Source organism: Ruegeria sp. HKCCA6707, assembly GCF_013033515.1.
In the GTDB taxonomy this organism is placed as follows: domain Bacteria; phylum Pseudomonadota; class Alphaproteobacteria; order Rhodobacterales; family Rhodobacteraceae; genus Ruegeria.
In genome coordinates this window covers 57,672-112,788 of the sequence record NZ_WQEG01000009.1, presented here as the reverse complement: position 1 = coordinate 112,788, position 55,117 = coordinate 57,672, and the positions used below count along the sequence as shown (strand labels likewise).

General features: G+C 57.5%; 59 protein-coding genes (2 of these 59 only partly in view). 30 read left to right on the top strand and 29 right to left on the bottom strand.

Annotated elements, in window-relative coordinates; all coding sequences use genetic code 11:
• Both putA and GOW40_RS18360 read left to right on the top strand, forming a co-directional pair.
• On the top strand, positions 1-2,052 hold the 3' portion of the coding sequence (gene putA / locus GOW40_RS18365; protein WP_171133233.1) for a bifunctional proline dehydrogenase/L-glutamate gamma-semialdehyde dehydrogenase PutA. 1,350 nt of this gene lie to the left of the window's left edge; the window shows 2,052 of its 3,402 coding nt (coding positions 1,351-3,402); the start codon falls outside the window, past its left edge; its stop codon occupies positions 2,050-2,052.
• A gap of 42 nt (positions 2,053-2,094) precedes the next feature.
• Positions 2,095-2,838 (top strand): rhomboid family intramembrane serine protease, encoded by a 744-nt coding sequence (locus GOW40_RS18360; protein WP_171133234.1) that lies wholly within the window; start codon positions 2,095-2,097, stop codon positions 2,836-2,838.
• 69 nt (positions 2,839-2,907) lie between these two features.
• Here the strand turns inward: GOW40_RS18360 and GOW40_RS18355 are convergent, their stop codons facing one another.
• Entirely contained in the window at positions 2,908-3,693 is a 786-nt protein-coding gene (locus GOW40_RS18355) for an inositol monophosphatase family protein (RefSeq protein WP_171133235.1), read from the bottom strand.
• Between the two features lie 96 nt (positions 3,694-3,789).
• A complete protein-coding gene (locus tag GOW40_RS18350) occupies positions 3,790-4,695 on the bottom strand; it encodes a LysR family transcriptional regulator (protein ID WP_171133236.1) in 906 nt (301 codons plus the stop codon).
• Positions 4,696-4,791: 96 nt separating this feature from the next.
• Here GOW40_RS18350 and metF point away from each other — a divergent pair, with 96 nt between their 5' ends.
• Positions 4,792-5,658, top strand: a complete 867-nt coding sequence (metF, locus tag GOW40_RS18345; RefSeq protein ID WP_171133317.1) for a methylenetetrahydrofolate reductase [NAD(P)H] — start codon at positions 4,792-4,794, stop codon at positions 5,656-5,658.
• A gap of 213 nt (positions 5,659-5,871) precedes the next feature.
• Entirely contained in the window at positions 5,872-6,516 is a 645-nt protein-coding gene (locus GOW40_RS18340; RefSeq protein WP_254430634.1) for a J domain-containing protein, read from the top strand.
• A 67-nt stretch (positions 6,517-6,583) separates the two neighbouring features.
• On the opposite strand, the gene GOW40_RS18335 is transcribed toward GOW40_RS18340, so the two are convergent.
• Positions 6,584-7,102: a YHS domain-containing (seleno)protein gene (locus GOW40_RS18335; protein ID WP_171133237.1), complete on the bottom strand. Its 519-nt coding sequence runs from the start codon at positions 7,100-7,102 to the stop codon at positions 6,584-6,586.
• Positions 7,103-7,346: 244 nt separating this feature from the next.
• On the opposite strand from GOW40_RS18335, the gene yghU reads away from it, so the two are divergent.
• A complete protein-coding gene (gene yghU, locus GOW40_RS18330; RefSeq protein ID WP_171133238.1) occupies positions 7,347-8,222 on the top strand; it encodes a glutathione-dependent disulfide-bond oxidoreductase in 876 nt (291 codons plus the stop codon).
• A 1-nt stretch (position 8,223) separates the two neighbouring features.
• Here the strand turns inward: yghU and GOW40_RS18325 are convergent, their stop codons facing one another.
• A complete protein-coding gene (locus tag GOW40_RS18325) occupies positions 8,224-9,012 on the bottom strand; it encodes an SseB family protein (RefSeq protein WP_171133239.1) in 789 nt (262 codons plus the stop codon).
• Entirely contained in the window at positions 9,005-9,592 is a 588-nt protein-coding gene (locus GOW40_RS18320; protein WP_171101804.1) for a uracil-DNA glycosylase family protein, read from the bottom strand. Before GOW40_RS18320 ends, GOW40_RS18325 begins: the two co-directional genes overlap by 8 nt.
• Before the next feature lie 215 nt (positions 9,593-9,807).
• Between GOW40_RS18320 and GOW40_RS18315 the strand changes: the two genes are divergently transcribed.
• The 4 genes from GOW40_RS18315 to GOW40_RS18300 are packed head-to-tail and all read left to right on the top strand — an operon-like array spanning position 9,808 to position 14,361.
• The gene (locus GOW40_RS18315) at positions 9,808-10,467 is read left to right on the top strand and encodes an ABC transporter ATP-binding protein (protein WP_171133318.1); all 660 of its coding nucleotides are present in this window, start codon (positions 9,808-9,810) and stop codon (positions 10,465-10,467) included.
• Positions 10,445-12,010: a capsule biosynthesis protein gene (locus tag GOW40_RS18310; RefSeq protein WP_171133240.1), complete on the top strand. Its 1,566-nt coding sequence runs from the start codon at positions 10,445-10,447 to the stop codon at positions 12,008-12,010. The genes GOW40_RS18315 and GOW40_RS18310 overlap by 23 nt, the downstream gene beginning before the upstream one ends.
• 5 nt (positions 12,011-12,015) lie before the next feature.
• Positions 12,016-12,849 carry a 3-deoxy-8-phosphooctulonate synthase gene (gene kdsA / locus GOW40_RS18305; RefSeq protein WP_171133241.1) on the top strand — a complete coding sequence of 278 codons (834 nt, stop codon included), beginning with the start codon at positions 12,016-12,018 and terminating at the stop codon, positions 12,847-12,849.
• 15 nt (positions 12,850-12,864) lie between these two features.
• Complete coding sequence (locus GOW40_RS18300) at positions 12,865-14,361, top strand: phosphomannomutase/phosphoglucomutase (protein WP_171133242.1); 1,497 nt, start codon at positions 12,865-12,867, stop codon at positions 14,359-14,361.
• 35 nt (positions 14,362-14,396) lie between these two features.
• On the opposite strand, the gene GOW40_RS18295 is transcribed toward GOW40_RS18300, so the two are convergent.
• Positions 14,397-16,367, bottom strand: coding sequence for an AsmA family protein (locus GOW40_RS18295; protein WP_171133243.1), 1,971 nt, complete (start codon positions 16,365-16,367; stop codon positions 14,397-14,399).
• Positions 16,368-16,465: 98 nt separating this feature from the next.
• On the opposite strand from GOW40_RS18295, the gene rimO reads away from it, so the two are divergent.
• Positions 16,466-17,863, top strand: coding sequence for a 30S ribosomal protein S12 methylthiotransferase RimO (gene rimO / locus GOW40_RS18290; protein WP_171133244.1), 1,398 nt, complete (start codon positions 16,466-16,468; stop codon positions 17,861-17,863).
• Positions 17,864-17,872: 9 nt separating this feature from the next.
• Here the strand turns inward: rimO and GOW40_RS18285 are convergent, their stop codons facing one another.
• The gene (locus GOW40_RS18285; RefSeq protein WP_171101798.1) at positions 17,873-18,229 is read right to left on the bottom strand and encodes a diacylglycerol kinase; all 357 of its coding nucleotides are present in this window, start codon (positions 18,227-18,229) and stop codon (positions 17,873-17,875) included.
• 524 nt (positions 18,230-18,753) lie between these two features.
• Between GOW40_RS18285 and GOW40_RS18280 the strand changes: the two genes are divergently transcribed.
• Entirely contained in the window at positions 18,754-18,996 is a 243-nt protein-coding gene (locus GOW40_RS18280; RefSeq protein WP_171133245.1) for a CDGSH iron-sulfur domain-containing protein, read from the top strand.
• Positions 18,997-19,023: 27 nt separating this feature from the next.
• Here the strand turns inward: GOW40_RS18280 and GOW40_RS18275 are convergent, their stop codons facing one another.
• From GOW40_RS18275 to GOW40_RS18265, 3 genes are all read right to left on the bottom strand, one after another.
• Positions 19,024-19,275: a DUF6455 family protein gene (locus GOW40_RS18275; RefSeq protein ID WP_171133246.1), complete on the bottom strand. Its 252-nt coding sequence runs from the start codon at positions 19,273-19,275 to the stop codon at positions 19,024-19,026.
• Between the two features lie 77 nt (positions 19,276-19,352).
• Positions 19,353-19,715 (bottom strand): YigZ family protein, encoded by a 363-nt coding sequence (locus tag GOW40_RS18270; RefSeq protein WP_171136686.1) that lies wholly within the window; start codon positions 19,713-19,715, stop codon positions 19,353-19,355.
• On the bottom strand, positions 19,712-20,416 hold the full coding sequence (locus tag GOW40_RS18265) for a M48 family metallopeptidase (RefSeq protein WP_171133247.1): 705 nt from the start codon (positions 20,414-20,416) through the stop codon (positions 19,712-19,714). The genes GOW40_RS18270 and GOW40_RS18265 overlap by 4 nt, the downstream gene beginning before the upstream one ends.
• Positions 20,417-20,536: 120 nt before the next feature.
• On the opposite strand from GOW40_RS18265, the gene GOW40_RS18260 reads away from it, so the two are divergent.
• The 3 genes from GOW40_RS18260 to GOW40_RS18250 all read left to right on the top strand — a co-directional run bounded on the left by GOW40_RS18260 (position 20,537) and on the right by GOW40_RS18250 (position 22,170).
• Entirely contained in the window at positions 20,537-20,785 is a 249-nt protein-coding gene (locus tag GOW40_RS18260) for a hypothetical protein (RefSeq protein WP_171101793.1), read from the top strand.
• A gap of 117 nt (positions 20,786-20,902) precedes the next feature.
• Complete coding sequence (locus tag GOW40_RS18255; protein ID WP_171133248.1) at positions 20,903-21,481, top strand: nitroreductase family protein; 579 nt, start codon at positions 20,903-20,905, stop codon at positions 21,479-21,481.
• Entirely contained in the window at positions 21,478-22,170 is a 693-nt protein-coding gene (locus tag GOW40_RS18250) for an EI24 domain-containing protein (protein ID WP_171133249.1), read from the top strand. The genes GOW40_RS18255 and GOW40_RS18250 overlap by 4 nt, the downstream gene beginning before the upstream one ends.
• On the opposite strand, the gene GOW40_RS18245 is transcribed toward GOW40_RS18250, so the two are convergent.
• Both GOW40_RS18245 and mce read right to left on the bottom strand, forming a co-directional pair.
• Positions 22,167-22,442, bottom strand: a complete 276-nt coding sequence (locus GOW40_RS18245) for a DUF1467 family protein (RefSeq protein WP_171101790.1) — start codon at positions 22,440-22,442, stop codon at positions 22,167-22,169. The genes GOW40_RS18250 and GOW40_RS18245 overlap by 4 nt on opposite strands.
• A 4-nt stretch (positions 22,443-22,446) precedes the next feature.
• Complete coding sequence (gene mce / locus GOW40_RS18240) at positions 22,447-22,851, bottom strand: methylmalonyl-CoA epimerase (protein WP_171133250.1); 405 nt, start codon at positions 22,849-22,851, stop codon at positions 22,447-22,449.
• 134 nt (positions 22,852-22,985) lie between these two features.
• On the opposite strand from mce, the gene GOW40_RS18235 reads away from it, so the two are divergent.
• Positions 22,986-23,699 (top strand): response regulator, encoded by a 714-nt coding sequence (locus GOW40_RS18235; RefSeq protein ID WP_171231113.1) that lies wholly within the window; start codon positions 22,986-22,988, stop codon positions 23,697-23,699.
• A gap of 188 nt (positions 23,700-23,887) precedes the next feature.
• On the opposite strand, the gene aspS is transcribed toward GOW40_RS18235, so the two are convergent.
• The 4 genes from aspS to GOW40_RS18215 all read right to left on the bottom strand — a co-directional run bounded on the left by aspS (position 23,888) and on the right by GOW40_RS18215 (position 28,146).
• On the bottom strand, positions 23,888-25,663 hold the full coding sequence (gene aspS, locus GOW40_RS18230) for an aspartate--tRNA ligase (protein ID WP_171133252.1): 1,776 nt from the start codon (positions 25,661-25,663) through the stop codon (positions 23,888-23,890).
• A gap of 79 nt (positions 25,664-25,742) precedes the next feature.
• Positions 25,743-26,414, bottom strand: coding sequence for a CPBP family intramembrane glutamic endopeptidase (locus GOW40_RS18225; protein ID WP_371731867.1), 672 nt, complete (start codon positions 26,412-26,414; stop codon positions 25,743-25,745).
• Positions 26,411-27,058, bottom strand: a complete 648-nt coding sequence (locus GOW40_RS18220) for an aminotransferase class IV family protein (RefSeq protein ID WP_171133253.1) — start codon at positions 27,056-27,058, stop codon at positions 26,411-26,413. The genes GOW40_RS18225 and GOW40_RS18220 overlap by 4 nt, the downstream gene beginning before the upstream one ends.
• Positions 27,013-28,146, bottom strand: a complete 1,134-nt coding sequence (locus tag GOW40_RS18215; protein WP_171133254.1) for an aminodeoxychorismate synthase component I — start codon at positions 28,144-28,146, stop codon at positions 27,013-27,015. Before GOW40_RS18215 ends, GOW40_RS18220 begins: the two co-directional genes overlap by 46 nt.
• A gap of 169 nt (positions 28,147-28,315) precedes the next feature.
• Between GOW40_RS18215 and carB the strand changes: the two genes are divergently transcribed.
• Complete coding sequence (carB, locus tag GOW40_RS18210) at positions 28,316-31,660, top strand: carbamoyl-phosphate synthase large subunit (protein ID WP_171133255.1); 3,345 nt, start codon at positions 28,316-28,318, stop codon at positions 31,658-31,660.
• Between the two features lie 195 nt (positions 31,661-31,855).
• Positions 31,856-32,980, top strand: coding sequence for a beta-ketoacyl-ACP synthase III (locus GOW40_RS18205; protein WP_171133256.1), 1,125 nt, complete (start codon positions 31,856-31,858; stop codon positions 32,978-32,980).
• Between the two features lie 187 nt (positions 32,981-33,167).
• On the opposite strand, the gene GOW40_RS18200 is transcribed toward GOW40_RS18205, so the two are convergent.
• A complete protein-coding gene (locus tag GOW40_RS18200; protein WP_171101782.1) occupies positions 33,168-33,629 on the bottom strand; it encodes a hypothetical protein in 462 nt (153 codons plus the stop codon).
• A gap of 353 nt (positions 33,630-33,982) precedes the next feature.
• Between GOW40_RS18200 and GOW40_RS18195 the strand changes: the two genes are divergently transcribed.
• On the top strand, positions 33,983-34,582 hold the full coding sequence (locus GOW40_RS18195) for a thymidine kinase (RefSeq protein WP_171133257.1): 600 nt from the start codon (positions 33,983-33,985) through the stop codon (positions 34,580-34,582).
• Here GOW40_RS18195 and GOW40_RS18190 read toward each other — a convergent pair.
• The 5 genes from GOW40_RS18190 to GOW40_RS18170 form a co-directional block, all read right to left on the bottom strand.
• The gene (locus GOW40_RS18190) at positions 34,558-35,508 is read right to left on the bottom strand and encodes a D-glycerate dehydrogenase (protein WP_171133258.1); all 951 of its coding nucleotides are present in this window, start codon (positions 35,506-35,508) and stop codon (positions 34,558-34,560) included. The genes GOW40_RS18195 and GOW40_RS18190 overlap by 25 nt on opposite strands.
• Positions 35,508-35,846 (bottom strand): tRNA-binding protein, encoded by a 339-nt coding sequence (locus tag GOW40_RS18185; protein ID WP_171101779.1) that lies wholly within the window; start codon positions 35,844-35,846, stop codon positions 35,508-35,510. The genes GOW40_RS18190 and GOW40_RS18185 overlap by 1 nt, the downstream gene beginning before the upstream one ends.
• Positions 35,839-36,654: a pyrroline-5-carboxylate reductase gene (gene proC / locus GOW40_RS18180; RefSeq protein WP_171133259.1), complete on the bottom strand. Its 816-nt coding sequence runs from the start codon at positions 36,652-36,654 to the stop codon at positions 35,839-35,841. The genes GOW40_RS18185 and proC overlap by 8 nt, the downstream gene beginning before the upstream one ends.
• Positions 36,655-36,690: 36 nt before the next feature.
• Positions 36,691-37,191 carry a YbjN domain-containing protein gene (locus GOW40_RS18175; protein ID WP_171101777.1) on the bottom strand — a complete coding sequence of 167 codons (501 nt, stop codon included), beginning with the start codon at positions 37,189-37,191 and terminating at the stop codon, positions 36,691-36,693.
• A 320-nt stretch (positions 37,192-37,511) separates the two neighbouring features.
• The gene (locus GOW40_RS18170; protein ID WP_171133260.1) at positions 37,512-37,760 is read right to left on the bottom strand and encodes an accessory factor UbiK family protein; all 249 of its coding nucleotides are present in this window, start codon (positions 37,758-37,760) and stop codon (positions 37,512-37,514) included.
• A gap of 97 nt (positions 37,761-37,857) precedes the next feature.
• On the opposite strand from GOW40_RS18170, the gene lgt reads away from it, so the two are divergent.
• The 4 genes from lgt (at position 37,858) to GOW40_RS18150 (ending at position 42,057) form a co-directional block, all read left to right on the top strand.
• On the top strand, positions 37,858-38,745 hold the full coding sequence (gene lgt, locus GOW40_RS18165) for a prolipoprotein diacylglyceryl transferase (protein ID WP_171133261.1): 888 nt from the start codon (positions 37,858-37,860) through the stop codon (positions 38,743-38,745).
• On the top strand, positions 38,742-39,809 hold the full coding sequence (locus GOW40_RS18160; RefSeq protein ID WP_171133262.1) for a class I SAM-dependent methyltransferase: 1,068 nt from the start codon (positions 38,742-38,744) through the stop codon (positions 39,807-39,809). Before lgt ends, GOW40_RS18160 begins: the two co-directional genes overlap by 4 nt.
• Positions 39,806-40,564 carry a peptidoglycan editing factor PgeF gene (gene pgeF / locus GOW40_RS18155; RefSeq protein ID WP_171133263.1) on the top strand — a complete coding sequence of 253 codons (759 nt, stop codon included), beginning with the start codon at positions 39,806-39,808 and terminating at the stop codon, positions 40,562-40,564. Before GOW40_RS18160 ends, pgeF begins: the two co-directional genes overlap by 4 nt.
• A 710-nt stretch (positions 40,565-41,274) precedes the next feature.
• Positions 41,275-42,057 (top strand): Hint domain-containing protein, encoded by a 783-nt coding sequence (locus tag GOW40_RS18150; RefSeq protein ID WP_171133264.1) that lies wholly within the window; start codon positions 41,275-41,277, stop codon positions 42,055-42,057.
• A 120-nt stretch (positions 42,058-42,177) separates the two neighbouring features.
• Here the strand turns inward: GOW40_RS18150 and GOW40_RS18145 are convergent, their stop codons facing one another.
• Positions 42,178-42,678: an Lrp/AsnC family transcriptional regulator gene (locus GOW40_RS18145; RefSeq protein ID WP_171133265.1), complete on the bottom strand. Its 501-nt coding sequence runs from the start codon at positions 42,676-42,678 to the stop codon at positions 42,178-42,180.
• 227 nt (positions 42,679-42,905) lie between these two features.
• Between GOW40_RS18145 and trxB the strand changes: the two genes are divergently transcribed.
• The 4 genes from trxB (at position 42,906) to GOW40_RS18125 (ending at position 48,537) form a co-directional block, all read left to right on the top strand.
• Entirely contained in the window at positions 42,906-43,847 is a 942-nt protein-coding gene (gene trxB, locus GOW40_RS18140; protein WP_171101771.1) for a thioredoxin-disulfide reductase, read from the top strand.
• 116 nt (positions 43,848-43,963) lie between these two features.
• Entirely contained in the window at positions 43,964-45,649 is a 1,686-nt protein-coding gene (locus GOW40_RS18135) for an adenylate/guanylate cyclase domain-containing protein (protein WP_171133266.1), read from the top strand.
• 200 nt (positions 45,650-45,849) lie between these two features.
• Entirely contained in the window at positions 45,850-47,568 is a 1,719-nt protein-coding gene (locus GOW40_RS18130; protein ID WP_171133267.1) for a bifunctional sulfate adenylyltransferase/adenylylsulfate kinase, read from the top strand.
• Between the two features lie 78 nt (positions 47,569-47,646).
• On the top strand, positions 47,647-48,537 hold the full coding sequence (locus tag GOW40_RS18125; RefSeq protein WP_254444503.1) for a hypothetical protein: 891 nt from the start codon (positions 47,647-47,649) through the stop codon (positions 48,535-48,537).
• Here GOW40_RS18125 and GOW40_RS18120 read toward each other — a convergent pair.
• The 4 genes from GOW40_RS18120 to GOW40_RS18105 form a co-directional block, all read right to left on the bottom strand.
• Complete coding sequence (locus tag GOW40_RS18120) at positions 48,534-49,403, bottom strand: hypothetical protein (RefSeq protein ID WP_171133269.1); 870 nt, start codon at positions 49,401-49,403, stop codon at positions 48,534-48,536. The genes GOW40_RS18125 and GOW40_RS18120 overlap by 4 nt on opposite strands.
• Entirely contained in the window at positions 49,400-50,287 is an 888-nt protein-coding gene (locus GOW40_RS18115) for a PhzF family phenazine biosynthesis protein (protein WP_171133270.1), read from the bottom strand. The genes GOW40_RS18120 and GOW40_RS18115 overlap by 4 nt, the downstream gene beginning before the upstream one ends.
• Before the next feature lie 93 nt (positions 50,288-50,380).
• Entirely contained in the window at positions 50,381-50,605 is a 225-nt protein-coding gene (locus GOW40_RS18110) for a DUF1150 family protein (RefSeq protein ID WP_171101765.1), read from the bottom strand.
• 5 nt (positions 50,606-50,610) lie between these two features.
• Positions 50,611-51,024, bottom strand: coding sequence for an Hsp20 family protein (locus GOW40_RS18105; RefSeq protein WP_058275530.1), 414 nt, complete (start codon positions 51,022-51,024; stop codon positions 50,611-50,613).
• 163 nt (positions 51,025-51,187) lie between these two features.
• Here GOW40_RS18105 and GOW40_RS18100 point away from each other — a divergent pair, with 163 nt between their 5' ends.
• From GOW40_RS18100 to GOW40_RS18085, 4 genes are all read left to right on the top strand, one after another.
• The gene (locus GOW40_RS18100) at positions 51,188-51,412 is read left to right on the top strand and encodes a YdcH family protein (protein ID WP_050604880.1); all 225 of its coding nucleotides are present in this window, start codon (positions 51,188-51,190) and stop codon (positions 51,410-51,412) included.
• 76 nt (positions 51,413-51,488) lie between these two features.
• On the top strand, positions 51,489-51,974 hold the full coding sequence (purE, locus tag GOW40_RS18095) for a 5-(carboxyamino)imidazole ribonucleotide mutase (protein WP_171101764.1): 486 nt from the start codon (positions 51,489-51,491) through the stop codon (positions 51,972-51,974).
• Positions 51,971-52,726, top strand: coding sequence for an NAD(P)-binding domain-containing protein (locus tag GOW40_RS18090; protein ID WP_171133271.1), 756 nt, complete (start codon positions 51,971-51,973; stop codon positions 52,724-52,726). Before purE ends, GOW40_RS18090 begins: the two co-directional genes overlap by 4 nt.
• A gap of 2 nt (positions 52,727-52,728) precedes the next feature.
• Positions 52,729-53,802, top strand: a complete 1,074-nt coding sequence (locus GOW40_RS18085; protein ID WP_171133272.1) for a 5-(carboxyamino)imidazole ribonucleotide synthase — start codon at positions 52,729-52,731, stop codon at positions 53,800-53,802.
• A gap of 56 nt (positions 53,803-53,858) precedes the next feature.
• On the opposite strand, the gene GOW40_RS18080 is transcribed toward GOW40_RS18085, so the two are convergent.
• Both GOW40_RS18080 and GOW40_RS18075 read right to left on the bottom strand, forming a co-directional pair.
• Complete coding sequence (locus GOW40_RS18080) at positions 53,859-55,010, bottom strand: alpha-D-ribose 1-methylphosphonate 5-triphosphate diphosphatase (RefSeq protein ID WP_171133273.1); 1,152 nt, start codon at positions 55,008-55,010, stop codon at positions 53,859-53,861.
• On the bottom strand, positions 55,007-55,117 hold the final stretch of the coding sequence (locus GOW40_RS18075) for a triacylglycerol lipase (RefSeq protein ID WP_171133274.1). Its footprint extends 663 nt past the window's final position; 111 of the gene's 774 nt are visible here — the last part of the coding sequence; the start codon falls outside the window, past its right edge — the gene reads right to left on this strand; the stop codon is at positions 55,007-55,009. The genes GOW40_RS18080 and GOW40_RS18075 overlap by 4 nt, the downstream gene beginning before the upstream one ends.

The following is a 55,117-nucleotide window of genomic DNA, read 5'->3' as shown; positions in this document are numbered from 1 at the left end:
GCCTATCTCGTCCGTCGTTTGCTGGAAAACGGCGCGAACTCGTCCTTTGTGAACCAGATTGTTGATGAGGATGTCTCGCCCCAAGAGGTTGCCGCTGACCCGTTTGAGTTACTGCAAGCTGGTGGCCCTGATCTGCCCAAGGGGCCAGAGTTGTTTGCGCCGGAACGCCCGAATTCGCGCGGCATCGATCTGCATCATACTCCAACGCTTGATCTAATCGATGCAGCGAGGATGCCGTTTCAGGACCGCACCTGGCAAGCTGGACCACTGGTGTCGGTCCAATCACAGCCCGGGCCTAAACACCCGGTGGTCAACCCGGCCTTGCCACAAGATCAGCCTGGCACCGTCGCTGCGGCACGCGCGGAAGATATCGAACTGGCCTTAGCCTCGGCCAGCCCCTGGCGCGCACCGGCTGCAGATCGGGCGAAAGTGCTGAACACCGCCGCAGATCTGTATGAGGCGCATTTTGGCGAATTCTTTGCCCTGCTGGCACGCGAAGCGGGGAAAACGCTGCCCGACGCGGTGGCCGAACTACGCGAAGCGGTCGACTTTCTGCGTTACTACGCGGCACGCATCCCGGACGCGGACCCGGCTGGTGTCTTTACCTGTATCAGCCCGTGGAACTTCCCTCTGGCGATTTTCACCGGTCAGATTTCAGCGGCATTGGCCACCGGCAACGCGGTCCTGGCCAAACCCGCCCCGCAAACCCCTCTGATCGCCCACCGTGCGGTGCAATTGCTGCACGAGGCCGGCGTGCCCGCTGATGCGCTGCAACTTTTGCCCGGCGGGCCTGAGGTTGGCGCTGCGCTGACATCCGACCCACGGGTTGGTGGCGTCGCCTTTACCGGCTCGACCGCAACGGCCCAGAAAATCCGAGCCGCGATGGCAGAAAATCTGCGCCCGGGGACACCGTTGATTGCAGAGACAGGCGGCTTGAACGCCATGATCGTCGACAGCACCGCTCTGCCGGAACAGGCCGTGCAGTCGATCATAGAAAGCGCCTTTCAATCCGCGGGGCAGCGCTGCTCGGCCTTGCGGTGCCTTTATGTGCAAGAGGATGTCGCCGATGGCGTTTTGACCATGCTGCAAGGCGCGATGGACGCGTTGACACTTGGCGATCCCTGGCAGATTTCAACCGATTGCGGACCAGTGATTGATGATCAAGCGCGCCAAACGATCACTGAGCATATCAGCAAAGCCCGCGCAGAAGGGCGCGTTCTGAAAGAGCTGCCCGTACCGCAAGACGGCGTATTTGTTGCCCCGACCTTGATCGAGATCGCCAGCATCGCGGATTTGGAACAAGAGGTGTTTGGCCCCGTCCTGCATGTGGTCCGTTTCAAGGCGCAGCAGATCGATCAGGTCATCGCAGACATCAACGCCAACGGATACGGATTGACCTTCGGTCTGCACACCCGGATCGACGACCGGGTGCAGCATGTGACGGATGCGATCCATGCGGGCAATATCTATGTGAACCGCAACCAGATCGGCGCCATTGTCGGATCACAGCCTTTCGGTGGTGAAGGCTTGTCTGGGACCGGACCCAAAGCGGGTGGGCCAAACTACATGGCACGGTTTTGCGCTCCGGATCGGCAAAGTGTCTCGGGTCAGTGGTCAGACGCGATGACATCGCTGCCGCTGCCCGAGGGCACTCCGGCACCGATGCAGACGCACACCCTGCCCGGACCCACAGGGGAATCGAACCGCCTGAGCGAGTTTGCCCGCCCGCCCTTGCTGTGCATGGGCCCCGGCGTTGCTGCCGCACAGGCGCAGGCGGATGCGGTCAAGGCATTGGGCGGAACGGCCATTCGGGCCACGGGGACGCTCGACCCCAAGGTGCTTGAAACACTGGATGGCTTTTCAGGTGTGCTCTGGTGGGGCGACGAGACAACCGCCCGCCAGATTGAAACGCACCTGTCCCGGAGATCAGGCCCGATCCTGCCGTTGATCCCGGGCCTGCCAGATCGTGCCCGTGTTCTGGCCGAGCGTCATGTTTGCGTGGATACAACAGCAGCTGGCGGAAATGCGGCCCTGCTAGGCGGTGCGGCATAACCGGACCTTGACGCTGGGCCGTGAAAAGCCCAGCGTCCAGCCATGTTTCCAATACGCGATCACAACCCCTCGGGGCGTACCCCCTTCGTTGTCTATGCCCTGATGGCGGCAAATATCCTGATCTTCCTCAGCTATCTGGGGATTATGGACAGTGCCGCCCTGCTCAACCGGTTTTACGCCACCTACGCCATCATCCCGGCCCGCATCACCAGTGGTTCAGGATTTGAGACGTTGGTGACCTCGATGTTCCTGCATGGCGGATGGATGCATCTGGCGGGTAACATGCTGTTTCTGTGGATTTTCGGGGATAATCTGGAAGATGAAATGGGTCACCTGCCCTTTTTGCTGTTCTATCTTGTTGCAGGCGTAGGGGCCGGTCTGATCCATGTTGCGACCGGCCCGGATTCGGCAGTGCCCACAATCGGTGCCTCAGGCGCAATCGCGGGCGTGATGGGGGGCTACCTGCTGCTGTTCCCCCGCGCCAAGGTCGATATCCTGCTGATCCTGATCATCTACTTCCGCGTCTTCACAATCCCGGCCTTCATCATGCTGGGGTTGTGGCTGGCCTTCCAGTTCTTCGGCAGCCTCACCAGCGATCCAGATCAGGGCGGCGTTGCCTATTGGGCCCATACCGGAGGCTTCGTTGTCGGCTTGATCCTGTGCATCCCGCTTTGGCTAAAGCTGGGCGGTACGCGGTATTGGCGCCGCACCCATGGCCACCCGCCGCATCCCGAGCACAGCTATAAGCTGACCCAGTCCAGGATACCGCGCATTCCACGCAGATAGCTTGCCTCGGCACGTCAGAAAAAACGCGCCCGGTCGGGGCGCGTTGCTGTTGCGGATATCCCAAAGGATCTAGTTTCGGATGACTTTCGCGAAAGTATTGAAAATCGGCTCGTTCGCGCAGATCAACTGACCATCGGACAGCACCTCGCCTTCAGGGTCAATGGCTTCAACCAGACCCCCCGCCTCTTTGACAATGATGATCCCGGCCGCGACGTCCCAGGAATTCAGGCCACGCTCCCAGAACCCTTCATAGCGGCCAGCGGCCACATAAGCCATGTCTAGCGCAGCAGCGCCCCAACGGCGAATACCGGCGCAAGCCGGGGCCAGACGTGCCATGTCTTGCAGCGCGGCTGGCAAGTCGGGACGTCCGCCAAACGGAACACCGGTGGAAAAGATCGACTCGATCATGCGGTGACGGCCAGACACACGGATACGCATATCGTTCATCCACGCACCTTCACCTTTTTCGGCAAAGAACATCTCATCCTTGGCAGCGTCATAGATCACACCGGCCACGATTTTGCCCTTGTGCTCCAACGCGATCGAGATGGCCCAATGCGGCAACCCGTGCAGAAAATTGGTGGTACCGTCCAGCGGGTCAACGATCCAGCGGCGTGTCGGGTCTTCTCCGTCCTGGCCACCACCTTCTTCGCCCAACCAGCCATAGGTCGGGCGAGCACCTAGCAATTCTTCCTTCAGGATCGCCTCGGCGGCAATATCGGCCTTGGAGACAAAGTCGCCCGCACCTTTTGACGAAACTTGCAGGTTTTCGACTTCGCGAAAATCCTTGACCAATGAGCGCCCCGCTTTGCGCGCGGCTTTGATCATGATGTTGAGGTTAGCACTGCCTACCATTGTCAAAAGGCTCCTGTCCGGTCAAACCGCGCGTATACTGATGCATCGCGCCGTTGCCAAGAGGAATGATGCGCATAGCAGACCCGCGTTTTGCGACTATTGCGCTTGCAGCTTCCGAGCCTCGGTTCGGGCCAGTTTTACCAGCTCTTGCACAAAAGGCTTTTCAAGATCCTCGCTGCGCACTGCAGCATAAAGCCTGCGGGTAATGCCGTCGGCGGTCAGCGGGCGCGTGACATAATCCGAATTGTATTTGACCTCACGCACAACCCAGTCGGGCAGAACCGAAATCCCGCGATTTGAGGCCACCAGCAGAAGGATCACCGCGGTCAATTCGACCTGCCGGATCGAGGCAGGTTCCACCCGCGCAGGTATCAACAACTGGCTGAACACATCCAGACGCGTACGTTCCACCGGATAGGTGATCAGGGTTTGGCCGCGAAAATCCTCGGCTTCGATATAGGGTTTCTCAGCCAGCGGATGCGATGATGCGGCAACAAAGACCGCATTATAGTCAAACAGCTCGACAAATTCGACGCCCGGCAAGTCTTCGGGGTCGGATGAGACAACAAGATCGACATCTTCTTTCTGCAGCGCAGGCAAGGCGTCAAAAGCAAGGCCCGGCCGAATATCGACGTCTACGTCGGGCCAGGATTTGCGGAACCCCTCAAGCACCGGAAACAACCATTCGAAACAGGCGTGGCATTCGATGGCGATATGCATCCGGCCCGTGCGCCCGTCGCGCAGAGACGAAAACTCATGTTGCGTGGCTTCGACCTGCGGCAGGATCTGCTCCGCCAATCGCAAAAGGCGCAGCCCCGCGGCCGACAGCTTCATCGGCTTTGACCGGCGCAGAAACAGCTCGACCCCGGCTTGATCCTCTAAGCCTTTGATTTGATGGCTCAAAGCGGATTGCGTGATATTCAACTGATCCGCCGCGCGCGCGAGCCCGCCACATTCGTGAATGGCCTTGATGGTTCTAAGGTGACGGAACTCGATATGCATATTGCACGTAACTCATGTTATTCTTGAGGAATATGAGTTTGTCTCACAGAGAAACGCGTGGCACAAGAGGCATGTTCCGTTGTCTGCGAGGCCATTATGTCCAAACCCGAGATTTCCTTTGAGTTCTTTCCGCCCCAGTCCCTGGAGGCGTCGTTTCGGCTTTGGGATACAGTCCAGACGCTGGCCCCGCTGGGTCCCCGGTTTGTTTCGGTTACCTATGGCGCAGGCGGGACAACGCGAGAGTTGACACGGGACGCGGTGGCCACATTGCACAAATCCTCTGGATTGAAGGTAGCAGCGCATCTGACTTGTGTTGACGCATCGCGTCAGGAAACGCTGGAGATCGCTGACGGGTTTGCTCGCGCCGGGGTTCAGGACATCGTGGCGCTCAGAGGTGACCCGCCGAAAGGACAGGACAAGTTCGAGCCACACCCTGACGGGTTCGCCAATTCGGTGGAACTGATCTCTGCGCTGGCGGAGACCGAGATGTTTTCGATCCGCGTTGGCGCCTATCCCGACATTCACCCCGAAGCGCGCGATGCGCAGGCTGATGTGGATTGGCTGAAGGCTAAACTGGATGCGGGCGCCGACGAGGCTTTGACGCAATTCTTCTTCGAAGCCGAGACCTATTTCCGGTTCCGCGATGCGTGCGAGAAAGCCGGGATCGACAAGCCCATCGTGCCGGGCATCCTGCCCATCGAGAACTGGAAAGGTGCACGGCGCTTTGCCCAGCGCTGCGGCACCAACATCCCGGTTTGGGTCGAACAGGCATTTGAGAAGGCTGTGCGCGACGACCGCGAAGACCTTTTGGCCACAGCTCTGTGCACCGAACTGTGTTCGGATCTGATCGACGGCGGTGTCGATAAGCTGCATTTCTATACACTGAACCGCCCCGAACTGACGCGGGATGTGTGCTTTGCGCTTGGCATCACACCGCAAACTGAATTGCAAAACGTCGCCTGAAAATCCACCACCTCACAAACCCCGGTCGCACCCGCTATGCGGGTGCGATCTGGCGTTGCAGGCACCAAAATCCACAAAAAGGTAGACAATGGGCGGCAGCGATTGCCATTGTCAGGAATTTAGGGCCAATCCTTTGTAAAATTTGACAAAAACGTGACCAGTGTAAAAGTAGGCTCAGTGTAATGAGTACGAGTTTTTTTGAGTATGGAGCCAATGACGACAATAAAGGCTCGGTCCGATGCTCTGTTAGAGCTGGGCCTATCAGCAAACGCAACCGCGCGGGATATTCGTGAAGCATGGCGTAATGTCGCGTTTCACGAACATCCTGACCACGCGGGCGGCGACTATTCCGAGTTTTCAAGGGCCAAAGCTGCGTATGATTTCTTGCGCGAACAAGGATTAACCACAGCTTCCCGACCCCAAACAAAGAAACCGCGCCGCCCACAACTGCGTAAGCGTGTGGTTGAATTGACAGCAGAAGAAAAAGAGACCTGCGATACTCTGTTGCGCAATGAGCGCGCGCTTTCTTCAGACAGGCTCAACTCAGCCGATAATGGGATTTGCGCATCGTGTGACCATCTGCCTGACGCCATAGGCTGCCACGGGCGCGACTTGACTTATTTCGTGCCGACCCCGGTGCGCGAAGGCCAGAACCGTGTGGCCCTGCCCATTTCTGTCCTGTCCGGCGCGCGGAATGCTGACCCTCAGATCGTGACCTTCAAGGCCAAGAGTGCAGGACAAGGGGAAATTGTTGTTCCCGACAATATCCGCGAGCGAAAGTTCCCTGGTGCGCGCAGTGTCCGCATCAGGTTCAACGCGGACGAACAGATGCGCGACTCGTTCTGGCTTGCCAGCTAGACACCACTCGCGTCGAATGAAAAAAGCCCGGCCTAATAAGCCGGGCTTTTCTGTGAGCGGTGGATGATCAGTTGGCGATTGGGCCTTCAGATGTCCATTTCGGAATAACGCTGGTTGAAGCTGCGTCGCCTTCAAGGCCAGGCCAGTTGCCTTCAGCCAGATTGATGTTGCCGGGAACATCCTCTTCCCAGAAGCCCACAACAACATCAGTGATATTCAGGTAGAGTTTGTCGTCGACAATCCGCCACAAGTTCGGATTGGCAGGTACTTTGCCACCTTTCGAAACCCCATAAGCGCAGTGGCCGTCATATTGGGGGGCATAGTAGGCAGGATTCTCCAGAAACTTGTCGCGGTTCTCGGCGCTTGCGAAAGCCCAAGTCGCGCCGTTGTACTCGGCAGTGTAGTTCGAGTTTCCGCGCACTGGTGCTGGCTGCGAATGGCCTACAGGAACCTGGTCGAGGGAGCGATAAGCCACAACATCATAGCCCGACACGGCAAAACCTGTACCGTCGATATACTGTTCACCAGCGAAAGCCGGCAGGGCAAAGGCCACCGCTGCGGCAAAGCTCAGGGCAAAACGTTTCATGTGATATTCCTCTTGTCCTTTGGATTACGGGGCACCCGGGGGTCGGGCTTGGTAACAGAATAGGCGATTCTGCGATCCAGCGTAGTAGTCCTCGCGCCGCTGTGACATCGGACGAGTAAATGTGAGCGCAGCAGCGGCCTTTGTTACAAAATAAGGATGAATTGCGGGGTTGGACTCGGGCATTTGCAATATTAGCTGTGATGGCAACGGCATTTTGTCTGCGAACGCGCGAGAAAGGCACGAGATGAGCGACGATACCACCTATACCCCTCCGAAGGTTTGGACCTGGGACAGCGAGAGCGGAGGGCGTTTCGCCAATATCAACCGGCCGATCGCCGGGGCGACACATGACAAGGACCTGCCGGTGGGCAAGCACCCCCTGCAGTTGTATTCTCTGGCAACGCCAAACGGCGTCAAAGTGACGATCATGCTGGAAGAGCTGTTGGCGCTTGGACATACTGATGCGGAATACAATGCCTGGCTGATCAATATCGGTGAAGGTGATCAGTTCGGATCAGGTTTTGTCGAAGCCAATCCGAACTCGAAAATTCCCGCGCTGTGGGATCGTTCGGGGGACAGCCCTGTTCGGGTCTTTGAAAGCGCTTCAATCCTGTTCCATTTGGCCGAGAAATTTGATGCGTTTTTGCCTGCCTCAGGCCCTGAACGCACCGAAGTTATGAACTGGGTTTTCTGGCAGATGGGCAGCGCGCCCTACTTGGGTGGTGGTTTTGGTCATTTCTACGCCTATGCGCCCGAGAAATGGCAATACCCGATTGACCGCTTTGCGATGGAAGCCAAACGGCAGCTTGATGTGCTGGACCGTGAATTGGCCGACAAGACTTATATCGCTGGTGAAGACTATACCATTGCCGATATGGCGATCTGGCCCTGGTATGGGCAATTGGTGCTGGGCCGCCTCTATGACGCGGCAGAGTTTCTTGACGTCACATCCTACAAAAACGTTATGCGTTGGGCTAAAGCCATCGACGCGCGACCGGCTGTCCAACGTGGACGCATGGTGAACCGCGCCTTCGGAGAGCCGCATACCCAGCTGCACGAGCGTCACGACGCCAGCGATTTTGAGACCCGGACTCAGGACAAGCTGGAACCGACGGAATAGCTTATCGCAGGATCGGGGGCCGCTGCGGATCACTACCCGGAGCGGCCCGTTCCAACTGCGCAGCCTGTGGTTGTGGCAGGTCGAACCGCAACCCAACCTTGGCCAATGCAGCGGTTTGCGGCGCGTCGGGCTCGAAAAAGCCAACATCCAGCACACCCGCTTCGATCCCTGAGAACGTCAGCACCTCGGACACGGCTTGCGTCAGCGCCGGTTTGGCCTGTTCCACGGCAGCAACAAAACCCAGCAGATGGCCCTGCCCTCCGTTTTCCGTTTTTGTACCCACTAAATAGGCTGTTGCAGCCAAACCCGCTGCGGTCGCAAGCTTGGTATCCAACGCGGTCAGCAGCGCTTCGGGCAAACCGGCCGGTGGTAGAAATTCTACAACCGTCTGTTGAAGCTCTTCAGGAACGTTCTGAAGTGTCGCCGACAACCACGATAACGCTTCGGAGGGGATCAGCATCGAAGAAGGCGCGGTATCCAGATTAAGCCCCAATCCGATCCCCTGCCCCTCAAGCATCTGCGCCAATACGCGCCCAGACAGCGCGATATAGGGCACCGGGTGCCCCGCGAACTGAGCCAACCTGTCCTCGCGGTCGAACACGAGTACGAACCGACCGTCCGCGACATCAAAGAGTTCGGGAGAAACGTTCTCGCCCTTCGCTTCTTCGGTCAGCATCAGGAACAATTCGCTGTCGGCCAAACGTTCGAAAAACCGCAATCTGGCGGCATCATCGTCGGGATTGTCTTGCATCTTGCTATGCGCAAGATCCAGTGCAGTTGTCTCAGCCATCAAGAACCTCTTTGACACGGGCCCGCAGTACCGGCAGCAGATCCGCCTCGAACCAAGGGTTTTTCTTTAGCCACCCCGTATTGCGCCAAGAGGGATGAGGCAAGGCAAAGACGCGCGGCGCATGAGCGCGCCAATTGCGCACCGTCTCGGTCACAGCCGTTTTTGCACCCAGATGATATTTGTGCGCATGGCCACCCACCAGAACCGTCAAAGGCACGTTGCCCAGCTCGGACATGACGCGGTCATGCCATGTGGTCTTGCACAGCGGTGGTGGTGGCAGGTCGGCACCTCTGTCGTTGTAACCCGGAAAACAAAAGGCCATGGGCACAATCGACACGCGAGACCGGTCATAGAACACCTGCTGGTCGATCCCCAACCAATCGCGCAACCGATCACCAGACGGATCGGTGAAGGGCCGGCCTGACTCGTGCACCCGCGCACCAGGTGCCTGCCCCGCGATAAGCAAACGTGCCCGGGGCTGGAACCAAACGACAGGGCGCGGCTCATGGGCTGTTTCGGTCTTTGCGAACCGGTCAGCGCATAAGCGACACGCCGATATTTCGTCCGTCAGTTTGGTCATATATTTCCGCGCTGGTCTGGAACAGTTCACATCGACATAGGCGTCAGATCATCGAAATCAAAGCTTTAACACAAGGCAAGCTGATCACACCTGGTGTGAACTTGCCCTTGGCGCATTGATCATTTGTTTCATAATTCGGCATACTGTCGCCAAAGTCGATCGGTGGCGTGCATGCCAACAATCCGGTGCGGCGCAGAAAAATGAGCAGTTCGCAAATGCTGGAATTTGAAAATGTCAGCAAGTCTTTCTGGACCGGGACACGCCGCAAGGTGATCCTGGATCAGGTGTCTTTTCGGGTCGAGCTTGGTCGTTCGATCGGCATACTCGCGCCCAATGGAACCGGCAAAACCACTCTGATCAACATGATGGCAGGACTGGAAAAACCTGATGAGGGCGTGATCCGCCGTGACTGTCGTGTATCCTTTCCGATGGGATTTACCGGTGGCGTCGCCAAAAAGCTTTCGGCGCTGGAAAACGCGCGATACATCGCCAAAATCTATGGCATGGACCCAGATTATATCGAAGCCTATTGTCGTTGGCTGTGTAACCTGGGTGAATATTTCGACCAACCCTTGGGCACCTATTCGACCGGTATGCGCGGGCGTTTTACCTTTGCGTTGATGCTGGCGCTGGATTTCGACATGTATCTGATCGATGAAGGCATGCCCGCGTCGACCGATGTGGAGTTCAACAAAAAAGCAGGTGACATTCTGCGCGAACGTTTGCGTACCACCACGATGGTGATTGTCTCGCACAATCCTGAGGTGCTTGAAAAATTTGCGCAGCAAGCTGCGGTTCTGCTGGACGGGCAGCTTTACGTGTTTGAAACCCTGGAAGAGGCAAGACAGTTATATGACTACCAAACCCAAGGTTAACAAATACAGCGCCAAGCGAACGCCGCAAGGATCTGGCACGGCCGAGGCCCGCTCGAAAGCCATGGCCAAAATTCGCCAGGCGACACAAGACCAGGCAAAGGGCGACCCGTCTTCCGACATAGAAAAAATCAAGAACGAAGGACTAACCGGTCGCCAACTACGCGTTGCAAGACGGCTGGCACAGAAACACGGGCTGGACGCGCAATCCGATTTTGAAGCGGTCAAATTGCTACGAGAAATGGGAATTGATCCCTTTCAGCGTGCCAACTTGTTGGATCTGGCGGCAAATGACCAAACGGGCCCAAGTTCGACAGCTCAAGAGAATACCAAAATTCAGCTACCGCAAACCTTTGACGAAAAATCGAAGTCCGTGACCGGGCTGGAACTCAGCCCAGCTCAGCGACGTGAATATGAGATTGGTCAGATACAGAAAGATGTTGCGCGGCGGCGACGGCGCAAGCTTGTCGCGCTGTTCATGCGTCTCGCGGTGTTCGTGTTTATCCCGACCTTTGTGGTGGGGTACTACTTTTACCGTGTGGCGACGCCGATGTATGCCAGTTCGTCGGTCTACCAGATCGAAACGGCCGAAGGCGCAGGCGCTGTTGGCGGGTTTCTGACCGGCACACAATATGCAACCGCGCAGGATACGGTTGCCAGTCAGGAATTTCTGGAATCCAAGGACGCTTTGGTACGTCTTAACCGAGACATTGGGTTCAGCGAAGTTTTCAAACAGGACTGGATTGATCCCGTTCAACGCTTGTCACCCGATGCTACGCTTGAGGAAGAGCACAAGCTTTACCGGAAAGTGGTCACCATCGGTTATGATCCGGCAGACGGGATCGTGCGGATGGAAGTTGCAACGCCAGATCCTGAGTATTCAGTCAAAGTGTCACATCGGTTGATTGAATATGCGGAAGAAACGCTCAACAATCTATCAGAATTGAAACGCAATGATCAGATGCGCGATGCTCTCAAGAGTTTTGAGGATGCCGAGGAAGCGCGCAGGCGCGCACAAGAGGATCTGATCGAGCTGCAATTGCAAGGGGCCATCCTGGACCCGCAAAGCGTAATTGCCAGCCTGCGCGCCCGTAGCGACCAGGTGGAAATTCAATTGCAGGACAAGGAATTGGAGCTGGCCGCCCTGTTGGACAACACCCGCCCGAACCAAGCAAAAGTCGATGGTGTCAGCCGCGACATCGCCCGGCTTGAGGCTGTTCTGGCGGAGCTCAACGCCGAAATGCTGGACATGTCGGCAGGCGAAAACTCGCTGGCGCGATTGAGTGTGCGGATTCAGATGGCTCAGGCCGATCTGGCCGCGCGCGACATGATGCTGCAATCGGCCATGCAGCAAGTGGAAACAACCCGGACCGAGGCCAACCGGAAAGTGCGGTATCTGACCGTATCGGTGAACCCCGTGGCCAGCCAGGAACCCACATATCCGCGTAAATTCGAAAATACGATTTTGGCATTCCTTCTCTTTGCTGGTATCTACCTGATGATCTCGCTTACTGCGTCGGTCCTTCGTGAACAGGTATCCTCGTAAGACACATGAAACATGTAAAAATCGCTGACCTTACGGTTGGCAACGATCTTCCGCTGACGATCATCGCGGGCCCCTGCCAGCTGGAAACGGCTGACCATGCCCAAATGATTGCTGGTACAATGAAAGAAGCCTGCGCCGCTGCGGGCGCGCAATATGTGTTCAAAGCCTCATATGACAAGGCCAACCGCACATCCCTTTCGGGCAAACGCGGCATGGGCATCGATGCGGGCCTCAAGGTGCTGGACGACATTAGTCGCACCATGGGCATCCCGGTGCTGACCGATGTTCATACCGAGGCGCAATGCGCCGTTGCCGCTGAGGCGGTCGATGTTCTGCAAATCCCGGCTTTCCTGTGCCGCCAGACAGATATGCTGCTGGCAGCAGGCAACACCGGCGCCGTGATTAACGTCAAGAAAGGGCAGTTCCTGGCGCCTTGGGAAATGCCCAACATCGTGGCCAAGATCGAAAGCACCGGAAACCGGAATATTCTACTGACCGAACGCGGAAGCTCATTTGGATATAACACATTGGTGGCGGACATGCGCTCGTTGCCGCAGATGGCCCAGACCGGTTATCCTGTGGTGATGGACGCCACGCATTCGGTGCAACAACCGGGTGGGAAAGGCGGATCTTCGGGTGGACAGCGTGAATTCGCACCTGTCATGGCGCGCGCTGCAGTGGCGATTGGCACGGCGGCTGTGTTTATCGAAACCCACCAAGATCCCGACAATGCCCCCAGCGACGGACCAAACATGATCTACTTGGACCAGATGCCTCAACTTGTTGACACATTGATGCAGTTTGATGCGCTGGCCAAAGCGAATCCAATTCAAATTTAACGATTGAGAAGAGTTATGATGAAACCCATCCCCGAGGTGACCCCCAACACCTGGAGCTTTCTGCGCGACCCGATGATCAAACCCACCGGGTTTCGCGAATACGATGCGCGCTGGAAATACCCTGATGAGATCAACCTGCCGGGCATGACAGCGCTTGGCCTTGGTCTGGGCACCCAGATGCACAAACGCGGCATCGCTCCGGTGATTGCAGTGGGCAATGACTATCGCGACTATTCCCTGTCGATCAAAAATGCACTGATCGTGGGCCTGATGCAGGCGGGTATTCAGGTCAAGGATATCGGCCCGGCGCTCAGCCCGATGGCATATTTTTCCCAGTTCCATTTGGATGTGCCCGCAGTGGCCATGGTGACCGCCAGCCATAACCCCAACGGTTGGACCGGGGTCAAGATGGGTTTTGATCGTCCCCTGACTCACGGCCCGGATGAAATGTCGGAACTACGTGACATTGTCCTGAATGACGAAGGTGTTGCCCGTGACGGCGGATCTTATGAGTTCGTGGATGGCGTGAAAGAGGCCTATATCGACGATCTGGTTGGGGATTTCAAAATGTCCCGCCCACTCAAGGTGGTTTGCGCCACGGGCAACGGCACCGCCTCGGCCTTTGCGCCCGAGATCTTTGAGCGCATGGGCGTTGAAGTTGTGCCCAGCCATAATGAGCTGGACTATACCTTCCCCAACTACAATCCAAACCCCGAGGCCATGGAAATGCTCCATGACATGTCGGACACACTGAAAGCCAGCGGCGCGGATCTGGCGCTTGGCTTTGACGGTGACGGCGATCGCTGCGGCGTTGTCGATGATGAGGGCGAAGAGATTTTTGCCGACAAGGTTGGTGTCATCATGGCGCGCGATCTGGCAAAGCTGCATCCCGGTTCGACCTTTGTGGCGGATGTGAAGTCAACCGGCCTGTTTGCCAGTGACCCGGAACTTCAGGCTCTTGGCGTCAAAGCGGATTACTGGAAAACCGGCCACAGCCATATGAAGCGCCGGGTCAAGGAAATCGGCGCGCTGGCCGGGTTCGAGAAATCGGGCCACTACTTTTTGGCCGAGCCCATCGGGCGCGGATATGATTGCGGGATGCGAGTAGCGGTTGAGATCTGCAAATTGATGGACCGCAACCCAGACAAAAGCATGTCGGACCTTCGCAAGGCGCTGCCGAAAACATGGTCGACCCCCACCATGTCGCCCTATGCCGCTGATACTGAGAAATACGACATCCTTGCCCGGCTGGTCGAAAAGCTGGTGGCCAAAGCGGATGCGGGCGACAGCTTTGCGGGGCGTGCTATCAAAGAGGTGGTCACCGTCAACGGGGCGCGTGTCATTCTGGACAATGGCAGCTGGGGCCTGGTGCGTGCATCCTCGAACACGCCCAATCTGGTTGTGGTCTGTGAAAGCAGCGACAGCGAAGACGAAATGCGCGCCATCTTTGCCGAGCTTGATGCGGTGATCCGTACTGAACCCGGCGTTGGCGACTACGACCAAACCATCTGATTCAACGATCGCGGCAGGGCAAAACCCTGCCGCGCTCAATCCCCGCCAAAGAGCTTCAGCAGACCCTTTTTGGCCTCGTCCTCCAGCTTGTTTTTGAGGGCATCACCGATCTGATCCGTATCGGTAACTTCGGTATCCAACTCTTTACCAACTTTCTTGAGAACTTGGTTCTTGGCGTCGTTTTCAAGATCTTTCAGCTCGGCCTCGGCCGCAGCTTCGATCACTTTGGTCAGATCGGGTTTGATCGAAGGACTCTCCCATGGGCCTTCGATCCGTACTGGAACAGAAATGCCCTTGCCGGAATTGGCCCGTAAGGCAACCGGCGTAAACAGATAGTCGATGTCACGTTGTGCCAGCCCAACGCGCCCCGATCCATCGGCACGGAAATTATCCAGTTGCATCAGCAGGTCGTCATTTCTCAGGTTGCCGTTCTTCATCGTAAAGCTTGCGGTCAAACTGTTGAATACGGTCGTGCCGCCTGTCCCTTCTCCGCGGCCCATCAGCCGATCCAGATCAAAGCCCGAAATCACACCGCTGCCTACGTTGATATTCCCCTCACCACTCAACGAACGCATGATCTGGTTTTCGTTCTGACCGACGCCCAGGAATTTCAGTCTGCCGGATGCCGTGCCTGACAGGCGTTCAATCCCGCCCAGAGCAGACAGCGCTTCTTGCAGATTGATGCCGGTCGCCGTCAGGTCGCCACCAACCGAAAGGCCGTTTCGGTTATTTGCCACGACCTGACCATTCAACGTCCCAGAGAACAAAGTTGCGGGCTGCATCTTCAGAACCGCACGCGAATTGCTGAGGTTCAGCCTCAGATCGCTGGGCCCTAACGTCAGGTCCGGCACAGCAATCGAGTTCGCCTTGAGGCGAACAGATCCATTTGCCAACGCCAATGCCGACGCATCAATCGGTGCTCTAGACCATCCCGTGCTCGCGCTCGCCCCACCGCCGCCATTTCTGCCACTGCTGCCAGTACTTTCAGAGGCAAGTGCTTTAGTCAGGTCCAGATCGCCTGAATTGATCTGCGCGGTCACTTTGGGCGGCGACGAGATTTCTATGTCGGCCTCACCGGTCATTTGATTATTGTCCAGCACTGCTACCATATCCCGCAGCGCAATGCGTCCGTCTCGCGTATAGGTCATGTGCGCCGAGATTTCGGCCTTTCGACCAAGCCCGTTCGGAATGGAAACCCCTTTTTGACCAAACGCGGCCAACATCCTTTTTGTGTTGCGCGAGACCACCTGGGTTTCGCCATCCATCTCTCCGGCCAGGTTCACCCGTCCATCAAAACTGATCTCGCCGCCCGGAGCTTTCAGCGCGATTGTTAACGGGGTCACCACACCGCTGGAAAACGCTGGCAGATCCGGGATTGTGAGGTTTACGTCCACCGACCCTCCGGGAGCGGCCATGCTGGCTGACATCGCCATGGGGGCAGTGACATCCGGCCAGCTCGCCGACAGATCGACCCCCGAGAAGTCCATTTGAACCACACCATTGTCCACGTAAACCAGTCGCGCATTGGTCAGTTCAAGCTGATCGAGCGTGACCGCAGAAGGGTTCGCAGAGGGTGATCCACCACCGCTGCTGCTCCCTGTACTCTCTGCGGAAGAAACCGCTGGCGTATTCAGCTCCCAATTGCCGCGCCCATCCGACAGCTCAAGACGCAGCACTGGATTGTCGGCAAAGACGCGTTTGATCCGCAATTGGCCATTGATCAAGGCGGCGGCATCTAAGCCAATATCAAGACTTTCGGCGCTTAGCATCGGCTGCGGTCCGGCCCAGGGTGCGTTGCTGAAGGTAACCGCCCCAGCTGAGATACCCAGAATTGGCCAGAAGGTTATTCCCACGTCACCAGATATCGTCAGGTCGCGCCCGGTCTGGGCTTTGACTTGCTCGGTCAAAATGGCGCTCAACTTGTCCTTGGGCATCAATAGCAATGCGCCGATGACCAGGCCAAAAGCCGCGATAACAAAGAAAAGAATTCTTATCAGCCATTTCATGTTGTGCCACCTGCCTGCTCGGTCAGATTGTTTTGCCTTAGTCATCCTTGTGCGCGGAGCAATTGCAAGGGAAAGCTTTCCCTACTATACGCCGCAGCATGAGCTCGAACCCACCCAATCTCCGCCCCGACCTGGCCCCTGCGGCCCAGATCACCGACACGCCGCGTCGTGGTAAGCCGACCCTTGGCATGGTGTCGCTTGGCTGCCCGAAGGCCTTGGTCGACAGCGAACGCATTTTGACGCGCCTGCGTGCGGAAGGGTACGGCATTTCACCCGATTATTCAGGGGCCGATGCCGTGATCGTGAATACCTGCGGGTTTTTGGACAGCGCCAAAGCGGAATCCTTAGACGCGATTGGCGAGGCTTTGGCCGAAAACGGCAAGGTAATTGTCACAGGTTGTCTGGGGGCAGAGCCGGATTACATCCGCGAGCATCACCCCAAAATTCTCGCCGTTACTGGGCCACATCAGTATGAACAGGTTCTAGATGCGGTGCATTCGGCCGTTCCGCCCGATCCTGATCCCTTTATCGACCTGATGCCGTCTTCTGGCGTCAAGCTAACACCGCGCCATTACAGCTATCTGAAAATCTCGGAAGGCTGCAATCACAAGTGCAAGTTCTGCATCATCCCCGATATGCGCGGGAAACTGGCCAGTCGACCGGCCCATGCGATCCTGCGTGAGGCCGAAAAGCTGGTCGATAACGGTGTGCGCGAGTTGCTGGTGATTTCGCAAGACACCTCGGCCTACGGTTTGGACCGTAAATACGATGTGAACCCGTGGAAAGATCGCGAGGTGCGCAGCCATATTACCGATCTGGCGCGCGAGCTGGGTCAGTTCGACGCCTGGGTCCGTCTGCACTATGTCTACCCCTACCCGCATGTGCGAGACCTTATCCCTCTGATGGCCGATGCCAGATGCAACCTGCTGCCCTATCTGGACATTCCATTTCAGCATGCGCACCCGGATGTACTGAAACGCATGGCCCGCCCTGCGGCTGCGGCCAAAACTCTAGACGAGATCGCCGCGTGGCGGGCGATCTGCCCTGACATCACTCTGCGCTCGACTTTTATCGTTGGATATCCTGGTGAGACAGAAGCCGAGTTTCAGACCCTTCTGGATTGGATGGACGAGGCGCAGCTGGATCGTGTCGGCTGTTTTCAATACGAAAATGTCGCGGGCGCGCGGTCAAATGACCTGCCTGATCATGTTCCCGATGAGGTCAAACAGGACCGCTGGAACCGGTTCATGGAAAAGGCGCAGTCCATCTCCGAGGCTAAATTGGCGGCCAAGGTGGGTCAGACGTTACAGGTGATCGTGGATGAGGTCGACGACGAGGCCGCAACCTGCCGGGCAAAAGCTGACGCCCCCGAGATCGATGGCAATCTGTTCGTGGATGAAGGTTTCGAAGATTTGAAGCCCGGCGACATGCTCACTGTCGAGGTGGACGAGGCCGGCGAATACGACCTTTGGGGACGCATCGCGAACGATACCTGAATAGTATCGTCACAAGAGGCCAACCACCGCTACGATCCAGGCGACCCCTGCAGCAATCGCTGTCAAAGCGACCGCAGCACTTGCCGCGTCCTTCGCCTGACCCGCAAGCGGATGATGATCCAGAGAGGTGTGATCAACGGCGCGTTCGATGGCAGTGTTGAACAGTTCGGCGACAAGAACCAGGATACCCAAGACAAGGATCAACGCACGCAGGGATGGGCTGACGGGAAGCACCAAGACAAGAATTACCGAAACGAGATTCAACCAAATCCACGACCTGAAAGAGTGTTCATCGGCATAGGTTTTCACCAGCCCTTGCCAGCTCCATCTGGTTCTATCCCTTAGCCGTGAAAAAAAAGTCTGCATGCGCTCATCCCCTCAAATGTGTGGGCATTATGCGCAGTGAACCCCAAAAGACCACTCCGTTGGGGAACGAAGAATTGCGTGAGGTCGCGGGCGACCCATAGTCGAGTCGCCCGTCTTTGAGGTTACTGGGTAACCGGGTTACATACTGTTTGGCCAGCCTGGGTTGTGGCCAGATCGTAACCTGCTGGGCAACTGGCTGTCCCGGCTTTGTCAAAAGTTGGTTGAACATACACGGGAGCGGGCTCTTCTTGCTGAGCACAAGCAGCCAGAACTAATGCAGTGGCACAAATTGCAGCGAATTTGGGTTTCATGTCCGTCGATCCTTATTACTTTCCTGATATTGCCCGGTTTTTCAGGGCTGATTTCAGGATACGTCTGGGATTCCGCGCTGGCAACTATAACAATCACGAATTCGTGAATATGGCGAATACGCGCTAATTCTCGACGCATCGGATTGTGCTACCCAATTGCATTCTCTGCACTAAACTGTGGAAAAGACATCAGCCAGTGAACGGAGAAGCCAAATGTCAGACACACCGCATATTGCCCAGAAAGCCCCGCTTCCTATCGAAGTGACCGAGGGAAAAACCTATTTCTGGTGTTCGTGCGGCAAATCTCCGAACCAGCCCTTTTGCGATGGCTCGCACAAAGGAAGCGGGTTCGAACCGCTAAAATATACGGCTGAGGCAGACAAGAAGGTGTTCTTTTGCGGATGCAAACACAGCAAGACACAGCCGCTTTGTGACGGATCGCACAAAGATCTTTAGCGAAGCCGCTGATGGAATTTGCCTGTTCTAGCCCGTTAGCCGTTCCAGCAAATCTTTGTTCCGGCAATAGTCCGGGGTATGAAACGCCGATGAAGTTTCTGCCAGAAACGATTGGCAGTGACCGGGGTTGGGGCACTGCGTGCATCTGAGTACCGCATCCGCGATGTCACCGAATTCCAACTCCCCGCGCAATGTCGCCTCTTCCAGGTCAACACCCAGCGTGCTGGCCATGTCATCTACCAGTTCAGCATGGCGTTTCAGTGTCTGTCGGTCGGTCATTGCGGTTCCCCTTGTCTGTTCGCACCGATAGCTACAGCCTAGCGGGCCGGGACTTGCACGCTTTGATTCAGGTCAAGTCAGCTTTTGAGGTTATCCAGGTAGGCCCGCGTCGCGTCCTGTACCCGCCGAAACCGGTCTCCACCAAGCTTTTTGCCACCGTACCATCGGGTTACAACGATCACATGGTTTGACAGATCTTCGCGCTGCATCATACGCAGGATGACCATCGCCGCACCTGCCTCACCATCATCGGCCTTGAGCGCCCCAGTGGGTAGCATGGCGGCCCAGGTGTTATGAGTGGCTTTGGCATAGGCCTTGTCACCTTTCGATTCAGCAAGCAAGGCATCGACATCCTCGCGGCTGGACACAGGCCCGCCACTGACCGCGTATTTCGATCCCCGATCGCTAAGAACAACACCCAGCTGGGTTACTGTGCTCATCGGACCAAGCCCAGTGAGCGGGCGGCTTTCAAAACCGCCTCTTCGCGTTCGGCATTGGGGGGATGCGAGGCCAAAAATTGATCGCCGGGGTCTGGGATGCGCTGAAAGAACGCCATTCCGATCAGGGGATTGTAGCCGGCGGCATAGGTAATGTTCACTCCCATCCGATCAGCTTCAAGCTCGAACTGCTGCGCATAGCTTTGCGCCCCGACATTTGCGCCAATTTCCTGCGCACGTTCTATCCCTGCGGCGTTCTCACCCTGATCACGTGCAATATCGCCAAAGATTCTGGCACTTTCCTGCACGTTCTGCCGCTGCCTGTCGATATGGTCCAGAATATGATGCGCAGCCTCATGCCCCATCACAAAGGCCATTTCCTGATCGTTCTGCGTGGCTTCCAGCATCGCTCGGGTAAAAATGATGATCGGCCGACCCATCTTGTCGCGCGTCTGAAAGGCATTAGCCTGCGCCCGTGGGTTCGGATCGACAAAAACGGCAAAGTCACAGTTTTCATCCGATGAAGCGCGCAAACACTCGCGCCTGGCCGCTCCTCCAACCGCACGGCTTACCTCGGCAAATTCACGCGCTTTGACCTGAAGCTCGGGTGAACTTGGCCGCCATTCCGCAGCCGGTATCAGTACAAGAGTGGATGTGTCACAGGCCGCAAGCACAAAAGCCAGCAACAAAGCCAGACGACGCATTCCGTTTCCTTTCGCTCGACCCATTCGGCAGATCAACATAGCGCGGCCAATTCGGGGCGGCCACTCCATATTCTGTAATCCCGGGTTGCATTGCCGAAATTCGAGCGGCACTGTGCCCATATGTTTTCGATTGAGCATGAATTCGACTCGACGGTCGTCACGCTGGTGGATGAAGGCCCAAAACCCTTGCAAGAGGATGTGGTCATCAACAGCTTTGCCGAATGCGTCACGATCGAGCAATTGGACCCGCGCACAGATACGATGCAAAAGATCACCCTGTCCGTCGAACAGGTCAGGGACCTGGCCGCTGCGCTGGACCTGCCAGAGGGTGTGTATCAGATACGGGAAACTGACGCGCAGGGCGGCTAAGACCGCGTGCAAAACGATAGACAAGCTTGCGTTTTCGCATCTTTGCAACCTCTTTACCCTTGAAACCCTGCATAGCCCGGCCAACATATGTGCGGGCCATGTAAAGAAAGTTAACATATGTCATTGAAGAACCCTGCCGCACTGGAATTTCTGCAGATGCGCCGGTCTCGTCCTGCCAAAACACTGGTCGCCCCCGCGCCCACCCGGGAAGAGCTGTTGCCATTGCTAACCGCAGCTGCGCGCAGCCCCGATCATGGCAAGCTTGAACCTTGGCGGTTTATCGTTCTCGAAAAAGGCGCAATGCCACGATTGGCACAATTGACCGAAGAACGCGCGATTGCTTTGGGCAAGACCGAAGAAGAGATTACCAAAGCCCGCAGCCAGTTCGATCTGGGACAGCTAGCGGTTGCTGTGATCGAGGTGCAGAAGCCTTCAGAAAAGATCCCTACCCTGGAACAGACCTATTCCGCCGGCGCGGTGTGTCTGGCCCTGCTGAACGCAGCATTAGCTGCAGGTTGGGGCGCGAACTGGCTGTCGGGCTGGCAATCCCATGACCGCACATTCTGTCAGCAGGCATTGGGGTTGGCAGAAAACGAACGCGTTGCAGGCTTCATCCATATCGCCACAGAAAGCGTCGCCCCACCCGAACGCCCACGCCCAGACATAGCAGCTCTGACACAGTGGGTTTCCGAATGACCATCCTAAACGCGTTTTTCGCGGCCTTGGGTCAGATTGGCGATCCCAGATTTCGCTCGGTTCTGCTGCGGGGTGTAGGACTGACCATCCTACTGCTCGTTCTGTCCTGTGCGGCCGCGATCTGGGTGATCAATAAATTGGCCGGGAATGAGATTTCCCTCCCCTGGATTGGTGCGGTGCCTTGGTTGAACGACCTGCTGAACTATTCAGGCATCGTCTTTGTGCTGATCCTGCCTATCTTTTTGATGGTGCCCGTAGCCTCGGCGATTACGTCGATGTTTCTCGACGAGGTCGCTCAGGCCGTCGAAGACCAGCACTATCCGTCCTTGCCAAAGGTTCCCGGTGTCTCTTTCGGGGACGCGCTGTCTGACAGCTTGGGCTTTTTGGGCGTGTTGATCCTGGCCAACCTTTTGGCCCTGGTGCTTTACGTGGTTTTCACACCGCTGGCACCGTTCATCTTCTGGGCCATGAACGGGTTCTTGCTGGGTCGCGAATACTTCACCCTCGCCGCGATGCGTCGGATCGGGCGGGTCGAAGCCCGAAAGCTCAGATCAAAACACGCCACGACGATTTGGGTTGCCGGAACCTTGATGGCGATCCCGTTGTCGATCCCGTTTGTAAACCTGGTCATTCCGATCATGGGCGCGGCCACATTCACCCATATCTACCACACCCTCTCGCAACGCTAGTCGCGGGGCTCCAACTGATTGAGCCAGTCGAAATCCCGCACCGAGATCACACCTGAGATGATGATCCCGGCGATGATGGCCCACAAAACAATAGTGATACCGGTTGTGATCCACAGCTTTTTGCGCATGTGATGGATTTCGGGCGCCCCCGCATGGGTGCCCGGAACGATGTCGCCTAGATCGCCTTGGGTCTTGATCCGAACCGGCAGCACGACCAGAAGCGTCAGGAACCAGATGACGGCAAACAAAACCAATGCGGCGGTGATCGTCATAGGCTCAGACCTCTTCCAACTCGACCAGACAGCCGTTGAAATCCTTTGGATGCAGGAACAGCACGGGCTTGCCATGCGCACCGATCTTGGGCTCTCCGGTCCCCAGAACGCGTGCCCCGCTGGCTTTCAGTTGGTCACGGGCTGAGATGATGTCTTCGACTTCGTAACAGACGTGGTGAATGCCGCCTGACGGGTTCTTTTCGAGGAAACCGTTGATCGGGCTGTTTTCGCCCAATGGATAGAGCAGTTCGATCTTGGTGTTGGGCAATTCGATGAACACAACGGTCACACCGTGATCGGGTTCATCCTGCGGTGCGCCAACCTTTGCACCCAACGCATCGCGATACTGCGCCGAAGCCGCCTCGAGGTCTGGGACAGCAATGGCAACATGGTTCAAGCGACCGATCATGAGTAGTCCTCCGTACTGCGTTACAGCGGTTATGGGGGCAGTCAGACCAAAGGACAAGTGCGCCAAATCGCCCGTTAACCTCGTATCAGCCAGGATTTCCTAGCGTAAGGCATCTGCTGATTAGGAGTTCTGCCATGGTCGATTCGGACCCTCTCGCCACCCCTGCTGCCACAGCGCTGCGGCCCTTGCTGGGCCAGACCATTCTGGTGGTCGAAGACAGCCGCTATGCCTGCGACGCGATCCGCCTGATGTGCCTGCACAGCGGCGCGCGCATCCGAAGGGCCGATTGTTTGCGCTCTGCACGGCGTCATTTGCAGATCTACCGCCCCTCTGTGGTCATCGTTGATATCGGCCTGCCAGACGGGTCTGGGACCGACCTGATTGCCGAACTGACCCACGCCGTACCCCGTGTCAGCGCCATTCTGGGCCTGTCCGGTGACGACGGCGCAAGTGAGGCGGCGCGACGGGCCGGGGCCGACGGGTTTCTATCCAAACCCCTGACATCACTGGCCTATTTCCAAAAGACGATCCTGGAACTTTTGCCAGAAGATCGCCGCCCAAGCGGGTTGCACAATGTCCGAGACGAGCCCATCCGCCCGGATTGGCTGGCCTATCAGGATGATATGGCCCACATCTCGGACATTCTTGCGGGTCCCACGGTTTCACGCGCGCTGGACTACGCGGTGCAGTTTCTTCAGGGCGTCGCCCGCGACGCCGAAGATCAGATTTTGGCCGAGGCAGCAGAACAACTCGCCGCATCGCGGGCCAAAGGGGCTCCGGTCACGGCGATGGCGGCGCGCGTCGCTGGGCTGGTCCAGAACCGCCTAGAGCGGCAGGAGGCGATCTGAGGTGATCACTGCCTATTTCATTACCGCCAGCTTGCTTAGTCTTTGGGCGTATAGTCGCACCCGGTCGTCAGCAAGTAGCATTCGGGACAATCGGAAATCTGTGGACATTGAAATACGCTGACTCGGGCCGGGGGCCAGCGTATTCCGTATTTCGCGAAACGGTCCGCTTTTCGAGCGTCAACCGATGCCTAGTCCTGCGGAATAACGCGCAGCCCCAGCTCCATCAATTGATCCGAGGTCGGGTTTGAGGGCGCATCCATCATCAGGTCTTCGGCACGCTGGTTCATCGGGAACATCATGACTTCGCGGATGTTCGCCTCATCCGCCAGCAGCATTACGATACGGTCGATCCCCGCAGCGCAGCCGCCGTGCGGCGGCGCACCATAATGAAAGGCATTGAACAGCGCACCAAAGCGGGATTTCACCTCATCCGCGCCGTAGCCCGCCAGTTCAAAGGCTTTCAACATGATCTCTGGCTTGTGGTTCCGGATTGCACCTGACACCAGCTCGTACCCGTTACAGGCCAGGTCATACTGATAGCCACGAACGTCCAGAGGATCACCGTTCAGCGCCTCCATCCCGCCTTGAGGCATCGAGAACGGGTTGTGTTCGAAATCGATCGCACCGGTTTCTTCGTCCTTCTCATAGATCGGGAAATCCACGATCCAGGCAAAAGCGAACCGGTCTTTCTCGGTCAGACCTAGCTCCTCACCGATCACATCACGGGCCTTGCCCGCCACCTTTTCAAAGGCTTTCGGTTTGCCACCCAGGAAAAACGCTGCATCACCAACACCCAGACCCAGCTGTTGCCGGATCGCTTCGGTCCGCTCTGGGCCAATGTTCTTGGCCAATGGACCGGCGGCCTCCATCCCGTCGCCCTGATCGCGCCAGAAGATATAACCCATTCCGGGCAGGCCTTCTTGCTGCGCAAACTTGTTCATCCGGTCACAGAACTTGCGGCTGCCGCCACCCGGCGCAGGGATGGCGCGGATCTCGGTGCCGTCCTGCTCCAACAGCTTCGCGAAGATCGCGAAGCCAGACCCGCGGAAGTGGTCGGAGACCACTTGCATTTTAATAGGGTTCCGCAGGTCGGGCTTGTCACTGCCGTACCACAGCGCCGCGTCCTTGTAGGAAATCTGCGGCCAGTCCTGATCCACCTTGCGGCCACCGCCAAACTCTTCGAACACGCCGGTCAAAACCGGCTGGATGGTGTCAAACACGTCCTGCTGCTCGACAAACGACATCTCAAGGTCAAGCTGATAGAAATCGGTGGGCGAGCGGTCGGCGCGCGGGTCTTCATCGCGGAAGCAGGGCGCAATCTGGAAATATTTGTCAAAGCCCGACACCATAATCAGTTGTTTGAACTGTTGTGGTGCCTGCGGCAGCGCATAGAACTTGCCGGGATGCAGGCGCGAAGGCACCAGAAAATCGCGCGCGCCTTCGGGCGAGGATGCCGTGATGATCGGCGTCTGATACTCGCGGAACCCTTGATCCCACATGCGTTTGCGCATCGAGGCTACGACGTCAGACCGCAGGGTCATATTGCGTTGCATCGCCTCGCGGCGCAGGTCCAAATAGCGATATCGCAGGCGGGTTTCCTCGGGGTATTCCTGATCGCCGAAGACCATCAGCGGCAGTTCATCCGCCGCGCCCAATACTTCAAGCTCACGCACATAGACCTCGATCTCACCCGTGGGCAGTTTCGGGTTCACAAGCTCAGGATCACGCGCCTTGACGGTGCCATCGATGCGGATACACCATTCCGAGCGAACCTTTTCCAACTCGGCAAAGGCTGCGCTGTCGCCGTCACACAGAACCTGCGTCACACCAAAATGGTCGCGCAGGTCGATGAACAGCACGCCGCCATGATCTCGGACCCGATGCACCCAGCCAGACAGGCGAACGGTTTCGCCGACATTGGCGGCGGTCAGAGCGGCGCAGGTGTGGCTGCGATAGGCGTGCATGGATCATATCCCTTCGGGCGCAGAATTCGTCGCGCCGATACACCCTGTCAGGCTTGGAAAGTCAAGGCGGGTCGCGGGATCAAAACGGCCTTTGCACGTTGCCGGAATAGAAATAGATGCCCAGACCAACGGCAAAGATGATATTCCCCGCGATCGCGTGCAGCAAAACCGCGTAAAAGAATGAGCCGCGTTTGCGATAGGCCCAACTGAACAGCAGCCCGCCCGCAAAAGTCATCAGCGCCACGATCCAGCTCCAATACATCAGGTGCGCAAAGGAAAAGACCGCCGCATTCAGCAGATCGGCTTTGCGCCCCTTGGGCAGAATGGCGTGGTAGCGCCGGAAAAAGAGCGGCCGGAACAGCAGCTCTTGCGGCAATGCGGACAAAAGCGGGTAGCCGACCCAGATAAAGGCCAGCATTTCGGGCCGGTGTTTGAGCAGGAAAAATGCAGCATCGGGCCGGGTGAGATAGATCAGCACTGTACAGAAAGCAGCAATAACAAGGGCGAACACCCCCAACTCTGCAACCGACCAGTTGGCCCAGCCATAGCGCAGCTCGGCCCAGGCAAAACCCGGCGTGGCGTGCAGCAGAACGATTCCCAGGCCTGTGAAGGCAAAGAGCGCCGGAAACATCCAATCAGGTGGAAAGAACACCGCAATTACCAGGGGTACCGCGATGAAGAACAGACCAAACTCGAACCGCAGCCGCGTCATCGTGGCCAAGGGCTCTGCCATAGTGTCGTTTTTGCTCACAGGTTCACCATCTCTACCGGGATCAGGCCGCGCAAAGCGTTCCCCATGAATACGGCTCGGGCCTGTTTCAGATCAGTCAAAGTCAAAACCGCCTCGGCCCATTCGTCGTTTTCCAGCAGTTCTTCCCGCAGAATACCTGGCAGCACGCCACTGCTTAGGGACGGAGTCAAACGGGTTCCATTGGGCATTTCAAGAAACAGGTTGGTGATCGTGCCTTCGCAAAGTTCACCACGTTCGTTCAGAAACAAAACCTCATCAATGCCCTTCGGCAGCGTCGCGCGCACCTTGTCATAGAGAGATCGCCGCGTGGTTTTGTGGCGCAGCCACGGGTCCTCTGACTGCAAGCGTGTTTGCGCAAGAGCCAGCCGCCATATGGAGGCAGTATCTGCAAGGGCAGCGGTAGTGAGCTCGAAATGGCCTGAAACATCCATGGTTAAACGGCACCGCAATGGCGCCTCGCCTGCGATCCGATCCAGCATCGCCTGCGCAGCATCCAGGTCAAAGGTTAAGGACAGAACCTTCGCCGTGCGCGCCATCCGCGCGAGGTGCATGTTGCCTCTGATCACCCCCTGCCTAGGACGAAACGCAAAGGTTTCGATCAGGCGGAAATCAGGCTCAGTTGGCGCGCGAAGCGGGCTTTCCATAGCGCCTCCTCATATTCTGATGTGGCTGTGCTGTCCCAGACCAGACCGCCGCCGACGTTCAGCGTTGCCTGGCCCTTTTCAACCATCAATGTGCGGATCGCCACGTTGAACTCCGACCGCCCATCCGGCGCGGCCCAGCCGATGGTGCCGCAATAGATATCGCGGGGCCAGGGTTCCAGATCAGACAGGATCTCCATCGCGCGGATTTTGGGCGCGCCGGTGATCGACCCGCAGGGGAATAGTGCTGTTAAGATGTCCGACAGCCCTATGCCGCGACGCAATTGTGCCTGCACAAGCGACACCATCTGATGAACGGTCGCGTAACTTTCCACCTTGAACAGCTCGGGCACAGTAACAGATCCGGCCAGCGCAATACGGCTGATATCATTGCGCAACAGGTCAACGATCATCAGGTTCTCGGCCCGGTTCTTTTCGTCGCGCCCCAAAAAGGCGCGGCGGCGCTCATCTTCAACCGGATCGTCACTGCGCGGTTGCGTGCCCTTCATCGGGCGCGTTTCGATCCGCCCTTCGGCATCTGCGCGGAAAAACAACTCGGGTGAGCGGCAAAGAAGGTCAGGCAATCCGTCTTGTTCGATCAGCACGCCATGACCCACCGGCTGGGACTGGACAAGCGCCGTATAGAGGTCGGCGCTGTGGCCTTTGACCTCAAGGTCAATCGGGAAGGTCAGGTTCGCCTGATAGATATCGCCCGCGCCAATGGCATCGTGGACCTGACGAAAGGCTTTGCTGTACCCTTGCTGATCCCAACGCGGCTTGAACCCGTTGATCTCGCCGAAGTCACCCGAAAGGTCAACGCGGTCCGGCGTATCGAACACACCGAAACACAGCAGCGGCAAGCGGCGTTTTCGGGGTAAGCGCTCGGCGAGCCGTGGCTCCAACACATAACCCAGCTCATAACTGGCATAACCGGCCAACCACGCCCCATCCGCACGCGCCTGATCCAGCGCCGCCAGGGCCTGGGGCACCTCTTGGGCAGAATCCGCACAGATGATCCGTATGGGCTGCGCAAACCGGGTTCCTCGGCCGGCTGGTCCCTGATCGAAACGAATGCGCAATTGCTTCTCCATTTGCCGTGCTGCGCGATATAGAGAAACGCGACGCGAGAAAAGACAGAAAAGCGGCAATTTCACATCTGTTTCCGATCCCCCTTGCACCTTTTCGCCCGGTCCCTATAACGCAGGACAATTTGGGCGCTGGGGCGGCGCCCTGACTCGCAGACATCAAAGGAACAAGGCCATGCCGAGAAGAACCGACATCCAGTCGATCATGATCATCGGGGCAGGCCCCATTGTCATCGGTCAGGCCTGCGAGTTCGACTATTCCGGTGCTCAGGCGTGTAAGGCGCTGCGCGAGGAAGGGTATCGGGTCATTCTGGTAAACTCGAACCCCGCGACGATCATGACGGACCCGGAACTGGCCGACGCAACCTATATTGAGCCGATCACGCCCGAAGTTGTGGCCAAGATCATCGAAAAGGAACGCCCCGACGCACTGCTGCCCACCATGGGCGGGCAAACCGGCCTGAACACTTCGCTCGCGCTTGAAGAAATGGGCGTGCTCGAAGAGTTTGGGGTCGAGATGATCGGCGCCAAGCGCGACGCCATCGAAATGGCCGAAGACCGCAAGCTGTTCCGCGAGGCGATGGACCGGCTGGGTCTGGAAAATCCCAAAGCCACGATTGTGACGGCTCCTAAGAAAGAAGACGGCAGCGCCGATCTGGATGCGGGCGTGCAAATTGCGCTGGATGAGCTGGAAGAGATCGGCCTGCCCGCGATCATTCGCCCGGCCTTTACGCTGGGCGGCACCGGCGGTGGCGTGGCCTATAACCGCGAGGATTATATCCATTTCTGCCGCTCGGGCATGGATGCGTCGCCGGTGAACCAGATCCTTGTGGATGAAAGCCTGTTGGGATGGAAAGAATACGAGATGGAAGTTGTGCGTGACACCGCCGACAACGCCATCATCGTCTGTTCCATCGAAAACGTTGACCCGATGGGCGTTCATACTGGTGACTCGATCACCGTGGCCCCGGCGCTGACGCTGACTGACAAGGAATATCAGATCATGCGCAACGGCTCGATCGCCGTTCTGCGCGAGATCGGGGTTGAGACCGGTGGCTCGAACGTACAGTGGGCGATCAACCCGGAAGATGGCCGCATGGTTGTGATCGAGATGAACCCGCGCGTGTCGCGCTCCTCGGCGCTGGCATCCAAGGCGACCGGTTTCCCGATTGCAAAGATCGCTGCAAAACTGGCTGTGGGCTATACGCTGGATGAGTTGGACAATGACATCACCAAGGTCACGCCAGCGTCGTTTGAGCCGACCATTGACTATGTGGTCACCAAGATCCCGAAATTCGCCTTCGAGAAATTCCCCGGGTCCGAACCGTACCTGACCACCGCGATGAAATCGGTGGGTGAGGCTATGTCCATCGGTCGTACGATCCACGAATCCATGCAAAAGGCGCTGGCTTCGATGGAATCGGGGCTGACCGGCTTTGATGAGATCGAAATCCCGGGCCTGAACGTCGGTGTTTGGGAAGAGGCCGATGATAAAGCTGCGGTAATCAAAGCGATCAGCCAGCAAACGCCCGACCGTCTGCGTACCATCGCGCAAGCCATGCGCCATGGTTTGACAGATGATGAGATTTTTGGCGTCACCAAGTTCGACCCCTGGTTCTTGGCCCGCATCCGCGAGATCATCGAGGCCGAGCGTCAAGTCCGCAAAGACGGTCTGCCGATGACCGAAGATGGTATTCGCAAGCTGAAAATGCTGGGCTTCACCGATGCGCGTCTGGGCAACCTGACCGGTCGGGATGAGGCGAATGTGCGCCGCGCCCGGCGCAATCTGGGTGTGACGGCCGTGTTCAAGCGCATCGATACATGCGCAGCCGAGTTCGAGGCGCAGACACCTTATATGTATTCCACCTATGAGGCCCCGATGATGGGCGAGGTCGAATGCGAAGCGCGGCCCAGTGACCGCAAAAAGGTTGTCATTCTGGGCGGCGGCCCCAACCGGATCGGTCAGGGGATCGAGTTCGATTATTGCTGCTGCCACGCCTGTTTTGCGCTGACCGATGCGGGCTATGAGACGATCATGGTCAACTGCAACCCCGAGACCGTTTCGACCGACTATGACACCTCGGACCGGCTGTATTTTGAACCGCTGACCTTTGAGCACGTGATGGAAATCCTGACCAAAGAGCAGGAGAACGGCACCCTGCACGGTGTGATCGTTCAGTTCGGCGGTCAGACGCCGTTGAAACTGGCCAACGCGCTTGAGGCCGAGGGCATCCCGATCCTGGGCACGACACCGGACGCCATCGACCTGGCCGAAGACCGTGAACGGTTCCAGGCGCTGGTCAATGAATTGGGGCTGAAACAGCCCAAGAACGGCATCGCCTCGACCGACGAACAAGCGCTGGAGATCGCCGAAAAGATCGGCTTCCCGCTGGTGATCCGCCCTTCTTACGTTCTGGGCGGTCGCGCGATGGAGATTGTGCGCGATATGGATCAACTGCGGCGTTACATTAACGAGGCCGTGGTGGTTTCGGGCGACAGCCCGGTCCTGCTCGACAGCTATCTGGCTGGAGCGGTTGAGCTGGATGTGGACGCGCTTTGTGATGGGGCTGACGTGCATGTCGCCGGCATCATGCAGCATATCGAAGAGGCGGGCGTGCATTCGGGCGACAGCGCTTGTTCTTTGCCACCCTATTCGCTGTCCAAAGAGATCATTGATCAGATCAAGGATCAAACGTTCAAACTGGCCAAAGCGCTGAACGTGGTCGGGCTGATGAATGTGCAGTTTGCGATCAAGGATGACGAGATCTTTCTGATCGAAGTGAACCCCCGCGCCAGCCGCACCGTGCCCTTTGTGGCCAAAGCCACCGACAGCGCCATCGCCTCAATCGCCGCACGCGTCATGGCCGGAGAGAAACTGTCCGGCTTCCCGATGCGCCCGGCCTATAAAACGGTTGATGATACCAAGATTGCGGATCAAATGACTTTGGCCGACCCGGATATGCCTTGGTTCTCGGTCAAAGAGGCAGTGCTGCCTTTTGCCCGTTTCCCGGGTGTTGACACAATTCTGGGCCCCGAGATGCGCTCGACCGGTGAAGTCATGGGTTGGGATCGCAGCTTCCCCCGCGCCTTCCTGAAGGCGCAGATGGGGGCTGGCATGGTCCTGCCGTCGTCGGGCACCGCCTTTATCTCGATCAAGGACGCTGACAAAGGCGCAGACATGCTGGAAGCCGCCCGCGTTCTGGTGGATCAGGGCTTTAAGCTGGTCGCAACACGCGGCACACAAAGCTGGCTTGACGCTGAAGGCGTGCCCTGCGGTGTGGTCAACAAAGTCTATGAAGGCCGCCCGGATGTCACAGACCTGATGAAAGATGGCGGGGTTCAGCTGGTCATGAACTCAACCGAAGGTGCGCAGGCGGTCGAAGATAGCCGCTCGATCCGCTCTATCGCGCTTTATGACAAGATCCCTTATTACACCACCGCTGCGGCCAGCTATGCCGCTGCTTTGGCCATCAAGGCGCAGGCCGAAGGGGATGTTGAGGTTCGATCCTTGCAAGGCTGATCGATCAACTCAAGAACCACTTAAGACCCCGGCCCGGTGCCGGGGTTTTGCGTTTCAAACACATCGTGCTCGAGCTCCGTGGCAAGAATCGACGCCGAAAGTGACCGGAAACCCCTATTCCCTTGGGTCAACATCTCTTGATCAAAACGGTCTGTGACTGCATTTTGAGCAAATCTGAAAAATTCAGGACCCGCTATGTATACGCCAGCCATCACTGGAACCGGTGTTTTCACACCTCAGAGCAGTATTTCCAATGCCGAGCTTGTTGTTGCGTTCAACGCCTATGCCGACCGCAAGAACGCCGAAAACGCGCAAGCCATCGCTGCGGGTGAAATCGAGCCGATGCAACACTCGTCAGAGGAATTCATCGTCAAGGCATCGGGCATCGAGAACCGATATGTGATGGACAAATCCGGCGTGCTGGACCCTGAAATCATGCATCCAAGCCTACGGCAGCGCGACGATAACGACCCAGGCATCATGACAGAGATGGCGGTCGATGCCTGCAACAAGGCACTGGCGCAGGCGGGGCGTCGCGCGGAAGATGTCGATCTGGTGATCTGCGCGGCCTCGAACCACGAACGCGCCTATCCCGCGATCGCTATCGAAATCCAGCAGGCGCTCGGCATTGACGGGTTTGGGTTCGACATGAATGTCGCCTGTTCGTCTGCGACCTTCGGTATCCAGGCCGCTGCTGACATGATCCGGTCCGGCTCGGTCCGCGCAGCACTGGTTGTGAACCCCGAGATCTGCTCGGGCCATCTGGAATGGCGAGACCGCGATTGTCATTTCATCTTTGGCGACGTGGCAACGGCCACTCTGATCGAACGCATCGAAGACGCTCAAGGCCCACATTTCGAGATCCTGTCGACGCGATGCGCCACCCAGTTTTCCAACAATATCCGTAACAACAACGGCTTCCTGCGCAGGTCACGCCCAGATGGTCTGGTTGACCGGCGCGATATGCAGTTCATGCAAAACGGTCGCAAAGTGTTCAAAGAAGTGCTGCCGATGGTCAGCAAGCATATCTCAGATCACATGGAGTCCGAGGGGATTGCCAGTGGCGACCTCAAGCGTTTGTGGCTGCATCAGGCGAACAAGACCATGAACGACTTTATCGGCAAAAAGGTTCTCGGCCGAGAACCCGAGGCCGATGAACAGCCCAACATCCTGCAAGATTACGCGAATACCTCATCCGCCGGATCGATCATCGCGTTTTCGAAATACTCGGATGATCTTGAGGATGGCGACCACGGTCTGATCTGCTCGTTTGGCGCCGGATATTCAGTGGGTTCGGTGATCGTGAAACGGTGCGAGTGAGGTGAAGACGCGCCGGTCTCCGCCGCCAAGCCAGAACTCAAATCTCGATATCAATATAGCAATGCCTTACCCGGACTTAGGAGAGTCGAAATCGGCGCTTCGTCGGAAGTATGGTTTTCCTAGCTGTCTAATGCCGAAAGCAAACGGATGACCCATACAAACTGACTGGTTAGAAAATTCCGCAAGCTCAGCTCACGCTTTCTTCTTCCAGGTGCAGCTTCATCTCGATCAGAACCTGCTGCAACATGCTGGTTTCTTTCAACAAGCGCTTTGCTTCGTTGACGGTGATGATCCCGTCTTCGATTGCCGCCTGGTATTCGGTCATCAGCATCGCGAAACGCTGGCTCAGCGCGATGACGTCCGAGTTTACACCACCGGTGCGTGGCTCGCTGCTGTTGCGACCGTCGTAAGACAAAGTGATGTTCTTAAGATCAGCCAAGGCAGATGTGACATGCGGATAATTGGCTGCGTTTTCAAGCTTGGCCACCGAATCCACTGGCATGAACCTGTCGGCGTGCTCGGCATTGTCCGAATAATACCGACCCAAAGTTGCCTTGGATTTTCCGGTTATCTCACATGCGGCCTCAATGCCAACGTCCTTAACAAGTGCTTCTGTATGCTTCTTCAGATAGGCCCCGATATCCGCCATTTTTTAACCTTTACTGCCTGCGTCCCGTCCCCGGCCTGTCCGTGCAGGGGAATGGGCAGGGAAATTTCCCATATTTATTTAGTAATTGAAATGCCATCTTTTGGCTATCCCTCAGAGATGCAGGGATTTTGTGAGTGAGTGGCGGTTTTTTTCGAACCGGTAAAGAGTTTGCATGGAACAATTTTCAGTTTCATGCCGGTATGGCCAATTCTTGGTCACGGGCGCCGTCGTTGCAGGAACCGGGTATCCATCCCCAAAGAGCTTTTGCTCAGCCCGGATCCCAGCAGCGGCGTCGTCGATTCTGGTAAACGAGATGTCTTGCCGACCGGGATGAGGCCAATTAGACCACCATCATGGCCAAGCTCTACTTCAATTATTCCACCATGAATGCGGGCAAATCGACCGTGTTGCTGCAGGCGTCACACAATTATCGCGAACGCGGTATGGACACCTATCTGATGACTGCGGCGATTGACGGGCGCGCGGGCACCGGACGCATCGCATCGAGGATCGGGATATCCGAACAGGCTGACACGTTTACACCAACCGACGATATTTTCGGCATGATCAACACGCGCCTGTCGCAAGGTCAGGTTGCCTGCGTTTTCGTCGATGAAGCTCAGTTTCTGACCGAAGAACAGGTTTGGCAGTTGGCTCTGGCGGTTGATGAGCTGAACGTTCCGGTTCTTGCATATGGTCTAAGGGTCGATTTTCAGGGCAAACTTTTCCCCGGATCAGCAACATTGCTGGCTTTGGCTGATGAAATGCGAGAGGTCCGCACAATCTGCAAATGCGGGCGCAAGGCGACCATGGTGATCCGTCAGGACGAAGCCGGTAAGGCAATCACCGAAGGCGCGCAGGTTCAGATCGGCGGGAACGAGACCTATGTCTCGCTGTGCCGTAAACACTGGCGCGAAGCGATGGATGGTCAGACCGGATTGGGTAAGGGCTGACCCGCGATAAAGGCCGCGACATTGTCGAGCACCATATGTCCCATGCCCGAGCGCACCTCTTCGGTCGCGGTACCCAGATGCGGCAACAGCGTTACCGTCTCAAGATCGCTCAGCGCTGTTGGGACACGCGGCTCGAACTCATAGACATCAAGGCCAGCCCCCGCGATTTGGCGCGATTGCAACGCCTCAATCAGCGCGGCCTCATCGACCACTTCGCCCCGTGCGATGTTAATCAGAATGCCCGACGGTTTCATCGCCGCCAAAATATCGGCATCAATCAGGTGTTCGGTCTCGGCGCCACCGGGCACAGCCAAGACCAAAAAGTCTGAACTTGACGCGAGGGAACGCAAATCGCTTAAAAACTCAGCAGGAAAGTCCAGCTCTTTGGCGCTGCGTGAGAAATACCCGACCGACATGCCAAACCCATAATGGCAACGACGGGCTATCGCCTGCCCGATTCGCCCCATCCCGACAATGCCCACCCGTTTTCCCGTCACATGATGGCCCAGCATTTGAGTCGGATGCCAACCCTGCCAGTTTCCGCTGCGCACAAGGCGTTCACCTTCGCCCGCGCGCCGTGCGGTTGTCAAAAGCAGCGTCATGGCAATGTCTGCCGTGGCATCCGTCACCGCGCCGGGCGTGTTTGTAACCTCAATACCCGAAGCCCGCGCAGCCACCACATCGATATGATTGAAACCCACACCAAAATTGGCCAGCAGCCGGCATCGAGGTTGATCTGCCTTCGCGAAAATCTGGGCCGAGAACTGATCTCCCAAAGTGGGCACCACCACGTCAAATTCGTGCAGCGCTTGCAGCATTTCCTGCTCGGTCAAAGGCTGAGTGTTTTCGCGAAACTCGACGTCAAACTCTGTACGCGCACGAGCTTCGACGGCTGCTGTCATAGGCCGGGCGATGAACAGTTTCATCAATGCATCCGCCCGCCGACCGGAACCTCTCCATCTGGGCCGATCAGAACGATTTCGCCCGTCTCATCCGGCAAGCCCAGCACCAGAACCTCGGACATGAACTTACCGATCTGGCGCGGCGGAAAATTGACAACTGCCATCACTTGCTTTCCGACTAATGCCTGCGGATCGTAGTGCGCCGTGATCTGGGCCGAGGTCTTGCGCTCACCGATCTCATCCCCGAAATCGATCCACATCTTGATCGCCGGTTTGCGGGCTTCGGGAAAGGGTTCGGCGCGGATGACCTGACCCACACGGATATCGACTTTCAGAAAGTCATCAAAACTGATCTCACTCACGCGAAAGCTCCTTGGATCGGTCTGTGGCGGCTTTGACCGCCCGGTGCAACAGGTTCGGGAATCCATCCTCCGAGTGCATAAGCACTTCAAGCGCGGCCTGTGTCGTGCCATTGGGCGATGTCACGTTGACCCGCAGTTGCGACGGGTCTTCTTCAGCCGCCACCGCCAACGCCCCTGCCCCGGCAACAGTCGCTTTGGCCAATCGCATTGCCAAGTCTGAGGGCAGCCCTTGGGCCTCACCTGCCGCGGCCAGAGTTTCGATCAGGTGAAAGACATAGGCCGGGCCAGAACCGCTGAGCCCTGTAACCGCGTCCATCTGTGCTTCGCTGTCCAAACGGACGGTCTCACCAACGGCTGATAGCAGGTTTTCCGCAAGCGCGATATCGGCATCGGACGCGGTCGCATTCCCAATCAAGGCGGTGATGCCCTGCCGGATCGCAGCTGGTGTGTTCGGCATGGCGCGCACAATCGGGGTGCCACCGCCCAGGACAGATTCGAAACTGGCAATCGAGGTGCCGGCTGCGACCGAGACGAACAGGCTGCGACCACCGCCCAGCGCTTTGATGGCAGGCAAGGCCTCGCCCATCATTTGGGGTTTCACGGCGACCAGCACCACTGCAGGCGCTTCGGGCAAGGGTGTGTTGATATTGACACCCTGCGCTTTCAGCCAGTCTGATGGAAAAGGATCGATCACCCAGACCGATGACGCAGGAAGGCCATGATCTAGCCAACCGGCGAGCATGGCCGACCCCATCTTGCCGCATCCCAGAAGCACCAGCCCCTGTTCGGCGACGCGTGACATGTCCATGATTGCCCCTCTCCTCAGTTGGTTCGGGGCAAAGCTTTACGCGCGGCCATAGGCCTCTGCAATGGCGACTTGCATCGCGTCTTCAGCAGACCGGTTCCCCCAGGTTACCAGTTGGATCGCGGGGTAATAGCGCTCGGCGCTCAGAACGGCGGCGTTGATCATCGTGTCTATCTGATCGGGGCTGGCCATCTGACCACCGGCCAGCACCAGACCATAGCGATAGACCATCAGTTTCTGGTTGGCCCAATAGGTGAACGCCCCCGCCCAGCATTGATCGTTCATGCGGTTCAGCAATTCATAAAGCTGGGGCTCGCGTTCGGTCGGCGGCTCCATCTCGAACGAGCATACCATGCGCAGTGTTTCGTCATAGTTCGACCACGCCAGGGTAATCGAATAAGTGCGCCACTGACCTTCCACCGCCATGGCGATCTGATCATCCCCGATCCGGTCAAAATCCCAGTCGTGATGTTCAGCAAGATGTTCAACAATATCGATCGGATGAAGGTCTTCTTCGAGAAACTGCTCGGAAAGGGCCATAATGCAACCTCACTAGTCTCTAGCATTCTGGGGTCGGCAGCGCCCCAGCGCTAGTTGCCTGCTCAACAAGCCGGGCTTCCCCCGTTGGCTTGTACTAGATATGGTGCGCCGGGTTGCTTTGCCTGACAACCCCATTTCTTGGGGATAACATCAATAAGTTGTGGACAGCCGGACACGGCGTCCAAAATATTGGCGCCGCAGGAAGCTTTGACTTGATTAAATCCTGGGATGCGTCAAACTACACCTCACCGCTCAACCGCATGTGCGATTGCGCGACAGAAGCGTTGTCCAAAAACTTGAAATACCCGAAGGCGAAGGTGCTATTTGTCCAGCTTCGCTTCCAGCGCGGCGATGCGGGCCTCAAGTGCCGCGTTTTCTTCGCGCGCCCTCTGCGCCATGGCACGCACAGCATCGAACTCTTCCCGCGTGACGAAATCACGATCCGCCAACCAGCGGTCGATCATCGACTTCATCGCGTTTTCGGCCTCTTCCCGCGCGCCCTGCGCCACGCCCATGGCGTTGGTCATCAGTTGGGAAACATCGTCCAAAATCTTGTTGCGGGTCTGCATGGTGTCACTCCGAAATCTGGGCTGCTCTCTATATGGGGAAAGAAAGCGCCGGGCTCAAGGTTGACTTGCCCCACAAAGCCCGGGCAATGAGACGCATATGCAGGCTGTGTTAAATTTCCCCGATCTATCGCCCGAAGTTTTCTCGATCGCTCTGTTCGGGATGCAGTTTTCGCTGCGGTGGTATGCGTTGGCTTACATTGTCGGCATTCTGATCGCCTGGCGAATGGCGATCATCGCGCTGCGGCGACCGAACTTATGGCCCGACAAAACACCCCCGATGCAGCCCGGTCAGGTCGAAGATCTGATCACCTGGATCATTCTGGGCGTCATCCTGGGTGGGCGGCTGGGATTCGTTCTGTTTTACGAGCCCACCTATTACCTCTCCCACCCGCTTGAAATTTTGAAAGTCTGGCAAGGCGGGATGTCCTTTCACGGCGGCCTTCTGGGCGTCATTGTTGTGGCCTTTGTCTATGCCAAGCGCCACAATATCCCGCCCCTTTCGATGGGGGATCTGGTCGCCCACACCGTGCCGCCCGGGCTGTTTTTGGGCAGGTTGGCCAATTTCAACAATACCGAACTTTGGGGCCGCCCATCGGAACTGCCCTGGGCTGTTGTTTTCCCCGGCGCGGCGGCACAGGACTGTCCAGGTGTTGTCGCGGGGCTATGCGCGCGGCACCCTTCGCAGCTTTATGAGGCTTTGCTTGAAGGCCTGCTGCTGGGCGCCCTACTGGTCTGGCTCGCCTATCGGCGTGGTGCATTTCACAAGCCAGGCCTTGTCATGGGCGCGTTTCTGGCGGGATATGGCCTCTCGCGCTTTATCGTCGAATTTTTCCGCCAACCAGACGCCCAATTCGTGTCACCAGGAAACCCGCTGGGGTTGGCTTTTCATGTCGGCGGTTATGGCCTGACGATGGGGCAGTTGCTTTCGCTGCCCATGATTGCCATCGGGCTTTGGTTTGCTCTCAGGGCGCGCACCCGCGCATGAGCTTGCTCGATCACCTTATAGAACGTATCGCGCAAGACGGCCCTATGACCGTTGCCGAATATATGAGTACCTGTTTGATGCACCCCAAGTTCGGTTATTACGCCACACGCGACCCGCTTGGGCAGAAGGGGGATTTCACCACTGCCCCTGAGATCAGCCAAATGTTTGGCGAATTGATCGGTCTGTCGTTGGCACAATGCTGGCTGGATCAGGGGCAGCCGAAAGACTGCGTGTTGCTGGAGCTTGGACCCGGACGCGGTACACTGATGGCCGACATATTGCGTGCCACCCGAGGTGTTCCCGGCTTTCACGCAGCCTTGCAGGTGACGCTGTTCGAAGCCTCGCCTGTTTTGCGTGCCGCTCAGGCCAAAACACTGAAAGGCTATGACCCGGACTGGATCGATACGCTTGACGCCTTGCCCGACGGGCCTGTCTTTATGGTGGCCAATGAATTTTTTGACGCCCTGCCGATCCGACAATTCGTGAAAGATGGCGACAGCTGGCGCGAACGTCTGATTGGATCAAACGGGACGACCCTGAGCTTTGGCTTGGGGGCAACCGCGCCGCAACCAGCTTTGCAAGCACGTCTGGACAACACCGAAGACGGAGACCTGGTTGAGCTTTGCACCCCCGCGCGACCCGTCATCGAAACCTTGTCAAACCGTATCGCTTCGCATGGGGGTGCGGGGTTGATCATCGACTATGGCGACTGGCATTCGCTTGGCGATACGTTTCAGGCCCTGCGCGCCCACACGCGTGCGGACCCGCTGGAACGCCCGGGTCAAGCCGACCTGACCGCACATGTGGATTTCGAACCCTTGGCGGCCACCATTCGCGCGCATGGGTGCTGCCATACGCGCCTGACACCGCAAGGTGTGTTCTTGGAACGGCTGGGCATAACTACGCGCGCGCAAGCGCTGGCGTCCAATTTGGCGGGTGAGGCACTTGATGGTCTGATTGCAGCACATCGACGGTTGACGCATCCCGATGAAATGGGAAACCTGTTCAAAGTACTGGGTCTCTACCCCCAGCACGCATCGCCACCACCGGGATTGGAACCATGACCTTGGAAATTCTGACTTCGGATATGCTGTCACCCGTCCGTCACGGGTTCTTCAGCCGCCGCGGCGGCGCGTCTTCGGGGATTTTTTCGGGTTTGAACTGCGGGCTTGGGTCCTCGGATCAGACTGAAGCTGTCGCGCTGAACCGTCGACGCGTGGCGGAAGCCATGGAGGTTGATCCGCAGGCCTTGGTTGGCGTGCATCAGGTCCACTCGCCCACCGTAGTGACTATTGATTCCCCCCTGAACGGTGACAAACCCAAAGCGGATGCAGTTGTCACTGCCACCCCAGGGCTTGTGCTAACCATTCTGACCGCCGATTGCCAGCCTGTTCTGTTTGCTGATCCTGACGCAAATGTGATCGGCGCTGCACATGCGGGATGGCGCGGCGCGTTGGATGGCGTGTTGGAGGCTACTCTTGATGCCATGGAGGCTCTGGGGGCTCGCCGCGAAAACACCTGCGCGGTGATTGGACCGTCAATCTCACAACGCGCCTATGAGGTCGGACCGGAACTCATGGACAGCTTCATGATGGAGACGCCTGAGAATGCCCGTTTCTTTGCAGGCGGGACCGGAGATCGCCTGCAATTCGACCTGCCGGGATATGGTTTGAACAAACTGCGTGAGGCCGGTGTCAAATCCGCCGAATGGACCCGCCATTGCACCTATTCCGACCCTGACAGATTCTATTCATATCGGCGCTCGACTCATGCCAAAGAAGCCGACTATGGCCGCCTGATTTCAGCGATCAGGTTATAGAGTTAGACGCAATTAAGGCAGCTTTGCCAACTTTCCGCCACATTTATTGTGTTTATTTTTCGCAGAATCGTATGAGTTTTTTCCGGTCCTCAAGTGGTTGTAACGCCACGCTTTCAGGGGCACTGGATTTGTTAGTGAATGAGGTGCCGCAGACCTTCAATTTGTCCTCAATTCATCCTGAAACAGCCTTATCTGTGCCGCAAAGCCCGGTCACAAAGGAGTTACAAAGGATGCCAGGGCTTCTTGCCCCAAAGACAAGAGCAGGACAGAAAATGAAGACAAGATCCCGTTTTCTTCGCGCTGTGATCGCAAGCGCTCAGATCCTGCAACCAGAAATGCCTTGGAAACGAGTTTCCAGCGGCTCTGTCAGGGTAGCACGTCGATTGGCTGAGCGTCGCTGACACAAGAAATAAGTCGGGAATATCTGTCACTTCCCGAACTAGATGAGAATACCGCATCAGGCTTGGCTCTGACCTGATGCCGGAAGCTGCCAAGAGCCAAAAGGCGCAGACCAGTTTTGTCTGCTTAGTAAGAGTATGTCTGGGGGTCGGTAGAGTGAACAGTTTGTTATGGTTTTCTGAGAAGACGGTGCGCTGCACAGGCGACGTAGTGAACAGCTTACGCAGCCCGGGCAGAGACGACACTGGTTGGGCAATGTTGTTCGGGGGTTCAACGGCTTGGCCTGCACAATGCGAGGGGACGGAATAAAGATGAACATTCCAAACACACTGTCTCGTGCAGCTCGGAACGCGGTCGAAACATCGGCCATGTTGCGTGAAGCGCCAAGACAGGGAACAAAACAAAAAGCGCAGCTGCGGCGCTATGAGGTGAGCACACTTCTGAGCAATGGCGAGGTAACACAGACCCGCCACATTGCCCCGGCCTTACCGATGTTCGAAGATGCTTTCTGCGCCTTTACCCGAGGATCGATTGTGGAAACCACTCAAGGTCCGATGGCTATCGAAGATCTGCTGCCCGGTGACGAAGTGCAGACACAAGATGGCGGTTCGCAGCCAGTTGTTTGGAAAGGGTCCGTAACGCTTGTTCCCGGGCGCGAAGATTCACGCGGCCGCATGCGCCCATTGACGCGCATCATGGCCGACACTTTCGGCATGCAAAAACCGATGTCTGGAGTGATCACAGGTCCTGCGGCCCGGCTTCTCGGTGTGCCAGCACATTTGCGGCATCTAAGCGGCGGCCAACCTATGTTATGTCCCGTCAGCGAGTTCCAGGATGGGATGAACGTCATCGAAACGCTACCGCCCACACCGGTCGAGCTGTTTCACATTTGCGTACCGCGACATTCCGTTATTCAAGTCGATGGGCTGCAGTTCGAAACCTATCACCCTGGTACGAACGCAGTGCGAATGATCAGTCAATCCTTGCGCGCGGTCTATCTGAACCTGTTCGCGCATATTGACACATTAAGCGATTTCGGACCGCTGCTGATGCCGCGCGCCGGAGATGGAGAGGTGGACGCAATTACAGCGTGAGCCACAGAATTGAAACTGCAAGTCGTGGGGGCATTATGCAGATATTATTAGGCTGGGTTTTTTCCTTGGCGGTGGTCGCTTGGCTGCCGCCTCGAATCCCCGAAGCGGAACATCTGGGTGTTAGGCCGTTCGGTTCATACGGTCTTCCAGGACATCGAATGGCACGCCTGGCTCGTCTTTGGCACCGCGAATAACAAGTGACGTTTTAACACTTGCCACATTGGGTGTTGTCAGCAGTTCCCCGGTCAGGAACTGCTGAAAACTGCTTAGATCAGGGGCGACACATTTCAGCATGAAGTCGACTTCACCGTTCAGCATGTGACATTCGCGAATCAAGGGCCATTCCTGACACCGCGCCTCAAACGCGCTGAGTTCAGATTCGGCCTGGCTCTCCAATCCGACCATTGCAAATACCTGAACTTCGAACCCAAGCTCGCGTGCGTTGACCTCGGCGTGATACCCGCGGATAAAACCCGATTCTTCCAGTGTCCTGACACGCCGCAAACAGGGCGGCGCGGAAATTCCAACGCGTTTCGCCAGTTCCACATTGGTCATACGCCCATCGGCCTGCAATTCCGCCAGTATCTTGCGGTCTATTTCGTCCAGCCGGGTGGTGACCATTATTTGCTCCTCAAATTTTTGGTTGTTATATCAGCACCCCCAAAAGGCGCAATATTCTTTCGCATCAGAGCAATAATCTTTGCTCCATCCTGTAAGAACCAGATGTTGCGCGTTCGATTTTTCATCAATTTGACCCCGACTGAAGGGGGTTTAAGCCCGGCGCGGGCATCGCTATATCCAACCGCATTGGGGCGTTGCGCCCGCACGGCAGATCAATTGGGGGAACCATGGCCGAGACACGACATACCAAAGTTCTGATCATCGGCTCGGGCCCGGCCGGATATACCGCCGGCGTTTATGCCAGTCGTGCGATGTTGCAGCCCATTCTGGTTCAAGGGATCGAACCCGGTGGTCAGCTGACAACAACAACCGAGGTCGAGAACTGGCCAGGCGACACCGAAGTACAGGGCCCCGATCTGATGGTGCGCATGCAAGATCATGCCAAGGCCATGGGCTGTGAGGTCATTGGCGACATCATCAACGATCTGGACCTAAGCCAGCGCCCGTTCACCGCCAAAGGCGACAGCGGAACCGTCTATACCGCCGATGCGGTCATTCTGGCCACCGGCGCCCGGGCCAAGTGGTTAGGACTGCCGTCAGAAGAGAAATTCAAGGGCTTTGGCGTTTCAGCCTGCGCAACCTGTGACGGCTTCTTCTATCGCGGGCAGGAAATTGTTGTGATCGGCGGCGGGAACACAGCGGTCGAAGAAGCGCTGTTTCTGACCAACTTCGCCAGCAAAGTGACCCTTATTCACCGCCGCGATGAGTTGCGGGCCGAAAAGATCCTGCAAAACCGCCTGCTCAAGCACGAAAAGATCGAACCGCTCTGGTTTCACGAACTGGATGAGGTGATCGGGACGGACGCCCCGCTGGGCGTCGAAGGCGTCCGCGTGAAACACGTCAAAACCGGTGAGGTGACCGAAATCCCCTGTAAAGGCGTCTTTGTCGCCATCGGTCACGCTCCGGCCAATGAGTTGGTCAAGGATGCGCTTGAAACCCATATGGGCGGGTATGTGGTGACCAAGCCCGGCTCGACCGAAACATCGATTCCCGGAGTTTTTGCCGCCGGTGACCTAACCGACCATATCTATCGCCAAGCCGTCACGAGTGCCGGGATGGGATGTATGGCCGCGCTGGATGCCGAACGGTTTCTGGCCGAACAGGACTGACCTGCACAAGTCGGGTTCTGCAAGACCCATCACGATCAAGATCAGGAGGGGTCTATTGACCCCTGCCCCTTGGCATCCCAAAATCCTGATAGACAAAACGACGACAGGTGAGATCGGTGGCGAGCATTCTATGGCGCGGCGGATGGGCGAGCCGGCTTAGGATCGCTAGCGGCCTTGTGCTGTTTGTCTTTGCGTTTTTCCACTTCTTGAATATCGGTATGGGACTGTTCCACACCGACCTGCTGCATGACATGCAGGACGGGCGGAAATTCGTCACGCGCCATAACATCATGAGTGCGATACTCTATGTGGCGCTTGTGACCCATGCGGGTTTGGCCCTTATCTCGATCGCCCAACGCCGCACTTTGCGCATGCCGTTTTCGCTGGCATTGCAGGCAGTTCTGGGGCTGTTGATCCCGTTACAATTGATCACCCATATCGTTCAGACCCGCTATGCCCATGAGGTTTTCGACGTCAACGATGAGATGGGTTATATCATCATCCTGATGTGGCCCAGCACTGCGATCTGGACCCAAAGCCTGCTATTGCTGATCGTCTGGATCCATGGCTGCATCGGGCTGCACATGTGGCTGCGCCTGACCAGGTGGTGGGGGTCGCTTGTTCCTTATCTGATCGGATTTGCGGTTTTTGTTCCCGCTTTCGCCCTGTCCGGTGTTTTGACCGAAGGACGCCGTCTCTGGTCTGATTTCGCCGATCCTTTTCTACGTGAGCAGTATATCGAGCACTATAACTGGCCGACACAGGACGAATTTGCAGCGCTGTTTGCGGTCGGCGACACCTCTAAGAAAGTGTTCTGGGGGCTGCTTGCCTTGACCGCGTTGACCTATTTCGGTCGCAAGCTGTGGCGGCGGCGGCATTCGGTCCATGTGCGCTATGTCAATGGCCCCGATGTCACTTCTGAAAAGGGCATGACATTGCTTGAGATGTCTCAGTCAAATGGGGTTCCCCATACCGCGCTGTGCGGGGGCAAAGGCCGTTGTACGACCTGCCGGGTGATCGTCGAGGACGGCGCGGGCAAACTGCCACCACCCAGTGAGGCCGAAGCGCGCAGCCTTGCTGCTGTCGGTGCTGCTGAAGGCACGCGGCTGGCCTGCCAGTTGCGCCCGACAGAGCCGCTGACCGTGTTTCGGGTATTTCGCCCCGAAGGCGGGCGCGACCGCGCGCACGCAAGCCAGGGGCAGGAACGGCAACTGGCCGTGCTGTTTCTGGACATGCGTGGGTTTACCGCGCGCACCACAGGTCAGTTACCCTATGATATCGTATTCCTGCTGAACCGGTTTTTTGACGCCATTGTCCCATCAATCACCGCCCATGGTGGAACCGTCGACAAATACATGGGTGACGGGTTGCTTGCGATGTTCGAGACCCCCGATGCCGAAAGCTCGGCCCGGGCCAGTCTTGCGGCTGCGGCGGATATCGGCCGTGCTTTGGCGCGGTTCAACCAACAGCTTGAAGCCGAAGGCAGCCCCGCCATTCGCATCGGCATGGGTTTGCACTTGGGCGATTTGGTACTTGGTGAAATCGGTGCGGCCAAACACGCGCCCCGGACCATCATTGGTGACGCGGTCAACGTCGCCAGCCGTCTGGAAGGTGAGACCAAGGCGCTGAGTGTCGAGCTTTTGGCTTCGGCAAAAGTTCTTCAAGCGGCCGGCATAGAACCAGACCGCTCTCAACTGCGAGAATTCCGGCTGCGGGGTGTGGCAGACCCGGTTCCTGCACTTCCCCTGAAACACGCAGTAGATCTTGATGCTCTGACCGCCCCGGAAGAACAGATCGCCTAGACGCCGACCGGCCATCAAAATACTGCCGACAATCTGTCACCTATTGGCTGGAATCTGGAATACTCTGTCCAAAACCGGCAAAATAAGCGCATTTCGTCCTTTGTTCGCCGACATCTCTGGACATTGCGCTCAGACCGGGGCAAATGCGCGACGAAACTATCCGCAACGCCGCCACGGCACATGTCCCTAAGAGTATTACGATGACGATGTTAAACAATTTGGCCCCGATCCCAGAACTCTATGTTTCTTACGAATCTGCACAAAAGCTGAAGGTCGAAGCGGCTGACCTTACCAGCTGGGATTTGACACCACGCCAAATCTGCGACCTCGAACTGTTGATGAATGGCGGCTTCAATCCGCTCAAGGGATTTCTGAGCGAAGCAGACTATGACAGCGTTGTCGACACCATGCGCTTGGCCGATGGCACGCTATGGCCGATGCCGATCACGCTGGATGTAAACGAAGAGTTTGCCGACAGCATCGAACTGGGCCAGGATATCGCGTTGCGCGACCAAGAAGGCGTGATCCTGGGCACGATGACTGTGACCGACCGTTGGACGCCCAACAAAGCGCGCGAAGCCGAAATGGTCTTTGGTGCCGATGACGATGCGCATCCGGCTGTGAATTATCTGCACAATGTTGCGGGCAAGGTTTATTTGGGTGGCCCTGTGACCGGGATCCAGCAGCCGATCCACTACGATTTTCGCGCCCGCCGCGACACACCGAACGAGCTGCGGGCCTATTTCCGCAAGCTGGGCTGGCGTCGCATCGTTGCGTTCCAGACCCGCAACCCGCTGCACCGCGCGCACCAGGAACTGACTTTCCGCGCAGCCAAAGAAGCGCAGGCCAACCTGCTGATCCACCCGGTTGTCGGCATGACCAAACCGGGCGATGTCGACCATTTCACCCGCGTGCGCTGCTATGAGGCGGTGCTGGACAAATACCCGGCCTCGACGACCTCGATGTCGCTGCTGAACCTGGCGATGCGTATGGCTGGCCCGCGCGAGGCCGTTTGGCATGGGCTGATCCGTGCGAACCATGGCTGCACTCATTTCATCGTGGGCCGCGACCACGCCGGCCCCGGCAAGAACAGCCAGGGCGAAGATTTCTACGGCCCCTATGACGCGCAGGACCTGTTCCGCAAATTCCAGGATGAGATCGGCATCGAAATGGTCGATTTCAAACACATGGTCTATGTGCAGGAGCGCGCGCAATACGAGCCGAATGACGAGATCGAAGATCGCGACAATGTCACGATCCTGAACATCTCAGGCACCGAGCTGCGTCGCCGTCTGGCAGAAGGTCTGGAAATCCCTGAATGGTTCAGCTTCCCCGAGGTTGTGGCCGAGTTGCGCAAGACCAAGCCGCCGCGCAGCCAGCAGGGCTTTACTGTGTTCTTCACCGGCTTCTCGGGGTCGGGCAAATCCACCATCGCCAATGCCTTGATGGTCAAACTGATGGAGATGGGTGGCCGTCCTGTCACCCTGCTCGATGGGGACATCGTGCGTAAGAACCTGTCGTCGGAGCTGGGTTTCTCGAAAGAGCACCGCGATCTGAACATCCGTCGCATTGGTTATGTGGCCTCTGAGATCACCAAGAACGGTGGCATCGCGATCTGCGCCCCGATCGCGCCTTACGCCACCACCCGCCGCGCGGTCCGGGAAGAGATCGAAGCCTTTGGTGCATTCTGCGAGGTTCATGTCGCCACCAGCATCGAGGAATGCGAACGCCGTGACCGTAAGGGTCTCTACAAACTGGCGCGCGAAGGCAAGATCAAAGAGTTCACCGGCATCTCAGACCCCTATGATGTGCCTGAAAACCCCGAGCTCAGCGTCGAGACAGAAAATGTCGATGTCGACAACTGCGCCCACCAGGTATTGCTGAAGCTGGAAAGCATGGGCTTGATCGCCGCGTCCTGAGGGCCGACAAAATGATTTCAAAAGCCTCCGGTTTCCGGGGGCTTTTTTTGTGGCGATTGACAAACCTGGTCGCGGTCGATGCAATTGTCAGGCCATGCAAGCGAACCGCATATGAATACTGCCCTGCCCACTATCGCCGGTTTCTGGTACGGATCAGACCTGAGCTGGCTGGAGGCGCTATGCATTCGCTCTTATCTGGATCGCGGCCACCGGTTCGTTCTGTATACATCTCATCCTGTCGCAGGCCTCCCAGACGGGACCGAGATGCGTCCTGCCGCGGATATACTTTGGCCCCCACCGTTTGCAATGGATCACACGGACAGGCTGAAGGTCGCAGTTTTCTCGGATCTTTTTCGACTTCGACTGTCTCATTTGACAGATTTCATCTGGGTCGATTTGGATGCCTATTGCGTCAAACCTTTCGCATTCTCATCGGTTTATGTTTTCGGTCGGTCGCAAACGGGTGAGTTTCCCAATGGCGTCCTGCGCCTGCCCCCAACCTCGCGGGCTCTCGAGCTCATGCTGGCATTTCTGACCTCGCCGAACCCGACACAGCCCTGGCGCGGACCTCGGATGCAGCGCAGAAACATACAACGTGTTCGACAAGGCGAGAGCTGGGGGATCGAGTCGTTGCCCTGGGGCAGTTCCGGCCCTAAAGCGTTGCAACACTTTCTGACGCAGACCGACGAAGACCGATATGCAATGGAAGCGGATGTGTTTTATCCGCTGGCTAAGGCCGATTTCCTCCACTTGCACGACCCGGCTGTTCGGACCAGCCAGATCGAACGACCAAACGTCCATTCGGTTCACGTTTATGGCCATCAAAAGAAGCTTCTTTCGCAGACGGCAAATGGTTTGCCATTTGTCGGGTCATATCTGCATCGCTTGTGTCAGAGGCACGGGATCGAACCAGAGGCCAATCCGATCCGACCGGTGGGGTGGCTGGCACCATCTGCCACCGAGCATTAGTCTGCCTTCACTTGTTCCAACAGGGTACGTGCGGCGCGGGATTCGAAATCGCCATAATCGGCTGCCACTGGTTGTATCGCCTGCAAGCGCGGCAAACGCGTCGCATAGTCCTGCGGCGATGTCGACTGAATGGCGCGCTGAATTTCCGCCTCGGACTCGCACAGGATCATGCCTGAAGTGTCAAAGAAATCATCAATATTCGGGCAGCCCCAATAGATGGGTACCGTGCCGCACAGGATCGCGTCGGTGAGTTTTTCGGAAAAGTAATTCCGCTCACGCACGTTTTCGATCACCACGGAATACCGATACGGGGCCAGACCGTCGGATTTATATTCGAACGGTGTATAGCCGCGCCCCATGATATCGATATCGGCGCCAGTTTCGCGCGCCCAGTCAATCACCTTGTGGCGCAGTTGATGGCCTTCCAGATCACGCTTGGCAGACGCGATCAGAGAACAGTTTCTTGTTTTCTCTGCCGATAACTCTTGCCAATCCGGCACCATCGTCACGCCATAGGGCAGAAACACCGCATTGGGCAGCGACTTGAGCAGTACATCGTGAAACGTCATCACCCGAAAGAACCGCCGCCAAGTATAGCGCAGCATCCGGTCGTGCTTGCCGTGGATCGCCGAGGGCTCACCCATCATCAACGAGATTTGCGCCCGCGTGCCGCGACGCAGTTTGAGATGCACGCTTGAGTTCGGGAACATGATCAGATGATCGCTACGCTCAAGATCCCCAACCGTTTTGCCACGCAAACGATCCGGGCAGCCAAGTGGCCAGATCAGCTCGGCCAACGGTAGCTTGGCCAGAGAGGGGCCAAGCCGGTGACCATAGGGCAAAATTGCGATTGTGGGTTCGGTCACAGACCGGCCTCAGGCAGATCGACCTGGCCCCGCATCAAAATATGACCACGCCCCGCCACCTTGATACCGGTCATCGCCTCGGGCGGCCCGACACGAGTGACAGTAGCCTGACCGGGGCGGCCCATATCGTGGCCTTGCTCGGCGGTAAAACTGTCTTTGTTCATCAGCCCGTATTTCCACAGATAAGCCGCCATTGCACCGGTGGCTGATCCGGTAAACGGGTCCTCAGCCGGGTTTGGCGGGGCCATCAACAGGCGCGAGAACGTGACGCCTGCGTCTGTCGCGCCCTGAAGTGTGACCAGAAAAGGCTCGGCCATATCCGAACCGGAATGCCCCGCAGATTTGGCAACCTCGCGCAACGGCTCCTCGACCAGACGCGCGGCGCGCAATGCTGCATGATCGCGCAGAACGGTGATGCAAAACGGCAGACCGGTTGAGACAAATTGAGGCGGAGAGATGATCGCATCCACCGGCAGATCAACCGTCGCGGCCACCAGTTCAGCAGGCACATGGGCACCGAACTGGGGTGCCACCTGCGTCATCTCTATCTGATCCCCGTTCAGCTGGATGGCTACAATCCCGGCCCCCGTCTCGAGCGTCAGATGATCCCCTTGCACCAGCCCGCGCGACCGCATGGCCGCGACGGTGGCGATGGTTGGATGTCCGGCAAAAGGGATCTCGCGGCTGGCCAGAAAATACCGCACGCGAAGGTCGGCAATGTCGGAAGGCCCGGTAAACGTGCATTCGACCAGAGAAGTCTCACGGACATAGGCCTTGCAAACATCCTCGGGCAGCGCGGCCCCGCCATGCACAACAGCACATCCATTGCCACCAAAGGCGCGGTCGGTGAATGCATCTACCCAGTCAAAGTCGTACCAGCCCATGCCCTGCGCCCCTTTCCTTTGCAAAACCCATCAGGTTCCGCATATCTCGCCTTTGGGGCGGCAGATGTCACGTGGAAATCACAAGGGGCCGCTTCAGTGAACGGCCACCGGTGACAGGTCGTGCTGACGAGCCAGCACAAAGGCCAGCTTGCGATCGGCGACAAGCGCCAGTTGCTGGCCGTCTGAGTCGTGAACGGCGTAAAGCTGATCCAGATCGCCCGCCTGATCGCGCAGGTCGCTGGGCAAATCAGCGACATCAATTGTCTTTACATAGACGATGCGATCGCCTTCGGCGTTGATTTCAATCGGTGTATTCATTGCTCTTACCCCTTTCTTATGTTGATCGTTTGCACCACGGTTTCAGGCACGGCGCGGGTCAGGTCCACATGCAACAGACCGTTTTCCATGATCGCCTCGCCCACTTCCACGCCATCGGCCAGCACGAACATGCGCTGAAACTGTCGCGCCGCGATCCCGCGGTGCAGGAAAATGCGCCCTTCGCTGTCGTCGCGTTGACGGCCCCGGATCACCAATTGACGGTCTTCGATGGTGATCGACAGGTCCTCTTCGGCGAACCCGGCCACAGCCAGCGTGATCCGGTAGGAAAAATCCGATGTTTGTTCGATATTGTAGGGCGGGTACCCTTCATTGCCAGCCTTTGCAGACCGTTCCAGAAGGCGTTCCAGCTGCTCGAACCCCAAAAGATGCGGGTATGAGCCAAGAGTAAGTTTCGACACGTTTTTCGTCCTTTTTTGTCAAAGCGACGTCGGTTGAGGCCCCGTTCTGGCGACCATCTGATGTAGAATATGGGAAGAATACAGGATGTCCACAAGGTCTGGCGTGATAACGTCTGACACACTATCTTGTTTGCAACGCACCAGAACAAACCACGAGTCGCCAATGAACGCGCCCACAGACCTTTCCATGAAAACAGATGAAGTTCTGCGGGTCGAGCTTGAAGTTTTTCGCCGCCAGCACAGGGATTTGGATGAGGCGATTGAAGCGTTGCATGACCGTGGAACAGCTGATCAACTGACCTTGCGGCGTCTCAAGAAAGAGAAACTGCGGCTGAAAGACATCATTCGCATTATCGAAGATCGCCTGACACCAGATATCATCGCCTGAAGACCCTCTCGCTCATTGCCAGCCTTAGGGATTTGGCTATAGTGCGCGCTCTTTCTGAGCGCGGAGACAAAAGCGGATGAGCGATGTGAAAGTGGGGATCATCATGGGCAGCCAGTCGGATTGGCCCACGATGAAGGACGCTGCTGATATTCTGGACGAGTTGGGTGTCGCTTACGAGGCGCGCATCGTTTCGGCCCACCGCACGCCTGATCGGCTTTGGGACTATGGAAAGACCGCCGTGTCGCGCGGGTTGCAGGTTATCATCGCCGGTGCCGGAGGGGCCGCGCATTTGCCGGGTATGATGGCATCGAAAACTCGGGTGCCTGTCATCGGTGTGCCGGTTCAGACCCGCGCATTGTCGGGCGTCGATTCGCTCTATTCCATTGTGCAGATGCCCAAGGGCTTCCCTGTGGCAACCATGGCCATTGGATCGGCTGGGGCTATCAATGCAGGCCTGATGGCTGCCGGTATTCTCGCCTTGCAGGATGACGTGCTGGCGGGGCGGCTGGATGCCTGGCGCGCCGCCCTGTCAGATTCGATCCCGCAGGAACCGCAGGGATGAGCCGCATCGGGTTTATCGGAACCGGCCATATCGCCGCGCCGATGGCCCGCCTCTTGGCTGCCAGAGGGCATAAGGTTTCCGTCACTCGGCGCAATGTCGACGCATCGACTGAACTACAGCGCGAGATAGGCGCGCAGGTCGCGGACCCGCAGGGGGTAATAGACGCCTCGGACATCGTCTTTTTATGTCTGCGCCCGCAGGTCGCGTCCGACGTCTTGGCCCCGCTAAGCTTCCGCGCAGATCAGCGGATCGTTTCGGTGATGGCCTCTGTCTCAGCCCAGCAATTGGCGCAGCTATGCGCACCCGCGTCAAATTTCGTTCAGACCATCCCCTTGGGGTTTCTGGAAAACGGTGGCTGCCCGTTGGCAGCTTACGGCAATGACAGCGTTCTGGCCGAGTTGTTCGAGCCAGAAAACCCTGTTGTCAAAGTCGCGGATGAAGCCGCGTTGAACGCCCATTTTGCAATCTGCGCCATGGTTCCCGGCCTGCTCGATCTGATGGCCAGCGGCGCGGCCTGGTTGGGTCGCACAACCGGAGATGACGCCGGGGCCGAATTCTATACCACGCAGTTAATGGCAGGCTTTTTGGCGAATATGGACAAAGGTTCCGCCGGGCGCCTTGCACAGGAGCGGGATGATCTTGCGACAGATGGCACGCTCAGCCTGCAGATGACAGAGACATTGCGCGGCCACGGGGCGCATGACGCGCTGCGCGTGGCACTTGATGCAATCGGCAAACGTTTGGAGACTTGAACATGGCAGAGATGCTGGCCCCCGGCGCAGTGATCGGAATTTTGGGCGGTGGCCAATTGGGCCGGATGTTGTCGGTGGCCGCAGCCCGGCTGGGCTTTGTCAGCCACATTTTTGAACCCGGCACCAATCCGCCTGCCGGTCAGGTGGCGGATCGGGTGACAACGGCGGCCTATGACGATGTCGAGGCGCTCAAGCGTTTTGCCGACAGCGTTGATGTCATCACTTATGAGTTTGAGAACATCCCGACCGAGGCGCTGGATATTTTGGAAGCGCACAGGCCCATTCGTCCCGGGCGCGAGGCGTTGCGGGTGAGCCAGGACAGGCTGACAGAGAAAACCTATCTTCGGGATCTGGGGCTGCAAACGGCCCCTTTTGCCGACATCAGCGATCTGGCCAGCCTTGAGGCGGCCATCGACCAGATCGGAACCCCTGCGATCCTGAAAACCCGACGGTTTGGCTATGATGGCAAGGGGCAGGCCCGGCTGCGTACCCCTGAGGATGCCGCGACTGCGGTGGCCGACATGGCCGGAGCGCCGGCGATTCTGGAGGGGTTCATCGAATTTTCGCACGAGGTTTCAATCATTGCCGCACGCGGGCTTGACGGTGCGGTGGCCTGTTTCGATCCCGGTGAAAACGTGCATCGCGACGGTATCTTGCATACTACAACGATCCCGGCCCGGCTTTCGGCAACTCAGCGGACAGATGCTGTTCTGTTAGCAGCCAATATCCTGAACGCTTTGGAGTATGTTGGCGTCATGGGGGTCGAGCTGTTTGTCACACCGCAGGGTTTGATCGTGAACGAGATCGCACCGCGTGTGCATAACTCGGGCCATTGGACGCAGAACGGTTGCGCCGTTGATCAGTTTGAACAACATATCCGCGCAATTGCTGGCTGGCCGCTGGGCGATGGGCAACGTCATTCGGACGTGGTGATGGAAAACCTGATCGGCGACGATATGGACCGCGTCCCCCAACTGGCGCAGGAACGTGACGTGGCGCTGCATCTTTATGGCAAGGCCGAGGTCAAGGCAGGCCGCAAGATGGGCCATTTCAATCGGATCGTCCGCAAGTCGTAATCGCGCTTATACGCGATGCCTTCGGCGGGGATGTTTTCGGCCGGATGAAGCGCGGATCAGCGCAGAAAGCGGGCCGCGATATCTCCGGCCATATAGCTGACCCGCCCGGCTGATAATGTGGCTGAAACGCGGTGGGTGTCTGCGTCCAGTATGACCAGATCGGCGCGTTTTCCGGGGCTGAGCTCTCCGCGATCTGACAGGCCCAGCACGCGTGCCGGACCGGACGAAACCAACGCCCACGCACCTGCCAGATCAACCAGTCCGGATTTGGCCAGCATCAGGGCAGCGCGGCGCGGGCTGGGATAGTGATAGTCGGAGGCAATGGCGTCACATAGCCCCATGGCGATCAGGTCCAACGCGCTGACATTGCCTTTGTGCGACCCGCCACGCACCACATTGGGGGATCCAAGAATAACGTGATCTCCGGCCTGCTGCGCCGCTTCGGCGGCTTCAAGCGTCTCGGGAAACTCCGATATTTGCGCACCCCGCGCGCGCCAGGTTGCCCGATCCTCGGATGTTGAATCGTCATGGCTGCCCAGGCGCACGCCCTGCTCTCTGAGTTCGGCACAAAGAAGGTCAAGCGCAGCAGGCACCTCTCCGCGCCGCGCATGCATGTCCAACAGCATTTGGAAATGCGCCTCTGGGTCGCGCCCTGCTTTCAACGCCTGCCCGGTCAAACGCGGGGGTTTGCGCCCCTCGGCCAAACGGTCATGCGGCAGATGATCGTTGAACACAACATAGGGTATTTTCCAAGCGGCGACACGATCTGGCAGTTCCGCGTAGTGATCCAGCATATGAGTTTCGAACCGCAACTGAGGGATCAGATCAGTCACGGTCGCTGGACCCACGGCCGCGATGGCGTCAAAGACCTGTGCTGCAAAGTCGGGCCCGCGCACACCGCCTTCCCAGCTGTAGAACTGGGCCAAAACCGCTGTCGTGATCCCGTTTGCGGCAAGCTCGGCCTCGACGGCCAGAATGCCTTCGGTCATCTGCTTCATCGCTCCCCGGCGCGGCGCGATATGGCGTTCGAAACCATCGCCATGCAGATCGATGATACCGGGCAGAACCCAATAGCCAGACAGATCCACTTGGCGAGCAGACGCGGTCGTACAAATGACACCATCAGCCAAAGACAGATCCGTGGCGATCAGCCCCCGATCAGGCGTCAGAACCTGAGCACCTGTCAGCGTTAGCGATAATGAACTCATTCCGACCGCTCGGAATCAGGTTCGGAGCAATCCAGACCGATGCAGATCTCGTCAATAATATCCGTAACCCCGTCCAGCCAGGTGATCTCCGGATCAAAATGACCAAA

What these genes read in the sequence shown, in the direction of transcription:
- GOW40_RS18360 (WP_171133234.1), top strand. Translation starts at nt 2,095, where the DNA reads ATGTTTCCAATACGCGATCACAACCCCTCGGGGCGTACCCCCTTCGTT.
- GOW40_RS18355 (WP_171133235.1), bottom strand. Translation starts at nt 3,693, where the DNA reads ATGGTAGGCAGTGCTAACCTCAACATCATGATCAAAGCCGCGCGCAAA.
- GOW40_RS18350 (WP_171133236.1), bottom strand. Translation starts at nt 4,695, where the DNA reads ATGCATATCGAGTTCCGTCACCTTAGAACCATCAAGGCCATTCACGAA.
- metF (WP_171133317.1), top strand. Translation starts at nt 4,792, where the DNA reads ATGTCCAAACCCGAGATTTCCTTTGAGTTCTTTCCGCCCCAGTCCCTG.
- GOW40_RS18340 (WP_254430634.1), top strand. Translation starts at nt 5,872, where the DNA reads ATGACGACAATAAAGGCTCGGTCCGATGCTCTGTTAGAGCTGGGCCTA.
- GOW40_RS18335 (WP_171133237.1), bottom strand. Translation starts at nt 7,102, where the DNA reads ATGAAACGTTTTGCCCTGAGCTTTGCCGCAGCGGTGGCCTTTGCCCTG.
- yghU (WP_171133238.1), top strand. Translation starts at nt 7,347, where the DNA reads ATGAGCGACGATACCACCTATACCCCTCCGAAGGTTTGGACCTGGGAC.
- GOW40_RS18325 (WP_171133239.1), bottom strand. Translation starts at nt 9,012, where the DNA reads ATGGCTGAGACAACTGCACTGGATCTTGCGCATAGCAAGATGCAAGAC.
- GOW40_RS18320 (WP_171101804.1), bottom strand. Translation starts at nt 9,592, where the DNA reads ATGACCAAACTGACGGACGAAATATCGGCGTGTCGCTTATGCGCTGAC.
- GOW40_RS18315 (WP_171133318.1), top strand. Translation starts at nt 9,808, where the DNA reads ATGCTGGAATTTGAAAATGTCAGCAAGTCTTTCTGGACCGGGACACGC.
- GOW40_RS18310 (WP_171133240.1), top strand. Translation starts at nt 10,445, where the DNA reads ATGACTACCAAACCCAAGGTTAACAAATACAGCGCCAAGCGAACGCCG.
- kdsA (WP_171133241.1), top strand. Translation starts at nt 12,016, where the DNA reads ATGAAACATGTAAAAATCGCTGACCTTACGGTTGGCAACGATCTTCCG.
- GOW40_RS18300 (WP_171133242.1), top strand. Translation starts at nt 12,865, where the DNA reads ATGATGAAACCCATCCCCGAGGTGACCCCCAACACCTGGAGCTTTCTG.
- GOW40_RS18295 (WP_171133243.1), bottom strand. Translation starts at nt 16,367, where the DNA reads ATGAAATGGCTGATAAGAATTCTTTTCTTTGTTATCGCGGCTTTTGGC.
- rimO (WP_171133244.1), top strand. Translation starts at nt 16,466, where the DNA reads ATGAGCTCGAACCCACCCAATCTCCGCCCCGACCTGGCCCCTGCGGCC.
- GOW40_RS18285 (WP_171101798.1), bottom strand. Translation starts at nt 18,229, where the DNA reads ATGCAGACTTTTTTTTCACGGCTAAGGGATAGAACCAGATGGAGCTGG.
- GOW40_RS18280 (WP_171133245.1), top strand. Translation starts at nt 18,754, where the DNA reads ATGTCAGACACACCGCATATTGCCCAGAAAGCCCCGCTTCCTATCGAA.
- GOW40_RS18275 (WP_171133246.1), bottom strand. Translation starts at nt 19,275, where the DNA reads ATGACCGACCGACAGACACTGAAACGCCATGCTGAACTGGTAGATGAC.
- GOW40_RS18270 (WP_171136686.1), bottom strand. Translation starts at nt 19,715, where the DNA reads ATGAGCACAGTAACCCAGCTGGGTGTTGTTCTTAGCGATCGGGGATCG.
- GOW40_RS18265 (WP_171133247.1), bottom strand. Translation starts at nt 20,416, where the DNA reads ATGCGTCGTCTGGCTTTGTTGCTGGCTTTTGTGCTTGCGGCCTGTGAC.
- GOW40_RS18260 (WP_171101793.1), top strand. Translation starts at nt 20,537, where the DNA reads ATGTTTTCGATTGAGCATGAATTCGACTCGACGGTCGTCACGCTGGTG.
- GOW40_RS18255 (WP_171133248.1), top strand. Translation starts at nt 20,903, where the DNA reads ATGTCATTGAAGAACCCTGCCGCACTGGAATTTCTGCAGATGCGCCGG.
- GOW40_RS18250 (WP_171133249.1), top strand. Translation starts at nt 21,478, where the DNA reads ATGACCATCCTAAACGCGTTTTTCGCGGCCTTGGGTCAGATTGGCGAT.
- GOW40_RS18245 (WP_171101790.1), bottom strand. Translation starts at nt 22,442, where the DNA reads ATGACGATCACCGCCGCATTGGTTTTGTTTGCCGTCATCTGGTTCCTG.
- mce (WP_171133250.1), bottom strand. Translation starts at nt 22,851, where the DNA reads ATGATCGGTCGCTTGAACCATGTTGCCATTGCTGTCCCAGACCTCGAG.
- GOW40_RS18235 (WP_171231113.1), top strand. Translation starts at nt 22,986, where the DNA reads ATGGTCGATTCGGACCCTCTCGCCACCCCTGCTGCCACAGCGCTGCGG.
- aspS (WP_171133252.1), bottom strand. Translation starts at nt 25,663, where the DNA reads ATGCACGCCTATCGCAGCCACACCTGCGCCGCTCTGACCGCCGCCAAT.
- GOW40_RS18220 (WP_171133253.1), bottom strand. Translation starts at nt 27,058, where the DNA reads ATGGAAAGCCCGCTTCGCGCGCCAACTGAGCCTGATTTCCGCCTGATC.
- GOW40_RS18215 (WP_171133254.1), bottom strand. Translation starts at nt 28,146, where the DNA reads ATGGAGAAGCAATTGCGCATTCGTTTCGATCAGGGACCAGCCGGCCGA.
- carB (WP_171133255.1), top strand. Translation starts at nt 28,316, where the DNA reads ATGCCGAGAAGAACCGACATCCAGTCGATCATGATCATCGGGGCAGGC.
- GOW40_RS18205 (WP_171133256.1), top strand. Translation starts at nt 31,856, where the DNA reads ATGTATACGCCAGCCATCACTGGAACCGGTGTTTTCACACCTCAGAGC.
- GOW40_RS18200 (WP_171101782.1), bottom strand. Translation starts at nt 33,629, where the DNA reads ATGGCGGATATCGGGGCCTATCTGAAGAAGCATACAGAAGCACTTGTT.
- GOW40_RS18195 (WP_171133257.1), top strand. Translation starts at nt 33,983, where the DNA reads ATGGCCAAGCTCTACTTCAATTATTCCACCATGAATGCGGGCAAATCG.
- GOW40_RS18190 (WP_171133258.1), bottom strand. Translation starts at nt 35,508, where the DNA reads ATGAAACTGTTCATCGCCCGGCCTATGACAGCAGCCGTCGAAGCTCGT.
- proC (WP_171133259.1), bottom strand. Translation starts at nt 36,654, where the DNA reads ATGGACATGTCACGCGTCGCCGAACAGGGGCTGGTGCTTCTGGGATGC.
- GOW40_RS18175 (WP_171101777.1), bottom strand. Translation starts at nt 37,191, where the DNA reads ATGGCCCTTTCCGAGCAGTTTCTCGAAGAAGACCTTCATCCGATCGAT.
- GOW40_RS18170 (WP_171133260.1), bottom strand. Translation starts at nt 37,760, where the DNA reads ATGCAGACCCGCAACAAGATTTTGGACGATGTTTCCCAACTGATGACC.
- lgt (WP_171133261.1), top strand. Translation starts at nt 37,858, where the DNA reads ATGCAGGCTGTGTTAAATTTCCCCGATCTATCGCCCGAAGTTTTCTCG.
- GOW40_RS18160 (WP_171133262.1), top strand. Translation starts at nt 38,742, where the DNA reads ATGAGCTTGCTCGATCACCTTATAGAACGTATCGCGCAAGACGGCCCT.
- pgeF (WP_171133263.1), top strand. Translation starts at nt 39,806, where the DNA reads ATGACCTTGGAAATTCTGACTTCGGATATGCTGTCACCCGTCCGTCAC.
- GOW40_RS18150 (WP_171133264.1), top strand. Translation starts at nt 41,275, where the DNA reads ATGAACATTCCAAACACACTGTCTCGTGCAGCTCGGAACGCGGTCGAA.
- GOW40_RS18145 (WP_171133265.1), bottom strand. Translation starts at nt 42,678, where the DNA reads ATGGTCACCACCCGGCTGGACGAAATAGACCGCAAGATACTGGCGGAA.
- trxB (WP_171101771.1), top strand. Translation starts at nt 42,906, where the DNA reads ATGGCCGAGACACGACATACCAAAGTTCTGATCATCGGCTCGGGCCCG.
- GOW40_RS18130 (WP_171133267.1), top strand. Translation starts at nt 45,850, where the DNA reads ATGACGATGTTAAACAATTTGGCCCCGATCCCAGAACTCTATGTTTCT.
- GOW40_RS18125 (WP_254444503.1), top strand. Translation starts at nt 47,647, where the DNA reads ATGCAATTGTCAGGCCATGCAAGCGAACCGCATATGAATACTGCCCTG.
- GOW40_RS18115 (WP_171133270.1), bottom strand. Translation starts at nt 50,287, where the DNA reads ATGGGCTGGTACGACTTTGACTGGGTAGATGCATTCACCGACCGCGCC.
- GOW40_RS18110 (WP_171101765.1), bottom strand. Translation starts at nt 50,605, where the DNA reads ATGAATACACCGATTGAAATCAACGCCGAAGGCGATCGCATCGTCTAT.
- GOW40_RS18100 (WP_050604880.1), top strand. Translation starts at nt 51,188, where the DNA reads ATGAACGCGCCCACAGACCTTTCCATGAAAACAGATGAAGTTCTGCGG.
- purE (WP_171101764.1), top strand. Translation starts at nt 51,489, where the DNA reads ATGAGCGATGTGAAAGTGGGGATCATCATGGGCAGCCAGTCGGATTGG.
- GOW40_RS18090 (WP_171133271.1), top strand. Translation starts at nt 51,971, where the DNA reads ATGAGCCGCATCGGGTTTATCGGAACCGGCCATATCGCCGCGCCGATG.
- GOW40_RS18085 (WP_171133272.1), top strand. Translation starts at nt 52,729, where the DNA reads ATGGCAGAGATGCTGGCCCCCGGCGCAGTGATCGGAATTTTGGGCGGT.
- GOW40_RS18080 (WP_171133273.1), bottom strand. Translation starts at nt 55,010, where the DNA reads ATGAGTTCATTATCGCTAACGCTGACAGGTGCTCAGGTTCTGACGCCT.